Origin of the sequence: Acinetobacter chengduensis, from assembly GCF_003664645.1 — a bacterium.
In the GTDB taxonomy this organism is placed as follows: Bacteria; Pseudomonadota; Gammaproteobacteria; order Pseudomonadales; family Moraxellaceae; genus Acinetobacter; species Acinetobacter chengduensis.
In genome coordinates this window covers 1-57,671 of sequence record NZ_RCHC01000011.1, presented here as the reverse complement: position 1 = coordinate 57,671, position 57,671 = coordinate 1, and the positions used below count along the sequence as shown (strand labels likewise).

At 40.5% G+C, this 57,671-nt stretch carries 48 protein-coding genes, 4 tRNA genes and 1 riboswitch; of the genes, 28 read left to right on the top strand and 24 right to left on the bottom strand.

All coding sequences use genetic code 11. From position 1 onward, the window contains the following. The first annotated feature begins 54 nt into the window (after positions 1-54). Both D9K81_RS11025 and D9K81_RS11020 read left to right on the top strand, forming a co-directional pair. Complete coding sequence (locus D9K81_RS11025) at positions 55-1,035, top strand: glycosyltransferase (RefSeq protein WP_120364024.1); 981 nt, start codon at positions 55-57, stop codon at positions 1,033-1,035. A gap of 214 nt (positions 1,036-1,249) precedes the next feature. After that, complete coding sequence (locus tag D9K81_RS11020; RefSeq protein ID WP_227602080.1) at positions 1,250-2,272, top strand: glycosyltransferase; 1,023 nt, start codon at positions 1,250-1,252, stop codon at positions 2,270-2,272. Between the two features lie 151 nt (positions 2,273-2,423). Here D9K81_RS11020 and D9K81_RS11015 read toward each other — a convergent pair whose 3' ends face one another. The 4 genes from D9K81_RS11015 to D9K81_RS11000 all read right to left on the bottom strand — a co-directional run bounded on the left by D9K81_RS11015 (position 2,424) and on the right by D9K81_RS11000 (position 6,690). After that, complete coding sequence (locus D9K81_RS11015; RefSeq protein ID WP_120364026.1) at positions 2,424-2,645, bottom strand: hypothetical protein; 222 nt, start codon at positions 2,643-2,645, stop codon at positions 2,424-2,426. Between the two features lie 128 nt (positions 2,646-2,773). Continuing rightward, a complete protein-coding gene (locus tag D9K81_RS11010) occupies positions 2,774-3,622 on the bottom strand; it encodes a lysophospholipid acyltransferase family protein (protein ID WP_120375367.1) in 849 nt (282 codons plus the stop codon). Between the two features lie 343 nt (positions 3,623-3,965). Continuing rightward, positions 3,966-5,750 (bottom strand): aspartate--tRNA ligase, encoded by a 1,785-nt coding sequence (gene aspS / locus D9K81_RS11005; RefSeq protein WP_120375366.1) that lies wholly within the window; start codon positions 5,748-5,750, stop codon positions 3,966-3,968. A gap of 160 nt (positions 5,751-5,910) precedes the next feature. Continuing rightward, positions 5,911-6,690 (bottom strand): DUF4184 family protein, encoded by a 780-nt coding sequence (locus D9K81_RS11000; protein WP_120375365.1) that lies wholly within the window; start codon positions 6,688-6,690, stop codon positions 5,911-5,913. A 144-nt stretch (positions 6,691-6,834) separates the two neighbouring features. Here D9K81_RS11000 and znuD point away from each other — a divergent pair, with 144 nt between their 5' ends. Next, the gene (znuD, locus tag D9K81_RS10995; RefSeq protein ID WP_120375364.1) at positions 6,835-8,946 is read left to right on the top strand and encodes a zinc piracy TonB-dependent receptor ZnuD; all 2,112 of its coding nucleotides are present in this window, start codon (positions 6,835-6,837) and stop codon (positions 8,944-8,946) included. Between the two features lie 117 nt (positions 8,947-9,063). After that, on the top strand, positions 9,064-10,530 hold the full coding sequence (locus tag D9K81_RS10990) for a phospholipase D family protein (protein ID WP_120375363.1): 1,467 nt from the start codon (positions 9,064-9,066) through the stop codon (positions 10,528-10,530). Positions 10,531-10,612: 82 nt separating this feature from the next. Here D9K81_RS10990 and D9K81_RS10985 read toward each other — a convergent pair whose 3' ends face one another. After that, positions 10,613-11,065 (bottom strand): hypothetical protein, encoded by a 453-nt coding sequence (locus D9K81_RS10985; protein WP_120375362.1) that lies wholly within the window; start codon positions 11,063-11,065, stop codon positions 10,613-10,615. A gap of 171 nt (positions 11,066-11,236) precedes the next feature. On the opposite strand from D9K81_RS10985, the gene D9K81_RS10980 reads away from it, so the two are divergent. Continuing rightward, a complete protein-coding gene (locus D9K81_RS10980; protein ID WP_228199842.1) occupies positions 11,237-11,731 on the top strand; it encodes an RcnB family protein in 495 nt (164 codons plus the stop codon). 111 nt (positions 11,732-11,842) lie between these two features. Here the strand turns inward: D9K81_RS10980 and D9K81_RS10975 are convergent, their stop codons facing one another. Beyond that, positions 11,843-12,319: a phosphate-starvation-inducible protein PsiE gene (locus D9K81_RS10975; protein WP_407923634.1), complete on the bottom strand. Its 477-nt coding sequence runs from the start codon at positions 12,317-12,319 to the stop codon at positions 11,843-11,845. Positions 12,320-12,490: 171 nt separating this feature from the next. On the opposite strand from D9K81_RS10975, the gene D9K81_RS10970 reads away from it, so the two are divergent. Beyond that, positions 12,491-13,126: an FMN-binding negative transcriptional regulator gene (locus D9K81_RS10970; RefSeq protein ID WP_120375360.1), complete on the top strand. Its 636-nt coding sequence runs from the start codon at positions 12,491-12,493 to the stop codon at positions 13,124-13,126. Between the two features lie 41 nt (positions 13,127-13,167). On the opposite strand, the gene D9K81_RS10965 is transcribed toward D9K81_RS10970, so the two are convergent. From D9K81_RS10965 to D9K81_RS10955, 3 genes are all read right to left on the bottom strand, one after another. Beyond that, positions 13,168-14,949 (bottom strand): acyl-CoA dehydrogenase C-terminal domain-containing protein, encoded by a 1,782-nt coding sequence (locus D9K81_RS10965; protein ID WP_120375359.1) that lies wholly within the window; start codon positions 14,947-14,949, stop codon positions 13,168-13,170. 170 nt (positions 14,950-15,119) lie between these two features. Beyond that, positions 15,120-16,922, bottom strand: coding sequence for an acyl-CoA dehydrogenase C-terminal domain-containing protein (locus D9K81_RS10960; protein WP_120375358.1), 1,803 nt, complete (start codon positions 16,920-16,922; stop codon positions 15,120-15,122). A 441-nt stretch (positions 16,923-17,363) separates the two neighbouring features. After that, the gene (locus D9K81_RS10955; RefSeq protein WP_120375357.1) at positions 17,364-17,996 is read right to left on the bottom strand and encodes a hypothetical protein; all 633 of its coding nucleotides are present in this window, start codon (positions 17,994-17,996) and stop codon (positions 17,364-17,366) included. A 135-nt stretch (positions 17,997-18,131) separates the two neighbouring features. Between D9K81_RS10955 and baeS the strand changes: the two genes are divergently transcribed. The 3 genes from baeS to D9K81_RS10940 all read left to right on the top strand — a co-directional run bounded on the left by baeS (position 18,132) and on the right by D9K81_RS10940 (position 21,997). Further along, positions 18,132-19,805 (top strand): sensor histidine kinase efflux regulator BaeS, encoded by a 1,674-nt coding sequence (gene baeS, locus D9K81_RS10950; RefSeq protein WP_120375356.1) that lies wholly within the window; start codon positions 18,132-18,134, stop codon positions 19,803-19,805. A 17-nt stretch (positions 19,806-19,822) separates the two neighbouring features. Continuing rightward, positions 19,823-20,509: a response regulator gene (locus D9K81_RS10945; protein ID WP_106986268.1), complete on the top strand. Its 687-nt coding sequence runs from the start codon at positions 19,823-19,825 to the stop codon at positions 20,507-20,509. Between the two features lie 132 nt (positions 20,510-20,641). Continuing rightward, a complete protein-coding gene (locus D9K81_RS10940) occupies positions 20,642-21,997 on the top strand; it encodes an amino acid permease (RefSeq protein WP_120375355.1) in 1,356 nt (451 codons plus the stop codon). Between the two features lie 131 nt (positions 21,998-22,128). Here the strand turns inward: D9K81_RS10940 and D9K81_RS10935 are convergent, their stop codons facing one another. From D9K81_RS10935 to D9K81_RS10905, 7 genes are all read right to left on the bottom strand, one after another. After that, positions 22,129-24,048, bottom strand: a complete 1,920-nt coding sequence (locus D9K81_RS10935; RefSeq protein ID WP_120375354.1) for an acyltransferase family protein — start codon at positions 24,046-24,048, stop codon at positions 22,129-22,131. A gap of 194 nt (positions 24,049-24,242) precedes the next feature. Next, positions 24,243-24,611 (bottom strand): MmcQ/YjbR family DNA-binding protein, encoded by a 369-nt coding sequence (locus D9K81_RS10930; RefSeq protein ID WP_120375353.1) that lies wholly within the window; start codon positions 24,609-24,611, stop codon positions 24,243-24,245. 75 nt (positions 24,612-24,686) lie between these two features. Beyond that, positions 24,687-26,132 carry a protein adenylyltransferase SelO gene (locus D9K81_RS10925; protein ID WP_120375352.1) on the bottom strand — a complete coding sequence of 482 codons (1,446 nt, stop codon included), beginning with the start codon at positions 26,130-26,132 and terminating at the stop codon, positions 24,687-24,689. Positions 26,133-26,337: 205 nt separating this feature from the next. Then, a complete protein-coding gene (locus D9K81_RS10920; RefSeq protein ID WP_120375351.1) occupies positions 26,338-27,504 on the bottom strand; it encodes an acyl-CoA desaturase in 1,167 nt (388 codons plus the stop codon). A 340-nt stretch (positions 27,505-27,844) separates the two neighbouring features. Continuing rightward, the gene (locus tag D9K81_RS10915; RefSeq protein ID WP_120375350.1) at positions 27,845-28,564 is read right to left on the bottom strand and encodes a glycerophosphodiester phosphodiesterase; all 720 of its coding nucleotides are present in this window, start codon (positions 28,562-28,564) and stop codon (positions 27,845-27,847) included. Positions 28,565-28,864: 300 nt separating this feature from the next. Beyond that, positions 28,865-29,443, bottom strand: a complete 579-nt coding sequence (locus tag D9K81_RS10910; RefSeq protein WP_120375349.1) for a cob(I)yrinic acid a,c-diamide adenosyltransferase — start codon at positions 29,441-29,443, stop codon at positions 28,865-28,867. Between the two features lie 45 nt (positions 29,444-29,488). Next, positions 29,489-31,345, bottom strand: coding sequence for a TonB-dependent receptor plug domain-containing protein (locus tag D9K81_RS10905; protein ID WP_120375348.1), 1,857 nt, complete (start codon positions 31,343-31,345; stop codon positions 29,489-29,491). A 231-nt stretch (positions 31,346-31,576) separates the two neighbouring features. Then, a riboswitch (cobalamin riboswitch) is annotated at positions 31,577-31,733 on the top strand. 127 nt (positions 31,734-31,860) lie between these two features. Here D9K81_RS10905 and D9K81_RS10900 point away from each other — a divergent pair. The 6 genes from D9K81_RS10900 (at position 31,861) to D9K81_RS10875 (ending at position 38,339) form a co-directional block, all read left to right on the top strand. Further along, positions 31,861-33,681: a TonB-dependent receptor domain-containing protein gene (locus tag D9K81_RS10900; RefSeq protein WP_120375347.1), complete on the top strand. Its 1,821-nt coding sequence runs from the start codon at positions 31,861-31,863 to the stop codon at positions 33,679-33,681. Between the two features lie 158 nt (positions 33,682-33,839). Continuing rightward, complete coding sequence (locus D9K81_RS10895; RefSeq protein WP_120375346.1) at positions 33,840-34,481, top strand: phosphoribosylanthranilate isomerase; 642 nt, start codon at positions 33,840-33,842, stop codon at positions 34,479-34,481. Next, positions 34,465-35,691, top strand: a complete 1,227-nt coding sequence (gene trpB / locus D9K81_RS10890; protein WP_120375345.1) for a tryptophan synthase subunit beta — start codon at positions 34,465-34,467, stop codon at positions 35,689-35,691. Before D9K81_RS10895 ends, trpB begins: the two co-directional genes overlap by 17 nt. 236 nt (positions 35,692-35,927) lie before the next feature. After that, the gene (locus D9K81_RS10885; RefSeq protein WP_120375344.1) at positions 35,928-36,653 is read left to right on the top strand and encodes a CPBP family intramembrane glutamic endopeptidase; all 726 of its coding nucleotides are present in this window, start codon (positions 35,928-35,930) and stop codon (positions 36,651-36,653) included. A 15-nt stretch (positions 36,654-36,668) separates the two neighbouring features. Then, positions 36,669-37,181, top strand: a complete 513-nt coding sequence (locus D9K81_RS10880) for a DUF1543 domain-containing protein (RefSeq protein ID WP_120375343.1) — start codon at positions 36,669-36,671, stop codon at positions 37,179-37,181. Positions 37,182-37,346: 165 nt separating this feature from the next. Beyond that, the gene (locus D9K81_RS10875; protein ID WP_120375342.1) at positions 37,347-38,339 is read left to right on the top strand and encodes a DUF2804 domain-containing protein; all 993 of its coding nucleotides are present in this window, start codon (positions 37,347-37,349) and stop codon (positions 38,337-38,339) included. 84 nt (positions 38,340-38,423) lie between these two features. Here the strand turns inward: D9K81_RS10875 and D9K81_RS10870 are convergent, their stop codons facing one another. After that, positions 38,424-39,293 (bottom strand): metal-dependent hydrolase, encoded by an 870-nt coding sequence (locus D9K81_RS10870; protein ID WP_120375341.1) that lies wholly within the window; start codon positions 39,291-39,293, stop codon positions 38,424-38,426. 148 nt (positions 39,294-39,441) lie between these two features. Between D9K81_RS10870 and D9K81_RS10865 the strand changes: the two genes are divergently transcribed. Next, complete coding sequence (locus D9K81_RS10865; protein ID WP_120375340.1) at positions 39,442-40,482, top strand: AraC family transcriptional regulator; 1,041 nt, start codon at positions 39,442-39,444, stop codon at positions 40,480-40,482. 43 nt (positions 40,483-40,525) lie between these two features. Here the strand turns inward: D9K81_RS10865 and D9K81_RS10860 are convergent, their stop codons facing one another. Further along, positions 40,526-41,872: a Na+/H+ antiporter NhaC family protein gene (locus D9K81_RS10860; protein WP_120375339.1), complete on the bottom strand. Its 1,347-nt coding sequence runs from the start codon at positions 41,870-41,872 to the stop codon at positions 40,526-40,528. A 360-nt stretch (positions 41,873-42,232) separates the two neighbouring features. Between D9K81_RS10860 and trpA the strand changes: the two genes are divergently transcribed. Genes trpA through D9K81_RS10840 form a run of 4 tightly spaced genes read left to right on the top strand, consistent with a single transcriptional unit; the run spans position 42,233 to position 46,213 of the window. Further along, complete coding sequence (trpA, locus tag D9K81_RS10855) at positions 42,233-43,036, top strand: tryptophan synthase subunit alpha (protein WP_120375338.1); 804 nt, start codon at positions 42,233-42,235, stop codon at positions 43,034-43,036. Then, positions 43,033-43,929 (top strand): acetyl-CoA carboxylase, carboxyltransferase subunit beta, encoded by an 897-nt coding sequence (gene accD / locus D9K81_RS10850; RefSeq protein ID WP_120375337.1) that lies wholly within the window; start codon positions 43,033-43,035, stop codon positions 43,927-43,929. The genes trpA and accD overlap by 4 nt, the downstream gene beginning before the upstream one ends. After that, positions 43,926-45,212, top strand: a complete 1,287-nt coding sequence (folC, locus tag D9K81_RS10845; RefSeq protein ID WP_120375336.1) for a bifunctional tetrahydrofolate synthase/dihydrofolate synthase — start codon at positions 43,926-43,928, stop codon at positions 45,210-45,212. Before accD ends, folC begins: the two co-directional genes overlap by 4 nt. Next, on the top strand, positions 45,209-46,213 hold the full coding sequence (locus D9K81_RS10840) for an SPOR domain-containing protein (protein WP_120375335.1): 1,005 nt from the start codon (positions 45,209-45,211) through the stop codon (positions 46,211-46,213). The genes folC and D9K81_RS10840 overlap by 4 nt, the downstream gene beginning before the upstream one ends. 64 nt (positions 46,214-46,277) lie before the next feature. On the opposite strand, the gene D9K81_RS10835 is transcribed toward D9K81_RS10840, so the two are convergent. From D9K81_RS10835 to D9K81_RS10825, 3 genes are all read right to left on the bottom strand, one after another. Continuing rightward, entirely contained in the window at positions 46,278-46,802 is a 525-nt protein-coding gene (locus tag D9K81_RS10835) for a dual specificity protein phosphatase family protein (RefSeq protein WP_407923632.1), read from the bottom strand. A gap of 53 nt (positions 46,803-46,855) precedes the next feature. Beyond that, positions 46,856-47,674, bottom strand: a complete 819-nt coding sequence (locus D9K81_RS10830; RefSeq protein WP_120375405.1) for an MBL fold metallo-hydrolase — start codon at positions 47,672-47,674, stop codon at positions 46,856-46,858. Positions 47,675-47,866: 192 nt separating this feature from the next. Beyond that, positions 47,867-48,502, bottom strand: a complete 636-nt coding sequence (locus D9K81_RS10825; RefSeq protein WP_120375333.1) for a peroxiredoxin — start codon at positions 48,500-48,502, stop codon at positions 47,867-47,869. Between the two features lie 336 nt (positions 48,503-48,838). Between D9K81_RS10825 and secA the strand changes: the two genes are divergently transcribed. From secA to D9K81_RS10785, 8 genes are all read left to right on the top strand, one after another. Further along, entirely contained in the window at positions 48,839-51,562 is a 2,724-nt protein-coding gene (gene secA, locus D9K81_RS10820) for a preprotein translocase subunit SecA (protein WP_120375332.1), read from the top strand. 139 nt (positions 51,563-51,701) lie between these two features. Then, the gene (locus D9K81_RS10815; RefSeq protein WP_120375404.1) at positions 51,702-52,058 is read left to right on the top strand and encodes a hypothetical protein; all 357 of its coding nucleotides are present in this window, start codon (positions 51,702-51,704) and stop codon (positions 52,056-52,058) included. A gap of 153 nt (positions 52,059-52,211) precedes the next feature. After that, entirely contained in the window at positions 52,212-53,432 is a 1,221-nt protein-coding gene (argJ, locus tag D9K81_RS10810) for a bifunctional glutamate N-acetyltransferase/amino-acid acetyltransferase ArgJ (RefSeq protein ID WP_121523281.1), read from the top strand. 148 nt (positions 53,433-53,580) lie between these two features. Beyond that, positions 53,581-54,648, top strand: coding sequence for a quinolinate synthase NadA (gene nadA / locus D9K81_RS10805; protein WP_120375403.1), 1,068 nt, complete (start codon positions 53,581-53,583; stop codon positions 54,646-54,648). Between the two features lie 167 nt (positions 54,649-54,815). Beyond that, positions 54,816-54,892, top strand: a tRNA-Pro gene (locus D9K81_RS10800). A gap of 34 nt (positions 54,893-54,926) precedes the next feature. Next, positions 54,927-55,003 (top strand) — tRNA-Arg (locus D9K81_RS10795). A gap of 39 nt (positions 55,004-55,042) precedes the next feature. Next, positions 55,043-55,118, top strand: a tRNA-His gene (locus tag D9K81_RS10790). A gap of 17 nt (positions 55,119-55,135) precedes the next feature. After that, a tRNA-Pro gene (locus tag D9K81_RS10785) sits at positions 55,136-55,212 on the top strand. A gap of 121 nt (positions 55,213-55,333) precedes the next feature. Here the strand turns inward: D9K81_RS10785 and D9K81_RS10780 are convergent. The 3 genes from D9K81_RS10780 to D9K81_RS10770 are packed head-to-tail and all read right to left on the bottom strand — an operon-like array spanning position 55,334 to position 57,497. Next, positions 55,334-55,813: an OmpA family protein gene (locus D9K81_RS10780; protein WP_120375330.1), complete on the bottom strand. Its 480-nt coding sequence runs from the start codon at positions 55,811-55,813 to the stop codon at positions 55,334-55,336. A 2-nt stretch (positions 55,814-55,815) separates the two neighbouring features. Then, a complete protein-coding gene (locus D9K81_RS10775) occupies positions 55,816-57,045 on the bottom strand; it encodes a sensor domain-containing diguanylate cyclase (protein WP_120375329.1) in 1,230 nt (409 codons plus the stop codon). Then, positions 57,042-57,497, bottom strand: coding sequence for a YfiR family protein (locus D9K81_RS10770; protein WP_227602111.1), 456 nt, complete (start codon positions 57,495-57,497; stop codon positions 57,042-57,044). Before D9K81_RS10770 ends, D9K81_RS10775 begins: the two co-directional genes overlap by 4 nt. Positions 57,498-57,671: the final 174 nt, after the last annotated feature.

Here is a 57,671-nt window from a genome sequence, read left to right as displayed (position 1 = left end):
GATCTAAGTTTGTATTTAAAATAATTGAGCTGTAATACAGTTTTGGGAAGATAGATGAAGATTCTTCATACGTTACATTGGATTCAGTTTGCGGGCACGGAAAAAGTCTGTGTGGATTTGTGTAATGAGATGGTAAAAGAACATCAGGTCTATCTTTTGAGTCATGACAAGATTAAACCTTATATTGATGACTCTATAGAGCTCATAGAATTTGATTTTCAAAAGAATCGTCATAATCCATTATTTTTATATCAAACTGCGAAGTTATTAGAAAAAATAGCACCAGATATTATCCATTGTCATAATACAAAGGAAATTGAGATTATGAAATATGCTCAATTTTTTTTGAAAAAAAAGATACCGATTATTGCGACTAAACATACTTTGCAATATAAGAAAAAATACAATCTTGCCGATCTATGTGTAGCGATTTTAGAAGATACGCAGCAACTTTTAAAACAAGAATCAATTATTATTAAAAATGGTATGGCCTATAAAGCGCCAATCAAAATTGAACGTCCTGATAAATTTTACGTTGTACTAACAGGTCGCTTAGATAACATGAAAGGCTTTGATATTGCGATTGAAGCACTTTCCGCTGTGAACTTTGATTTTGAATGTCATATATTTGGCGAAGGGGATGAAAAAGACAATTTACAGCAGTTGATTCAAGAGCGAAATTTGCAAGACAAAGTCTTTTTAAAAGGGTTCAGTAATCAAATTAATAACGTTCTGTATAGTAGTGATTTACATATTATTCCATCACGTTTTGAACCCTATGGTCTTGTTGCGATTGATGCAATCTATTATGCACCTCTAATGATTTCATCTCATACGGGTATTTGTGAGCAAATTTTACCAGCGTCTTTAAAATTTGAAACTAATGCGGATGCTTTGCGCTCTAAGATTGATGAAGTTTATAAAAACTATAATGACTTTGTCGGTGAGTTTGCGAATATTAAGTCCAGTAAAGATCGATTTAGTATTCAAAAAATGGCAAATAGCTACTTAGAGGCATATCAAACTATCCTTTAAAGTTTGTTTATTTTTGTATTATTTTTACATGGCTGATTTGAAAATTTTTAAGTCAGCCATGTTTTTGGCATCTATTTGTATTATATCGTGTTATTTTCTAAAATATTTTTAATTTATTAAGGCTAAATTAACGTAATGTAATTTTTTTTGTATAAAATATCTTCTCACAGCTTACGCAGCTGAGTTAACTAAAATCTATTTAGAGAATGAGAAGTTGAAGATCGTCCACATATTATATTTTACTGAGTTTGCCGGTACAGAAAAAGTCTGCGTAGATTTGTGTAATGCGATGAGCCAAAATAATGAAGTATTTTTATTAGCCAATACTTACGATTTTCAAGGCAACAAAATTACAGATTATATTGATGACACTGTCAATTTTATTGATATTGAAACGGACCGAAACCGTCATAATATTTTATATTTATATAAAATTGCCAAAATTTTAAAAAATATTAACCCCGATGTGATTCATTGCCATAATACAAAAATGCTAGAAATCATGAAATATTGTCAAATATTTCTGTCAAAAAAAATACCGTTGGTATTTACCAAGCATAATTGGTTCGTTAAGAAACGCATGAAATATGCAGATATATGTGTGGGTATTTCGCCAGAAACGCTGAAGCTTTGTAATGCACAAAAGAATATTTTGATAGAAAACGGCATTAAATTTCAGCAACCGAAAAAAATTCTAAGTAATGACGTTTTTAATATAGTTGGTGTTGGCCGCCTGGAAGAACATAAAAATTGGCAATTGGCAATTACTGCTTTAAGTCAGGTTAATTTTGATTATCGTTTTTATATTCTGGGTCAAGGTATTCATGAGCAAACATTGAAAGACTTGATTGAAAAATTAAACGTCGCAGATAAAGTTAAACTGGTTGGATTTGTCGATAATCCTTGGGATTATATTTATAGTTCGGATCTACAAATTTTACCTTCACGACTAGAAGGCTTTTCTTTGGCGCTGATTGAAGGCATTTATTATGGGAAAATGGTCTTTGCATTAGATACAGCGAATCATCGTGAAGTTTTGGGTGATGATTTTATTATTGAAGATAATGCGGAAAAACTGACGCTAAAATTGAATGAAGTTTATTCGCACTATGATGAATTTAATGAAAAATTTGCAAAAGTGAAAGCTGAATCAGCGCGATTTGATATTAACAATGTTGCTCAAAAATATTTAGATGCTTATGAGAGTCTATTAGATCAAAAAGTACATGTCGCTTAAGGTTTAATTATTTTAGAAGAATAGCCCCTTCTGCTGATTGCAGAAGGGCGCTGGTGCATAGAAAGTTTGCTTATGAGTGGACTTATTAAGAAAAGAAATACTTACAAAGCCTATGTTAACCCTCTGGGCTTAGATGATATATAAGCTGAAATTATTCTTCTTTATCCGCATTACCTTTTAAGACCATATAAATTAGGGCAACAAAAATAGCAAATGCACCTGCCAAACTACTGGCACAGAAAATCACAATACGGTTATAGGTGGTTAAGTTAAAAAGCTGATTGTCGACGATATAGCGCATAAACACCCATTGAACGATTGAAAATACAATAATAACAATTGCACGACGGCGAACTTCAGGACGCATAGCCATAGGGATATACACTGTAACAATCTAAGAGAGCGCTATTATGCCACTGTTGAAAATTGATCTCAATTGAATAAGACCAATCCATCTGTGGCAGTGGTCTGCATGGTGGCGCTGTATGGAGCAAAATCTGCTTATTGATGGTACATGTTGATGTCGCCTAAACAATGTCTAAAGCGCTTATAAGACCAGATATACTGTTCTGGTGCTTGATTGATGATCTCTTGCATTGCAATATTTAGGTGATCTACAGAATGTTGTAAATCGCGGGATAGAATGTCATCACTGAGTTTTTCGCAATGAACATTGAAACTTTTTAAGTCTGAATTTCGAACGCAGCTTAAGCCAATAACGTTACATTGGGTTTTGGCTGCAAGTTTGGACACTAACGTAATAGACAAGGTATTTTGCCCAAAAAACTCAGAGTAAATACCACCTGATGGCTTAGGTAAGTGATCGGGCAAAATAACGGTCAGTCCACCTTGTTTTAGGTGTTTGAAAATACTCCGTATTCCAGTTTCATCTGTAGGCACCAATGTGGCATTAAATTTTTGCCGAGCTTCTAATAGATAACGGTTAATCCCTTTATGCTTGTTGGGTTTATATATAATCATGGGTTCAGTGTATAAATTTAGCCATGCATTGAGCAATTCCCAGCAGCCAAAATGTGGAACAACAACAATCACACCTTTTTTATTCGCAAGCGCTTCGTTGACGATGTCTTCATCAGAAATATCTTTTAGTAAGCTGAGACTATAGCTTGGTGGCATACCCCAGCATTTAATAAACTCAATATAAGTGAGACATTGGCTTTGAATATTTTTTTTGACAAGTTGCTTTTGTGTCGCTATTGAGAGATTGGGGTATGCGAGTTGAATATTAATTGCAGTGATACGTTTGATAGATGAGTTAAAATAAAAAAGAAATAATGCGATGAACGAGGCTATCTTTTGTAGCAGTTCTAAAGGTAGGGCAGAGATGATTTAAAAATGAAATACATCAGGTCGTCGATCTCAAAAGTATAACAAGCGAATGAAAATGAATTTTGCTAAGAGAAGACTGGTTGTATTCAATAATGAAAATGATCAGAAGCTTTAAAACAAAATATAATGATTCATGAAATTGAACGTTTCAACTTCATGATGAGGCTTGGCATCATAGCGTAGAGATGGGTATTTAGAATTAGCAAAGTCAACCAAATATTATTTTTATCATGTGCTTAATAATTTTTAATTTAGTGATCTTGATACAATAAAAAAGCCCTGCAAGAGCAGGGCTTTTCTTTTTGTTCCTTCTTCTCTCAAAGAAAGAGGAAGGAAGTCAAAATTATTTAGCTTCTTCAGCTTTTGGTTTTTCGCGTAAACGAATACCAAGGTCACGCAATTGGTTCGCTTCAACTGGCGCAGGCGCTTGAGTTAAAGGACATTCCGCAGTCTTAGTTTTAGGGAATGCAATCACGTCACGGATTGAAGATGCACCAGTCATCAACATTACGAGACGGTCAAGACCGAATGCCAAACCACCGTGAGGAGGCGCACCGAATTTCAACGCATTAAGCAAGAAGCTGAATTTCTCTTCTGCTTCTTCTTCACTAATACCAAGCGCTTCAAAGATCGCTTTTTGCATTTCGAGGTTGAAGATACGTAGAGAACCACCGCCGATTTCAGTACCGTTCAATACCATATCGTAAGCAACAGACAATGCAGCACCTGGGTTGTTTTTCACTTCTTCAACGCTTGATTTAGGTAGCGTGAATGGGTGGTGAACAGAAGTCCATTTGCCATCATCAGTTTCTTCGAACATTGGGAAGTCAACAACCCAAAGTGGAGCCCACTCGCAAGTTGCCATCTTCATGTCATGACCGACTTTAATACGTAAAGCGCCCATTGCATCGTTTACAACTTTTGCTTTGTCCGCACCGAAGAATACGATGTCGCCATTTTCAGCGCCAACACGTTTCAATAGATCAAGCACGATTGGCTCGATGAATTTAACGATAGGAGATTGAAGACCTTCGATACCTTTTTCAAGCTCGTTGACTTTAATGTAAGCCAAGCCTTTTGCACCGTAGATACCCACGAATTTAGTGTATTCGTCGATTTGGCTACGTGGAAGCGCGCCAGCACCTGGTACGCGAAGCGCAACAATACGGCCTTTAGGATCTTTAGCAGGACCTGCGAATACTTTGAATTCAACGTCTTGCATCATGTCTGCAACGTCAACCAATTTCAAAGGAATACGCATATCTGGTTTGTCAGATGCATAGTCACGCATTGCATCTGCATAAGTCATACGAGGGAATTTATCGAATTCAACGTTTAGAAGTTCTTTGAACATCTTAACAGTTAAACGTTCCATTAAATCCATGATGTCATCGTCACTCATGAACGATGTTTCAACGTCGATTTGTGTGAATTCAGGCTGACGGTCAGCACGTAAGTCTTCATCACGGAAACATTTAGCAATTTGGTAATAACGATCAATACCGCCAACCATCAACAACTGTTTGAATAGCTGTGGAGATTGTGGAAGCGCGTAGAAGCTACCATTAGATACACGACTTGGAACTAAATAGTCACGTGCACCTTCAGGTGTCGCACGTGTCAAAATTGGAGTTTCAACGTCTAAGAAACCATTGTCTTCGAAGTAGTTACGAATAAGGTTAGTCAATTTAGAACGGAAACGAAGACGATCTAACATTTCAGGACGACGAATATCAAGGAAACGATATTTCAAACGTACTTCTTCAGAAATATTGGTATTTTCGTCATTCAATGGGAATGGCGGAGTTTCAGAAGCAGCAAGCACTTCGATGTCTTTACCAAGAACTTCGATTTGACCGCTAGTAATATTCGCGTTTTCAGTACCTTCGTAACGACGACGTACGCGACCTGTAATTTTTAAAACAAATTCTGAACGTGATTTGTCCGCAGTTGCGAATGCTTCAGGAGTATCTGGGTCAATAACCACTTGAACAAGACCGTCACGGTCACGCATGTCAAGGAAGATTACACCACCGTGGTCACGGCGACGGTGAACCCAACCGCATAATGTTACGGTTTGGTCAATTTGAGCTTCGGTTAAAGAACCGCAGTAATGAGTTCGCATCATAGCGTTAGAAATCCAACTATATGGGTTAAGGTCAGCGAATACGTAAACAGCGTACCGCTTTTATTCGAAACAGAGATTATGCCTCTTTTTGACCATTTTGTCACAAGGGCTAGGCTTTAAAACCGTAAAAATTACCCGCTTTGATCATTTTGAATCGTGCTTATTCAACTGATGGCTTAAAAATATTTGTTGCAGATTTAAGGATGACAAAAATAAGACTACCGACTGTAAATACCGCTAAAAAAGCACGGAAAAAATAATTAATTGATTTGCCTGTGTAGGCATATAAATCATGAACAAAAGCATCGGAATATACACTGTCTGCAAAATAAAGGTAGCTGAGAATCCCTGCAAGCAAGGATAGCAGGCCCAGCACGTACACATACATTTTAGTCCAGAGATTGACGATTACGGTCGTGCGATAGTGCAGATGATGGCGATAAATCATCCATGCTAAAACAGGCAGAGCGAATATGGACAAGCCAATTTGTAAAACACGGTGTAGTGGGTAGCTATGATCAAAGAGCTCAATAGGTTGGAGCAAAATGTTTTTAAAGGCAAAGGTTCGAAAGTCGACATGTGTCAGACCATCCCAAAGGATGTGCGTTGACGTACCCACCACAATGGCAACCATTAGACTGAGCATAAAGCCACAACATTGATTGATGCCGTGAAGATTGAGAGGCTTATGCAGGCCAAAAAAAGTAAATAGCATGGGTCTATACAGTGCATACCACAGTAGGCAAAAGATTAAGCCCAATAAAAGATCAGGCACTATGAGCCCAGACCATTGATGTGAGCCTTCATAATTGGCATTGGTAAACAAGCGGAATAAATCAGGCACCATACAGCCAATGGCTAAAGCAGCAATGGGCAAACGGCCACCACTTAATTTAGATAATGGCGGTGCTAAAACAGCATGCGAAATGGTAAAGGGCATAATTTAAAATATAATTATTTAAAATAAATCAAAAAGCTAATTACCAAATTATAACTTAGAGCTGTGGGAAGAAATGTTTTTTATTGAAAAAAAATTGAAATGTTATAATATAACAAAACAAAGCGATCTACCTGAGCTGCCAGCATGTTATTCAAGAAGAAATTAATCAGCGTATCTATTTTAGCCACTATGGCACCGTTTGCATTTGCAGATGAAGATTTAACTCAATCTCAGAAAGGGACAATACAACAACTCGATACCATTCATGTACAAGCTCATCCATTAGAACAGTCAGCTGCCGACTTTGCGGTTGCAGATCATATTGTGAGTCAGAAAAAATTAGCGGAACGCGGTGTAACCATTGGCGATGCCTTGGCTGATGAGTTGGGCGTGTATTCAAATCAGTATGGTTCGGGCTCGAGTCGTCCAGTGATTCGTGGTCAAGATGGCCCACGTGTGAAAGTATTACAACATGCTTCGGAAACCGCCGATGTTTCTGCACTTTCGCCAGACCATGCCGTAACGGTTGATCCAATTTTAGCAAAACAGGTCGAAATCATTCGTGGGCCGTCAACTTTACTTTATAGCGCAGGTACAGTGGGTGGTTTAGTCAACGTGACAGACCAAAAAATCCCGACTGCAATTCCAGAAAAAGGTTATGAAGGCCAAGTAGGCTTACGTTATAACTCTGGTAGTGATGAAAAATTAGCAAGTGCAGGTGTAACTGCTGCTTTGGGTGACCAATTTGCCATTCGTGTAGAAGGCTCAAAACGTAAAGCTAATAATTACATTGTGCCAGATTATGTACATGAACACAGTCATGAACATGACCTTGGTAATGGTCAGCATGAAACACATACGGAATATGTAAAAGAGCGCCGTGTTGATAATACTTTTGCCGAAGGTCAAACGGTGAATATTGGCGGATCATGGATTCATGACCGCGGTTTTGTTGGGTTGTCTTATAGTAATCGTGAAGATCGATACGGGTTACCGGGGCATAGCCATGAATATGAAAATTGCCATCCGCATGGTAATAAGTTGGATTGCCATGCACATGGTGCCGGTGGCCATAGCCATGATCACGATGAAGAAGAGCATGGTGGGCCGTGGGTCGATTTAAAATCTGAGCGCTATGATTTACGTACAGAGTTATCTGAACCCTTTGCTGGTTTTCAAAAGCTTCGTGCTCATGCCAGTTATACTGACTATAAACATGATGAGTTAGAAGAAAGTGAAGTATTAACCACTTTTAAAAGCAAAGGTTATGATGCCCGCTTAGAACTCGTACATAACCCGATTGCAGATTGGGAAGGTGTGATAGGTACGCAATATAATCGCCAAAAACTGAATATTTCAGGCGAAGAGTCTCTCATGAATCCAAGTACCACTGAAAAGTGGAGTCTGTTTGGTTTAGAGCATAAACAGTTTGGTGATTTCCACGTGGAACTAGGTGTACGTGCTGATCAGCAAAAAATTGATATCGACTCTACGCAAAAAAACTTTGATGATTATGCCATCTCATATTCGGGCGCCGTAAATTGGGAATTCGCACCAGACTATAAATTGTCTTTTGTGGCATCACATCAAGAACGTTTACCTTTGGCGCAAGAGCTGTATGCTAATGGCAAACACTTTGCGACCAATACCTATGAACGTGGTAATGAAAATCTGGGTGTAGAAAAGTCGAATAATGTTGAATTGGGCTTACATTATGAAGCTGATAAGTTGGATTATCATGTGCACGTTTACCATAACTGGTATGACAGCTACATTTATGCAGCAACAACAGATACACACGACAACTTCCGTTTAGTGGACTATACCCAAGACAAAGCCAAATTTTACGGTGTAGAAGCGGAAACGGGTTATCAGTTCAGCGACATCTATAAAGTTAGCCTGTTTGGTGATTATGTACGTGGCAAGATTGATGGTGCCAATGCACCGCGCGTACCTTCTGGTCGTTTAGGGACTAAAGTAGATGCCAAATTCACGGATCAATGGTCAGGCTTAGCAGAGTATTATCATGTATTTAAGCAAGATAAAATTGCAGACTTTGAGCAAGAGACCCAAGGCTATAACATGCTGAACTTAGGCGTGTCTTATGCAGGCCAATATGCCAAAGGCAATGATTATCGCGTGTACTTTAAAGCCAATAATCTGTTAGATGATCAAGTCTATTCACATGCGTCTTATTTATCTAATATCCCACAAGTTGGTCGTAATTTTAGCGTAGGCGTTGAACTCGGTTTTTAATTGATTCATTGGATAGGATGGATGCAATCGCGGTCTGATTGCACACAATCACAGAAATCCGCTTGAAAAATCAATGGATAATACCTAGTCTGAGCATATCGGACTAGGTTTTTTATTATGCGTATTTTTGAGCGAATTCACCGTAAACTCAATTGGTCGACACGTCGTTATGTCGGGTTGGTTGTCGGTTTGTTGGCGCTGGGTTATTTATCTTCTGCAATTTATCACATGTATAAGCCTTTACCAGAAGGGCTGGATTACACGGGTAAATTACGCCATGCCAATGTGGAATTTTTGGTTGATCAAACTTATCTTGATGCATCAGGGAAGCAACATTTAGATCAGCAAATTTTCAAGCAAATGCTTCAACTGATTGAGCAAGCACAGAGCACCATTGTGATCGATATGTTCTTGTTTAATCAGCAAGTCGGTGATTCAAAAGTACAGCATCAAGCCTTAATGCAACAATTGACAGATGCGCTCATTCAGAAGCGTAAATATAATCCGAATATTGAAATTAAGTTCATCACAGACCCAATTAATACCGTTTATGGTGGTGTGTATTCTGAGCAATATCACGACTTACGCCAAGTGGGTATTGATGTGATTGAAACTGATTTAAGTCCATTGCGTGCTTCTAATCCAACATGGTCTGGTTTTTGGTACTTATGCTGTCAAGGCTTAGGGAATAACACGGAATCAGGCTGGCTACCGAATCCATTTGGTAGTGAAAAAATCACGTTGCGAAGCTATTTTGATCTTTTGAACTTCAAAGCCAATCATCGAAAAACGATGGTGGTGGATACGCTAGAGGGTTGGAAAGCCTTAGTAAGCTCCATGAATCCGCATGATGGAAGCTCGCGTCATTCCAATGTAGCTTTGTTAGTCCAAGGTAAAACTGCGCTGGATGTACTACAGACGGAGCAAGCTGTGGGAGCGATGTCCAAAGCCAATTTACCTGCCGTAATTACGGGTGAATTTGAAGATGCAAAGACCTTAGCGCAAGTTCAGGTTTTAACTGAAGGCGCAATTTATCAGGCGGTACTCGATTCGATTAAAAGTAGCCAAAAGGCTGGTGTAGAAATTGATATTGCGATGTTTTATTTGTCTGAACGTCGGATTATTCAAGAACTCATTGCAGCGCATAAACGTGGTGTAAAAATCCGAGTGCTATTAGATCCGAATAAAGATGCATTTGGTCGCACGAAAAATGGTATTCCTAACCGTCCTGTGGCAGCTGAGTTAAATAATGCGGGTATTGATGTGCGTTGGTGTAATACCCAAGGTGAGCAATGCCACAGCAAAATGCTGTTAAAACGTGATATGTACACCACGCAATTGATTTTAGGCTCGGCGAATTTTACTGCACGGAATTTAAAAAATTATAATTTGGAAACAGATTTAAATGTAATTGGTGGGCGTGATGTACCCGTATTTACCCAGGCTAATCAGTATTTTAATCGTGCATGGTCAAATTTAGATGGCCGTCAAATGAGTGTACCGTATAGCCAATATGCCGATGAATCTAAACTGAAATATGCTTTGTACCGTTTTATGGAATGGAGTGGGCTATCGACGTTTTAATTGGTATTTCACCTCTTCTTAACCCTCTCCTAAAAGGAGAGGGTATTACCTCCCTTGTTAAAGGAAGATAAGGAGGTATTGATTAAGGCTGAGGATTTGGCGGCACTAAAGTATCTAAATCTTTGTCTGTCATTTTATCCAATTCGTGCAAATCTGTTTTGATTTTCCACTTTTCGGCATCTTCTACAGGTTGTGGTAAACGAGCTTCAAGCCAGTCACACACCACATCGGGTGGAAAGTCTGCATGATTAGATTGGATCACCCAAGCTAAAAATTGTTTAGCTTCACCATTCATATAGGGTGGTGGTGATACGGGTAAAAACTGAGTTGGTAGGCGTTCATTTTTAGAAATATAGTTCAATACATGGCCAAGCTCTTGTACGGTTTGCCATGCCAATGGATGATCGACATTAATTTGAAATTTAAACCACCATGCGCTTTTACCATCTGTACCATAAGAGTCGATATGATTTTTTTGCACACTCGGAACTTTACAGAAGAATTCATAAAGTCGGTCAAAACTTAATTCAGACACAGCTTTGGATCCACAATCAAATAAAAAGAATATTAGCATATTCCGCAATAGTGAATGATGATTCAATCAAATCGCTACTTCGCTAAGTGATTGCAAAAACCTTCTAAAATGTTCATTTTTTATCCTAAAAATACCTTTATAATTAAGATATATATAGAGGAGATGAGTCTGGTGAGAACAGCATTATATGTGGTGAGCCTAACAGCAGGATTACTCTGTGCAAGTACTTTGACTTTCGCCGAAAATCAGTGGTCGAACTATCAAGGTGTGCCGAGTGCTAAACAGCCTCGACCAATGTCTCCACAGAATACCTATCCGCCACAGGGCCATCGTCCTAATTCCCCTCAACAGCCAAATTTTCAGCATTATCCGCAATATCCAAATAATGGATTACATCGGCCACCTGTGTACCCAAATCAACCACGGCCACCGCAACATCGCCCGCCAATACAAAATGGTATTAGTATTCAATACCAAGCACCCACAACGATTATTCAAAACTCACAAACTTATAGCTGGGTAAATGGTGATCCTGCAACTGCCAGCATTTCGAGCTCGACCTATCGAGTAGTTTCAGATTGGCATCGCCTAGGTTTACCTGCACCACCGACAGATATGTATTGGATCTTTGAAAATGGCCGTTATGTGCTGATGCCGAATCGGTAATTTTGTATGTCGCTATTCATGTTCAATGAAATGAATATTTCATAGTGACCTGGATTTTGCTATGCAATCTTAGCAACCCCCTCATTTAGAAAGAGGGGGTTCTTCTAAACACTAAGCCAGTTCATCATCTTGTGGGCGTGGTGTTTTACCTTCTGGGAGTGGTTTTTCGCTGTGCTTCTCACGAATAACCGATGGATAAGTCCAAGATGCGTAGCGCACCACTAAAATCGCAAAAGCCAAGATTAAAATAGAGCCCGTAATAATGACTAAATCCATGCTGGCTTTATGGGTATGTTGGATGTCGGCAATTAATAGTCGGGTGAGGGCAGTAATGGCAATATAAATTAAAAACCGTACAGGCATGTGGTTGGTTTTAAAGTAAATACCTACCATCGCTCCGAGTTCTAAGTAAATAAACAGCAATAGAATATCGTCAATGGTCGCAAACTTTTTTATGGTGAGTATTTCAAACACCGTATGGCCTGCTGACCAAATGACCATACAGCCGATAATAAATAATGCAATGTAATGAAAGCTTTCTACGGCAATATTACCAAAACGGTCAAGGAGGGATTCAATTTTTATCATTCGTGGGTCGCGGTGGCTCATGGCTTATCCTCCTGTGCAAAGTGTTAAATTTCATTAAATAACAAGCAAGTTTCATGCACATTACATAATTAAAGTACATTATTTTTTCAATCAGCATTCTAAATTTTAATGTTATTTTGTTTTGGGGATATTCCGCGAGAGAACAATATTATGTATTTGCCAACTCATTTTCAGCAAGAAAATTTAGCCGAGCTTTTTGATTGCATAGAAGCAAATCCATTGGCCAGTGTGATGGTGGTACAAGATGGGGAGATTGAAGCTAATCATATTCCTTTGGCGCTAGATCGGACTGCCGGTAAAAATGGAATTCTTCGTGGCCACATTGCGAAAGCCAATCCTTTATTTAGGTTGCTGGACAATGAGCAATCTGTTTATGTGATTTTTCATGCAGATCAAGCCTATATTTCTCCAAATTGGTATGAAGGAAAGCAAGAGCATCACCGTGTTGTGCCGACTTGGAATTATCGTGTAGTGCATGTGAAAGCTAAGATACGTAAAGTTGTAGATGAAAAATATTTGCGAGGAATTTTGGCTCGGTTGACGCGTCAACATGAAGCGAGTCAAGCTGTGCCTTGGAAAATGGGCGATGCGCCTGAAGATTTTATTCAAGAACAGCTAGGAAAAATTGTGGCGATTGAAATCGAGATAGATTCGATTATTGGGAAGTTTAAAGTGAGTCAAAATCGAAGTGCTGTAGATGCTGAAAATGTAGCAAAGGCTTTAGAATCTAGCCATTTAGACATGGCGCATTCAATACGTCATTATTATCCGAATCATGAACTATAAAAACGCCCGAATGATCGGGCGTTTTTTTAAGACTATAGACATTAAGCCTGATTAGTAAAGTAGTCTTCAGAGAAATTCATAATCACTTCAGAACCGGCTTTTACTTTTTGAATGCGAACTGCAAGTTCAGGCAAGATGCGTTGTACGAAATATAGTGCTAGAGACAATTTGTTTTGGTAGAAGTCACCATCTTTGTCTTTTGCAGCATTGGCAATACGTGCAAACATATATGAGAAGCTGAGTAAGCCCACTGCATGTAAATAATCGACTGCTGCAGAATTTGGGAATTCAGCATTTTCTTTGGCAGCTTCTAATACATATTGCGTCACGGATTCAACTTCTGCGGCAGCATCTAAAGTCGCATCTTTAATGAAGTTAAGGTCTGAGCTTAAGTCATTTGCAAAATCACGAATTTCTTGAATGTATTCTGCAATAAATGCACCATCACATTTCACGGTTTTACGACCGATTAAATCTTGTGATTGAACGCCGTTGGTACCTTCGTAAATTTGAGCAATACGTAAATCACGGATACATTGTTCCATACCCCATTCACGAATAAAGCCGTGGCCACCAAAGACCATTTGTGCATCAAGTGTTGCTTGGAATGCAGTATCTGTTAAGTAAGCTTTCGCAATTGGCGTAAGTAAAGCAACACGGTCGTTGGCTTTTTTCACAGCTTCAGCATCAGTAGAGTACTTCGTAATGTCGAGTTGCTGGCCTACATAAACTGCAAATGCACGAGATGCTTCATTGTTTGCACGTGTATTTAACAGCATGCGACGTACATCACCATGCACTAAAATACTGTCTGCTGGTTTTGCAGGTGATTGAACGCCAGAAGCGCTACGGCCTTGTAAGCGGTCAGTCGCATATTGTGCAGCATTTTGGTAAGCGAATTCAGAAGCGCCAAGACCTTGAATACCCATAGATAGACGTTCGTAGTTCATCATGACGAACATGGCAGCAAGCCCTTCGTTTTCTTTACCTACGAGGTAGCCTTTTGCACCGTCAAAGTTCATGACACACGTTGCAGAAGCTTTAATCCCCATTTTGTGCTCAATTGAGCCAGGGCCAGCCGCATTACGCTCGCCTACAGTACCGTCTGCATTTAATAAGAACTTAGGAACAATGAATAAAGAAATACCACGTGAACCCGCAGGTGCATCTGGTGTTTTTGCTAAAACTAAGTGAATAATGTTTTCAGCAAGGTCGTGGTCACCACCTGTGATAAAGATTTTAGTGCCAGTAATGTTATACGTGCCGTCTTCATTGCGCTCAGCTTTGGTTTTAATAATACCCAAATCTGTACCAGCATGTGGTTCAGTTAAGCACATCGTGCCAGACCATTCGCCAGAGTAAATTTTAGGTAAATACGTTTCTTTTTGCTCTTGTGATGCATAGCTATTTAAAGCCATACCAGCACCTACAGAAAGAAGCGGGTAGAGCATAAAAGATGGGTTGGTTGCAAAGAGCATCTCATCTGCAAGTACAGTCAGCATTTTAGGCATGCCTTGGCCGCCCCATTCTTCGTCTGCTGCTAAACCAATCCAACCGCCTTCGGCATATTGTTTAAATGCTTCTTTAAAGCCAGCTGGAGTTGTCACTGCGCCATTGCTATAACTTGCGCCTTCTTCGTCTCCAGTACGGTTAAGTGGGTGAGTCACGTTTTGAGCAAACTTTGCCATTTCTTCTAAAATTGCTTCAGCCGTTGCTGCATCTACATGAGCAAGATTTTCATTTTCTTGCCAGAATTGTTCTGCTTTAAATACATCGTTCAGGATGAATTTCATGTCCGCAAGGGGTGCGTTATAAATTGGCATCTTGTGTCACCTGTTTATTGTTTGATTCGTAACGTTTTAATCAGTCTAAGCGATAATTTTTTGAAGTGTTAGACGACTAAAGGCTTAATTTTTGAATTAGTTATAAAGAAAAAGGACTGCCAAATCAATGACTGTCCTTTGTTCTTTTTATGGTTCAGTGAAGACTGAAATTAGAATGCAAAGTGTTCAGCATCTAAAGTCATGAGTGGGTCAACACCACCAGCAATCACATCTACATGAGCACGAACACGTGGCAAGATTTTCTTGAAGTAGAAACGTGCAGTCGTGATTTTCGCATTGTAGAAATCAACATCTGTTGTACCTGCTGCCAACGCTTCTTGTGCTACAAGTGCCATGCGTGCCCAAAGGTAAGCAAGTGTCACGTAGCCAGAGAAGTAAAGGTAATCTACTGCTGCGCCACCCACTTCGTCTGGGTTTTGCATAGCTTTCATACCAATTTGCATGGTTAAGTCACCCCATTCTTTGTTTAGGGTAGCTAACGGCGCAACAAATTCAGCCATTGCAGCATTGTCTTTGTTAGCTTCTGCAAATTTATGGATGATCTTAGTGAAGTCTTTCAACATTGCACCTTGAGTACCCAAAACTTTACGACCTAACAAGTCAATTGCTTGGATTTCAGTGGTACCTTCATACAAGCAAGAGATACGTGTATCACGTACAATTTGCTCCATGCCATGTTCAGAAATGAAGCCGTGACCACCGAACACTTGCACACCGTGTTTCGCAGATTCAGAACCTGTTTCTGTTAGGAATGCTTTTGCAATTGGTGTAAGTAGAGACAAGATGTTGTCAGAGAACTTACGTTCTTCTTCAGTCGCACCTTTTTCAACAACGTCAGCGTGTTGTGCAAGAAGGTAAACTAGAGCACGACCGCCTTCTGCAAATGCTTTTTGTGTTAACAGCATGTTGCGTACAGCAGGGTGAACAATAATTGGATCAGCTTCTTTTTCTGGCGCTTTAGGACCAGTTAAAGAACGCATTGCTAAACGGTCTTTCGCGTATGTTAATGCACCTTGGAAAGCACTTTCAGATGCAGATAAACCTTGAACAGCCGTACCAATACGTGCAGTGTTCATGAAGGTGAACATGCAGTTTAAGCCACGGTTTTCAGGGCCAATCAAGAAGCCTTTTGCGTTATCAAAGTTGATGACGCATGTAGAGTTACCGTGGATACCCATTTTGTGTTCGATTGAACCACAACGGACATTGTTACGGTCACCCACAGTACCATCTGTTGCTAAATTAAACTTAGGTACGATGAATAGAGAGATACCTTTCGTGCCTTTAGGCGCACCTGGAAGACGAGCAAGTACGATGTGGATGATATTCTCAGCCATGTCGTGTTCGCCAGCAGAGATAAAGATTTTCTCGCCAGAAATTGCATAGCTACCGTCTGCTTGTGGCTCAGCTTTAGTACGGATAATACCTAAGTCAGAACCTGCATGAGATTCTGTTAAGCACATTGTGCCTGTCCAAACACCTGATACGAGATTTGGAAGGTAAGCTGCTTTTTGTTCTGCAGAACCGTGGTGTTCTAAGGTACGTACAGCACCGTGAGAAAGACCAGGGTACATACCCCATGCCCAGTTTGCAGTACCGACCATTTCAGAAATTGAAATACCCAAAGAGTTTGGTAATGCTTGACCACCAAACTCTTCATCTGCAGACAGAGAAGGGAAACCTAATTCGATGTATTTTTGATACGCTTCTTTAAAGCCAGTTGGTGTTGTCACAACACCGTCATTCCAAGTACAGCCTTCACGGTCACCGACTTGGTTTAAAGGAGAAAGTTCGTTTTCACAAAAGTCAGCCGCTGCTTCTAAATATTGGTCAACCAATTCACGACTTACGGTGTCAGAAAATGCAGGCAGTTTTGCATAATGTTCTTCAGCATTTAATAATTCATGCAGAACGAATTGCATATCACGTAAAGGCGCTTTGTATTGTGGCATATCGTTTTCCTCAATACTGGTTTCTACCAGCGTTAATAATCCTAAATAAAGGTTAGTCGTGTCTTCAATGACACATGTTTTTGCAATAGCTTAATCGTGCAACATCTTATTGTAAGGTACAAGCATTTCTAGGGCATTTCTTAGTGACTGTAAAGTCAAACAATCTGACCTTGAAAATCCTAAGTGTATAGAGTGTATACAGTTTTGCTTAGATATTGATGAGCAGAATTGTCAAAAACGTAAAAAATTATATCGTCACAAAAAGCGCTTTTTAAAACAGGTGCTTACTCAGTCTTAAGTTGTTGCCTCAAATGAATGGGAGCGATGAGTACAGGCAGTTCATCATCATGCGGCCAGCAAGGTGAAATACTGTGCATAAAAAAGGCGCTCTATTGAGCGCCTGATTTGATTTCTTTAGCTAGCAGGGTGCTTTATGCAAGCTTAAGCTACTTTAACGGGTGCTTTAGGGATAAAGCGGACTTCACATTTGCCAGCAATCGTACGTTCGCCTGATTTAATTTGTACCGCTGTACCATTGGCTTTACCTTGGCAGGCTTGAACAATGGCTTGTTGATGAGCTTGACGCTCTGCTAAACGTTGATCAAATTGTTTAACTAATTCAGCGCGTTTAGCATCTGTGAGTGGCTCAGCAGAACGCATCTGCATTGGGCCATTGATATCACCACGCATTGGGCGGTGTTCGCCACGCATTGATTGTTGCTCTGCGCGTGCTTGCTTGAACTCTTGCTTAAGCGCTTGACGGTCTGCTTTAAATTGGATTGTGCATGTACCATCAATGACTTTGTCGCCCGCTTTCACTTGAACAGCAGTGCCAGATGCTTTGTTGTCGCAAGCTTGTTTAATTTCTTTAAACACTTGGCGTTGTTCAGCACGCATTTCTTTCATTTGCTCACGTTGTTCTGGCGACATTTTACGTGCTGAATCATCATGACGATCTTTCATCATACGTTGATGATCATTCGCTTGGTTTGCAGTGGTTGATTGGCAGGCCGTTAATGCACCCATACTGATAACACTTGCACCGATTAACGCGAGTTTTGTCATATTGTTCATTTGTTTCGCCCCACTGCATATATTGAATATTTGATGCTTAAAGATTAAATAATAATGATGAAGAAACAATGGAGAGTTTTTTAGATCAGTGTTCGTTACAATAATAAATATAGAAGAAAAAATAGAGACTCTATTTTGAATATCCGCCGTGTGCCCATTGCTTTACGTTTATTTCTGACTGTGCTGTTGACCACTTTAGTGATCACAACGGTGAGCTTGGGCGTGCTTCATTGGAATATGCAACGTAATTTCACCAATTATGTTGCAGATGTTGAAATGCAAAAACTGGATTTACTCATCCATAATTTGTCTGATGTCTATGATGTTTATCAGGATTGGGGTAATGCGATTCAGGCACAGATTTTACAAATAGAAGGTGATGCAGGGCCCGATGACTATGATCGATTATCACATTGGTGGTTACGTCGTCAGTATGATATTGCCTTACAACAGCGCTATTTTAAAGAGCACACCTTGGTGGCAGTAACCCCCACTTTAAATTCTTCTGACATTGAAAAACAAAAAGCCGATATTGCTGAACTGGATTTTATTGAACGTAATTTACCTTCAGAATTTCGTCCATTTGATGGCTTAAAATTTCCTTTAAGCTCCAATCAGAATGTGTTTAGACCCAAAGATCCCAAGGATCCAAAAGCATCGAATCAAGTCGATTCTACAAAATCACAAGCCGACGGTAAAAAGCAATTTATTCAAATGCCTGACCGTTTAGGCTTGAGTTCACGTTTATCTTTATATGATGCTAAGCGCCAGTTTGTGGTGGGTGAACCCACCGATGCCAATATTTCTTATCGTCCGATTATGGTTAAAAATCAGGTGGTGGGTTATTTAGGCTTGAAACCCGTACTTGATCAAGATGATGCAATTAGTATTAACTTTTTTAGTAAGCAAAAGCGCTATTTAATTTTGGTTTATGGTCTGACTTTATTGGCCAGCTTAATTGCCTCTTTGTTGTTGGCAACCTACTTTAAAAAGCCGATTCAGCGCTTATTAAATGGAACGCGCGAATTAACCAAAGGTCATTATCAGCATCAAATTGCTGTAAATCGTAATGATGAATTGGGTGATTTGTCTAATGAGCTGAATCAACTGGCGGTAATTTTAGATCAGCATGAAACGTCGCGACGTCAGTGGGTGGCCGATACCTCACATGAACTGAAAACACCACTTGCGGTACTTCAAGCACAGATTGAGGCAATGCAGGACGGTATACGTAAGCCTACACCTGAGCATTTTGCTTCAATGCTGAATCAGGTGAGCAGTTTGAAAAAACTCACTCAAGATTTAGCAGACTTAGCCCAAGCGGAAGCGATGCAATTGAAATGCTATATGGCCAATGTGAACCCATGGCAGGTGATTGTACAAGAAGTTGAAAACTTTAAGCCGAAGTTTGAGCAAGCACAGTTAACCGTGAGTGCACAGGGTGAGGGCGCTGATTTACAATTGGATATAGACCGTTTTAAACAAATTATGGTGAACTTACTAGGCAACAGCATTCGTTATACTGAAGCAGGTGGTGAGGTTCGCATTCATACTGAACAAAATGATGCGTATTGGACGGTGTATGTCGACGATAGTCCTTTAGGACTCAGCGATGAGCAGTTGGCTAATCTAGGACAGCGTTTCTATCGTGTCGATGATTCACGTACACGCAGTACGGGTGGCACAGGTTTAGGTTTGGCATTATCCGGCAAAATTGCACAAGCAATGGGTGGTGAGCTAAGCTTTGATCATTCGCCATTGGGAGGATTACGTTGCAAGTTAAGCTTCCCAAAACAAGTGAACTCTTAAAAGGAAAATAAGCATTTATGAAACATATTATGCTGGTTGAAGATGAAGTAGAACTTGCACAACTGGTGCGTGATTATTTGGAAGCCGCAGGCTTTGAAGTGAGCATGTTTCATGATGGCCAAGAGGCCTATGAGAGTTTTACGCAGCGTAAACCGAGTCTGATGATTTTAGATTTGATGGTGCCACGTATGGATGGCCTGACCATTTGCCGTAAAGTGCGTGAGCAGTCAGATCTTCCAATTATTATGGTGACTGCACGTACTGAAGAAATTGACCGTGTATTGGGTTTAAACATGGGTGCAGATGATTATGTTTGTAAGCCATTTAGCCCGAAAGAATTGGTTGCACGCGTACAAGCGGTATTGCGTCGTTTAGAACGTAAAGCTGAGCCTGAAAGTAATGATTTGTTCCGTATGGACAAAGGCCAGCAACGTGTGTGGTATCAGCAAAAGTCCCTGAATTTAACACCAACAGAGTTTCGTTTATTAGAGCTGTTTTTGGAGCATGTGGGGCAAGTGTATTCACGTGCGCAGTTGCTCGATCACATTAACCCAGACAGTTTTGATGTTGCTGACCGTGTGATCGACAGCCATATTAAAAACTTACGCCGTAAAATTTCAGAAGCTGCTGAAACGGGTAACCGCCATGAGTGGATTCAAGCAGTATATGGTGTGGGTTATCGTTTTGAATATCCTGAAGATTAAAGATATTTAGAAAATTAAAAGGCGAATACATGCAAATGTGTTCGCTTTTTTATTGGCTTGAGCAAGCCACAATGCAGCATAACAAGGCGAAAAAGATTTACAATCCACTTTTTTATCAGATGAGAACGTGTTGTGAGTAGCGAGATGCCTCAACTGCAACGCAGATTAAAAAATCGCCATATTCAGTTGATTGCCATGGGCGGTGCAATTGGTACAGGCCTATTTTTAGGTTCTGCACATATTATTGAATCGGCTGGGCCTTCAATCATTTTAGGGTATTTGATTGGGGGTTTGATTGCCTTTTTAATTATGCGCCAGCTGGGTGAAATGATTGTACAAGAGCCAGTGACAGGTTCATTCAGTTATTTCGCCTTTAAATATTGGGGTAATTTTGCAGGCTTTTTAACAGGTTGGAACTACTGGATTTTGTACATTTTAGTGGTGATGACCGAGCTGACAGCCATTGGTAAATATGTAAATTATTGGTGGCCTCATATTCCTGCGTGGGTATCAGTGATGGTGTTTTTTGCGGTGATTACACTTGCCAATTTAGCCAATGTAAAACTGTATGCAGAATCAGAGTTTTGGTTGTCCATGATTAAGGTTGTGGCTATTGTGGCCATGATTATTTTTGGTGTGTATCTGTTATTGACTGCTGGTGCAGATTCAACAGCCTCAATCAGTAATTTATGGGCGCATGGGGGCTTTTTCCCACATGGTTTTGATGGGCTGTTCTACATGCTGGCCTTTATGATGTTTGCTTTTGGTGGTATTGAGCTAATCAGTATGGCGGCTGCTGAGACTGAAAATCCAGATCAAAACATTCCTAAAGCTGTAAATCAGACTGTGATTCGGGTATTTCTGTTTTACATCTGTTCACTGGCGATTTTACTCTCACTGGTACCATGGAATCAGCTTAAACTGGGTGGTTTAGACCATAGTCCTTTTGTCATGATTTTTAATCAGATGGGGATTGATTGGGCCGCACATTTACTCAATTTTATTATTTTGACGGCATCCATTTCTGTTTGTAATAGTGGGATGTATGCCAATAGTCGTATGCTGTTAGGCTTGGCAGAGCAGGGTAATGCGCCAAAAGCGTTTAAACAGGTGAATAAATATGGTACGCCGATTGCCGCCGTATTATTTTCAGCATTGCTGATTTTTGGCTGTGTATTGTTGAATTATTTTGTTCCAGAAAAAGCCTTAAGTTATTTAATTTATATTGTGGTGAGTGCTGCAGTATTGAATTGGATGCTCATTAGTTTGATTCATTTGAAATTTAGAAAGGCCATGCAACAGCAAGGGATTCACACGAAGTTTCCAGCATTATTTGCGCCATTCACTAATTACTTTGTTTTGGCTTTCATGCTGATGATTTTATACATTATGTGGAATCAGGGTTTCATGCTGTCTGTGTTGATGCAACCACTGTGGATTTTGCTACTTTTTATTTTATTTAAAGCAATACAGTTAAAGAAGGCTTAATTGTTGATTCACTTTGCGTGACTTTGCTGTTGAATATCTAAATAGACTGAAAATCTATAGCTTATAGCACCTCATACAAAAGTGCCTAAATGACTTGGAATAATACAAGCCATTTGGGCACTTTTTAATGTTTATGGATTAAATGCTTCTTTAAACATTGGTATTAACAGCTTATTGCCATGCTCACTTAGATGATCGCTATCACGATAAATCGGACGACCTTGATATTCAGAAATACATTCTTTTCCTTTACATAATATTAATGAAGGGTCTAAGACTTTCACCTGACACTGCGCCGCACTTTGCTGAATAATGGTACGGATTTCTCCATTTCTTTTTACATAGGCATCGTATGAAATAAAGATTTTTTCATTACGGTTGTAGAATATATTTTTAATAATTCTTTGCGGTAAATTGAACCCAACCTCTGGAATAGGTTGCACAATATAGACGGGATTTGTCTTAGAAAGCTGACATAACTGCTGCGTTAAATTTTTCTGAAATGAAGCAAATAATTCAGCATGAGATGTATTTTTCTCTGTACCAAAATAAATGGTCGGTTTTGACTCTTTCAAGTCTATACGGTCTGGATCATTTTCGCCAATTAAATAACCTGGATATCGTGCAACTAAAACAATAGGAATATTTTCATATTTTTTAGAGGCAATTAAATCACTACGTTGCTGATTAATTTCAGGGCAACGACTTTTTTTGTCGTAAAAATTGATATTTGGAATAAATGGACAGGCAGAACTCGCTAAGGCAACTATTCCTTCTGACTTGGTATTGAAAATAGAAGAAAGAGAGGTAATTAAAGAGTTGGCGTGACTATCACCAATAATTAGAGCATTAATTTTAGATGGGTTACCAATAACACATTCGTGTAATTTTGGTTGATCACAATCATAAGGGTTATCGTTTTTGATTTCCGCATTGGCGATTTTAGCGACCTCTGGAAGTCGTGAATCTACGCCATCATTAGTTTTGAGGAAATGACCAAAGCCTAAAAGAAATAAAGCAAGATAAAGCGCTTTAACTTTATAGATTTCTTTCCAAGATGAATAGCGAGGGAAATGAAGTTTTTCAATCGCGTGATAACTGAAGAAACCCAATATAATTGAAAGTGGTATACCATACATCCACCAATTTTCGAGGCTGAAATAAAAACCTAAAACAACCAATGGCCAATGCCAAACATAGATTGAGTAAGACCATTTACCAATATGGTTAAAGACAGGATTATTAATGATTAAATTTTGCTGGTAGTTGCTCACAATAATTAAATAAGCACCTAGAACCGGAATAAGGGCCATATAACCCGGCCAAAGTGTGTCTTTAGAGATAAAGATATAGGATGCTAAAATCAGCACCAGCCCTAAATATTGAGTCGTTAATTGAAGTCTTTGATTTTTGAGTGACCATGGATACAGGAAGGCTAAACCACCCAGTAGCATTTCCCAAGCACGGCTAGTGAGTAAAAAATAGGCCGTTTTGCTGTCTTTAAAGGTTGCATAAATACCATAAATAAAGCTGGCTAAAAACAGCCCAAGCACTACGCGTTTTAAGTTAGCTAAACTTAAATACTTTTTAAGCGTTAAAATAATGATGGGAAAAACAATGTAAAATTGCCATTCAACCGATAAAGACCACGTATGCAATAACCATTTTGTATGCTCAGCTGTATCAAAATATCCACCGCCTTTTGAAAAGTGCACGTTGGTCATAAAGAAGGCGCTTTTTTCGACTTGTCTTCCTAAATCTTTATAGTCAACGGGTGCTAAATAGAACCAACCAAAGGTCAGTAGTACGGCAATCATTATCGCAAGCACTGGGATAATACGGTTTGCACGTGCGGTATAAAATTTAAATAAATTAAATGTGTTCTTTTCAATACCACTAAAAATAATGGCGGTCATCAAGAAGCCAGAAATGACAAAGAAAACATCGACGCCTGCGAAGCCACCGCTCAGCCATTGTGGATTAAAATGGAAAATGACAACGGCCAATACAGCTATGGCGCGTAATCCATTGATATCGTGTCTGAATTGCATAAATAAAATAGCTAATCATTTAATTTGGGGTGATTCTAACTTTAATTGGAGAATGATCGATTGAAATTTCAATTTTTTTTAAATTCTTGTTCAAAACGTTCAGATTGCTGGTGATCTAATTGATATGAATTTTAGTTGAGCAAGATACTTTTTTATTTTGGCTTTTAAATGGGAAACTCATTGTTAAAAGTGTGTCATAGCTGGCGAAGTAGCTCAATGCGTTGTTGCTGAATTTTTCTGAGCTTCGATACCACCAAGTTGTAAGAGTTAAGTACCAATTCTTGTACTAAATCTATATCCATTTCTTCGTGGGCATAAACGGAAATCCAATGGCGTTTATTCATGTGCCAGCCTGTTTGGATATAAGGATAAATATCTCTGAGCATAATGCCATTGTCTGGCAGCACCTTTAAATTGATGGCAGCTTTGCCTTGCAAATGAAAGCTCAGCATAAAGACTTTATCCATTACTTTAAATACATCACAGCCTTCACCAAAAGGCTGTGTAATGGTCACTTCAGGTAGTTTTAAAGCCACCTGCATGGCAAGTTGGTGTAGGGGCATAAGCAAAGACGACTCAATTTAATTGTGGATAATGTCTAGATTATCCACAATTTTAAACAGCTCTGTGGATAGATATTAAGACGAGCAACTCACCATCACTTCAGGTACATCGCTGGCTAATGGCCCTAAGTCAGCTTCAGTTTCTCGCTCAGGCTGTCGAGTGAAAGGCTGACTAAGTAGCGTAAACAAGCGGTCTACCTCTGAGAAATCATTGCGCTCTGCCAGTTCAATGGCTTTTTGCGCCATGTGATTGCGCAAAATATACTGTGGATTAGCCATTTTCATTTCAGCATCTAATGCATGAGTGTCTTGATGTTCACGGATGCTTTGATATTGGGCTAAGAAACTTTCAAAAGCGCGACGGTCTAAGCAATCATCTTTAATGGCTTCATATTCATGATTTTGCAGACGAATAAAGCTTTGAGTGTAATCGAGTTGTTCTGTTTGCAAAATACCTAAAAATGCCATTGCACAGTCAAAGCTGTCTTTGTGGAAACTTGGTAAGCTCATTTTTTGGCTTAAACCCAACTGATAATGTTCTAAAAACGTTAGCTCAAAGTGTTCTAAACATTTGGCTAAGTCTTCTTTCCACTGCTCTTTGTCATAACCTTTAGGGCAAAGTGGCACTAAATTATTTAACCATTGCCATAGGTTCCAATGTCCAATACTTGGTTGCTGTTGGTAGGTATAGCGACCTTGGTAATCCGAATGATTATTAATCCAATTGGGGCGGAAACGTTCCATAAAACCATAAGGACCGAAATCTAAAGTAGAGCCAGTAATATTGAGGTTATCGGTGTTCATCACGCCATGTGCAAAGCCGACCAATTGCCATTTGGCAATCATGACGGCTGTGCGCTGAATCACTTGAGTGGCAAATGCTAGAATAGGTTGCTCTGCATCTAAGCATTCAGGGTAATGCCACTCAATACATTTTTGAGTAAATTCAGGCAGTAAATCAGCTTGATACTGATTAATCCATTCAAAGTGTCCCAAGCGAATATGACAGTCTGAAGTGCGGAGCATCATGGCACCCAGTTCTAATTTTTCGCGTTGTACGCCTTGCTCTGAACTGGTAAAGCCAACGGCATTACTGGAAGCAACACCTAAGCTATTTAGTGCATGACCTGCTAAATATTCACGAATGGTAGAACGTAATACGGCACGTCCATCGCCCATGCGTGAGTAAGGAGTTGAGCCAGCACCCTTTAAATGTAGATCTATGGTCTGAGCTTTTTTATCCAGTATTTGTGCAATCAATAAGCCACGTCCATCGCCCAATTGGCCAGCCCATTGTCCAAATTGATGGCCTGCATACACCATGGCCAAAGGTTCAAATTCAGCAAAGGTTTTTTGACCACTACAGATTTCTATCCATGCTTTTTTATCTGCATCAGACCATTGTAGTTGATCTGCAAGTGCAACATTAAAATGACCCGCTTTTGCACCTTTTAAGGGTGAAGGCTGTTGGTGATGGTAAAGACGAGACGGCAGGGAGTTGTAGCGGGCATTGAACTGCATAATGATCTTTAAAAATTTAAATTATGTAGAAACTATAGCAAAGCTCATGGGCTTATTGTGCGCTAAAGCGAAGACAAAAGGGCGATATTTGAGTTCATTTGTAACAATCGAAATTGAAGATATTCATAGAGATTCAGTTTATTGAACTTAAAAATATTAGGCATAAAAAAAGCCCCATGAGAGGGGCTTTGATGTTTGCTACAGATTAATCTGTAACTGTTTTCTTTTTAATGTTGCGCATAAGTGTTGTGAGTGTTACACGATGGTGTGATAGACGCTGTTCAACCAATTGGAATTCGAGTTTTAACTTGTCATCCATTTGATGAATTTTTTCAGTCACCGCAGTTTTCTTAGCTTGAATTTCCTGTTCTTTTAATTTTGCCCAGTCATTCAAGGTTTGAGAAAATGCATCGTATTCTTGAGAAATACGTTGTTTGGCTGTTGCAACATCGTCCGTCATATTTAGGCCATAAATGGCAAGATCTTGTTCGGCATATTTAAACTTCATGGCCAATTCAGCTTTTTTAATATTAAAGCTTGGAATACGGCGTAGGTTTTTTGCTAAGCCTAATTTAGAGCAGGTCCAGATCAACCACTTTGTAGGATCATACTGCCACCATTTCACACCGTTACGATAATCGTATTGGAAAATATGGTGGTAATTGTGATAACCCTCACCCCATGTTGCAATGGCAAGCACAAAGTTGTCACGTGCAGTATTTTCATCAGTATATGGACGAGAACCCCACATGTGGCATAGCGAGTTAATGAAGAAGGTGACATGGTGGCTGAGAATCAAACGAACCAAACCGCCAAGTAGCAACACCCCCCAAACATCGCCTACAGCCCAGCCGATCGGAAGTAAAATACCAGCATGTACTACAATCACTAAGGGAACATAGTATTTGTCTTGGAACATCACCAATTTGCTATTCAGCAAATCGGGCGCATTTTTATAGTTAGCAGCACCTGATTTGTAGTCACGAAGCATCCAACCAATGTGTGCAAACCAAAAACCGCGGTTGATTGAGTACGGATCATGATCGACATCATCTACATGGCGGTGATGTGTACGGTGGCCTGAAGCCCAAAATAGAATACTATTTTGTACAGCAAAGGTGCCCATGATCATCAAGACGATTTGCATAGGTAAAGTTGCTTCATAAGCACGGTGTGCCCATAAGCGGTGATAACCCGCCGTGATCCCCAAGCTACTGAAGCCAAGCAGCACAAACATGCTGATCCAGGCAGCTAAGCTAAAATCATGGTGGTATGCATATAAGGGGATTGCAATAATTGCCACCAGTGGCAAAAACAACAGTGCAAAAACTGCAATCCAGTTGATTGGTGCTTTAGGTAGGGGTGCGGTCATCGCCAGCTTAACTCCTAGAACCTTGGGAGGTATATCAGAATTTAAAAACCATAAATAGATTATGGATTAATAGGGCATCATCTTAGCATGAGCTTTATGCTACTCACAGTATTATTGTACAGTTGTATTGCGTTAAACGGTAACAGAATAAAACTATGATTTCACATCTTTCTAAGCCAATGCTGTATGTGGCCTATATGCCGTTTTATATTGCCTTGAAATACACCAAACAGATAGCAAAATTTATGGACATACGGTCATTTTAAGCACAGTATTTTACTTGGTTTTTGTATCGTTCAATGGCTCTGTAGGCTAAATAGACTGGCGTCATAATTTGCCATTAACTGATATTCAATTGCTGCAACATAAGTTTAGGGAAATCTGTAATTAAACCATTGATGCCTAATTGTTGCAGTTGCTTTGCACGCGCTACGTCATTGACAGTCCATACACTAATTTTGAGCCCAGCATTTTGTGTGGCTTGAATGATCTCATCTGTTGCGAGCTGGTTCATCCATCCAATTTGGCAACAGTCTAGGTTTAAAGCCTGTTCAATGGCCAGAGTTCCAATATCCTCTTCAACCAGTAGGCCACGTTTAAAATTTGAATTTTGTTGTTGTAATGCTTGATGGATTTTAAGATCGAAGCTGGTAATGACCGCAGTCTGTTCAAAGCCTTGTAGTTGTGTTTGTAATTCGGTCACGAGCGCAATGGCCTGTTCAGTTGTTTCTACAGCTTTCACTTCAACTTCTAAATGTTCAAAATCCTGCATGACCTTCAGACTTTGTTTTAAGGTTGGGGTGATTTGTGCTTCCCAATCCATCCAAATATGCGCTTGGTTGTATGGGGCGAGTTGGGTGCTGTCTAATTCATACAGTGCTTGTGCTGTGCCTGTGGTGCGTAGGAAATTATCATCATGCACAATCACCAGTTCGCCATCTTTGAGCTGGCGCACATCAAATTCGACAGCACGGATACCAAGATCATGTATGTATTGAAAACCTGCTAGGGTGTTTTCTGGGGCTTCGCCACGTGCGCCACGGTGTCCAATAATTTGCATTGTGATTCCATTTTTTAAATTATGAATGGTAAGGCAGAGTCTTACCGTTGTGACTGAAATATTTGGAGCTCATTGTGTCACTTTTTTTAAAAAGTGACCAAAAACTTTTACCATTCACAAAACCTGTTTGAATCCGTCATGTGTCTAGTTTTTCGCAGAAACATGATCGAGCATATTTAGGGTAAGTTGTGAATGGCGCTGGTCGAGCCGCAAATTTGGTCTTAAAATAAAAATCATAATTGTCAAAAAAGCCGATCTATGAGTTTGTCATGGATCGGCCTGTATAGCATTTTTAAAGATTTAAATCGTGTCGTTGATATTCTTTTGCCAAAGCACTTCAGAGCCACCTTCGGCGCGTTGCAGAGTGCGTGATGCAACAAATAACCAATCTGAAAGGCGGTTGAGTAGTTGTAATGATGGCGCTTGAATATTTTGGTCACGGTTATGCACAGCCATTAAACGACGTTCTGCACGGCGACATACGCTACGCGCTTGATGTGCAAAGCTACATACTAAAGTACCTGAAGGCAAAATAAAGTCTTTGAGCATAGGCAAGGCTTCATTCATACGATCAATGTCATTTTCTAAATATTCAATAGACACGGGCTGTACTAAGTTAAAGTTTGGAATGCAGACTTCACCGCCCAAATCGAATAGCCAATGTTGAATCAGGCTGAGTGATTTGTCCCAAACGGCTTTGTCTTCTATAGTACTGATCGCAATTTGCGAGCGTAAAATACCAATGCTTGAATTAAGCTCATCAACATCGCCCAAAGCTTCAATGCGTAAATCATCTTTTGCGACACGTGAGCCGTCACCCAGTCCTGTTGTGCCTGAGTCGCCTGTGCGGGTGTAAATTTTACTTAAACGGTGGCCCATTTTAATTGTCCATTTTGATTAAAAGTTGAATAAAGTAATGTGAAATTAATATTTAACAGTGATTCCAATGGAAGCCAAACGACCGCCATTTAAATAGAACTTGCCGTCAAAATTTCCAGCAGATGCAGTTTTATATTGAACATCGCCAAGGTTTTGAATATTTGCAAAGAAGCGTAGCTTTTCATTGGGTTGGTAATAGCTATTCAAATCAATCTGCGCATGTCCAGGGATGACATCATCATCGTAATTACTGCTGTCTGAATGGCTGTTGGCAGTCAATGTGGTTGATATTCCATAATGTTCATCCGACCAACCAGCTGACAATGCCAGCTTTTGACGAGGACGGCGGCTCAAATCTAAACCTGTTTTATCATTTTTTGCTTGGTTGTAGCTATAACTGGCTTTTGTAAAAAATGCATCATTGCTCCAATTGACATAGAGTTCTGAGCCTTGAATGGTCACGGCATCAATATTGGCAAATTTCCAATTGTTGTTTGGATCTGAGTCAATCAGTTGATCAATTTCAGTTCTGTACAACGACAAGCCTGTTTTGAGCTGTGGTGTTAGTTGCACATCAAAGCCTATTTCATAAGACCGACTTTCTTCTGGTTTTAAGTTGGGGTTGGCATAGTCGCCATAATACAAGTCGTTTGCTGTTGGGGCCTTAAATGCTGTTCCAATATTGGCATAGCTACTCAAAAGGGGACTAAAGAAATAACGCGCAGCAAGTTGCCCGACCGTGTGTTGACCATATTTTTCATGGTCTTCAAGGCGAATGCCAGCTTGAGTTTTTAATTTGTCGGTTTGGTATTGATGCTGTAAGTAATAGCCCGTAGTGTTAAGCGCTTGTTGAAAAGATTCTGTCGTTTTTAAAGTGGATGTATCTAGTTGTCGATGTGTAATTCCGACAATCATGTTTTGAGCCTGTGTCATTTGTTGCTGGGCTATTAGTTCATATTCAGTCGATTCATACTGAGTTCGTTCAAAGCTCTTAAGCTGCTCTAATTCATCTTTAAAATAAGATATGCGGGCATTCAGCGTAAGTTGCTCGCTTGGATTAAAACGTGATTTTAAGGTCACAATTTGGTTTTTAAAATCTTGTGATTTTTGCTCATATTGCATCGAATTCCAGCTGTATTGCTCATATTGAGCATTACCTTGGTTTTCAGAGTAATCCAATGACGTACCAAAACGATCCGCCTCATAGCCCAACTTAGTGGACCAGCCTTTTTGATCAAAGCTTGAAGCAGTAGCATTTTCATGCTCATGAACAGGCGTGCCATCGGTTTCTAAGCGTTGCCCACGCACTTGTGCATAAAAGCCTTCATCGGCCAGATCTGCCCCAACTGTCGTTTTATAGGTTTGATGTTCACCTATCTCAGCACTCACAAAGGCAGCATTTTTTTCAGGCGTTTTACTTATAATTTGTATTACACCACCAATCGCATTGGTGCCATACAGTACAGAAGCAGGGCCTTTTAAAACTTCAATCTGCTTAATCTCTGTGGTGTCTATAAAATTGTTTGGCGCTAAGCCACTGGCATCGTTATTTAAACGAACACCGTCACGCAACACTAAAGTATGGTCTGACTCTGTACCGCGTAAAAAAAATGAAGCTTGTTGGCCATAGCCACCCAGTTGCACCATGTTAATTGAGGCATCACTCATCAATAAATGTGGAAATGATGCAATGGGGGATTGCTCAATAAGGGCTTCATCAATAATGGCAATACGTGCGGGAACATCTTTGAGTGGTTGCTCAGTGCGTGTTGCAGTAACCACAATGGTATCTAAAGTTGTGGCGGGAGTATTTAAAACTTGCGTGGCTTGAGTTTGCGTAGAGAAAACCAATACGGCTGCAATGCTACTGACGATTGCCGTGGGTTTTGAAAGGAAAAGCATGTATCGCTCCATGCACTCACCCCACGTGAATGATTGAGTTACAGAACACAATTAGCAGGTATCGGACTGGCAAGACGCGCTTGCACACCGTTGCGGGGGCAGTGTGACGAACTTCCCATGCGAATTGTTATGAATAGCACCAGTATAGTGAACTCCTTTTCTGTGGACAATCATCTTGAGATGGGTTTTGTATTTCAGCATATTGAGCTTGACTTGCTGTGGAGCAGAAATTAATCTGCCTGCACTTCAGGTGCTTCCTTAATTGAGAAGTGAAACTGGGAAGTCAGTCCAAAATGCCTATGCCTTTTGTAATCTGACACTGCCCCCGCAACGGTGAATCGTTATTGAAAACGTAAGTCCGGAGACCGGCCTGATGTAGACCTATTCATAATGCGACGGGCGTTATAAAGGGATTGCATGCTTTTGCCTGAAAATGGCCAGCGATTGCTTACTCAAAAACCGCCTCGCGTTATCCACTTTTATTTCGCACGGGCGGTGCGATCGGGGAATACAGTATGCATTCTTTCTCTAAGACTCTTATCGGGTCGCTTTTTGTTTTATCACCACTTTCTGCAGCTATGGCAGAAGATCAAGTTCATCAGTTTCCAGTTATTACCAATACTGTTGCCAATATTGTTGAGCAAGACTCACAAAAAACCTTGGCCGCTGTTACTGTGATTGACCGTGAAGAAATTGAACGTAAGCAGTTTAATTCATTGCAAGATTTGCTACGTACCGTTTCAGGCGTGACTTACACTAACTCCGGTGGCTTGGGCCAGCCTACGAGTATTTCAATTCGCGGTACAGGCTCTACGGCTGTGCTTGTACTTGTAGACGGTCAAAAATTAGGTTCGGCAACATCAGGTCAAACTTCATTTGAGCACTTGCCAATCGACCAAATCGAACGTGTAGAAGTGGTGAAAGGACCACGCTCAAGTTTATATGGCTCGGAAGCGGTTGGCGGTGTGATTCAAATCTTCACTCGCAAAGGGTCGCAAGATGGCGTGAAACCATTTGCTTCGCTTAAATATGGTTCACATGAAACTTATGATGCTAATGTTGGTGTGAATATTCGTCAGGATAATTCATGGGCGACCATCAGTTTAGCTGGCTTAAAAACACAAGGCATGGATGTAACCACCTTACCGACTGAAACAGATAAAGATGGTTATGAAAATTATTCTGCTTCGATCAAAGCGGGCCATCAGTTTAATGATCAATTTTCAGCAGATATCAATATACTTTATGTGAATGGTGAAACTCATTACGACAGCCCATACAATGTAAATCCTTATAATAAGGTTGAACAAAATGTATATGGTGTGGGCTTCACCTATTCACCAGTTGATTTGTGGAAAACACAGCTCAAATTTGGCCGTTCAGAAGATAAATACGAAACCTTTAGTGCAGATAAATCAACTGGTGTATTTGATACTACAAAAGATAGTATTAGCTGGTTAAACACCTTATCTTTTAATGCGAATAATACACTGTTGGTGGGTGTAGATTACTTAAATGATCAAGTAGATAGCACCACGAATTATGATGAAAAAGAGCGTGATAATATTGGTTATTACGCACAGTACCTTGGTGATTTTGGTCGAATCAATTTACAAGCTGCAATTCGTTTAGACGACAATGAACAGTTTGGTGATCATACGACGGGTAATGCTGCGGTTGGCTATTCATTTAATGAAAACTACAGTACTTATGTTTCATACGGTACTGCTTTCCGCTCACCAACATTTAATGACTTATATTATCCGGGCTGGTCAAATCCAAATCTTGTACCTGAAGAATCTGAAAATATTGAAATTGGTTTTAAAGGTACACAGTGGCTGAATTGGTCGGTTTCTGCATTCCATAATGACATTGATAATATGATTTCAGGCGGAACCAATATTGCAAAAGCAAAAATTAAAGGTGTAGAAGCAGAGTTGGGCCAATCATTGGACAACTTTGCATGGAACTTAAATTATACTTATCAAGAGCCTGAATATAATTCGGGTTCTACAAAAGGTAAGCAAATTGCAGGTCGTGCAGGTCAGTTGTTAAATTTATCTGCAGACTACAAGATGGACAAATGGACATTGGGTGGTTCTGTACATGCAGAAGATGAACGTTTTAAAAATGCTGCAAACACGGAAAGCTTTGGTAGTTTTGCGATAGCAGACGTACGTTTAACTTATCAAGCAACGCCAGAATTTTCAGTACAAGCTAAACTTGCCAATATGTTTGATAAAAAATATTACACTGTGTATGACTCTTTTGATGATTACTACTACCGTCAAGACGGCCGTACTGCTTGGGTAACGTTACGTTATGCGATGAAATAATTCATTTAAATATAAAAAAGCCCTGAACATTCAGGGCTTTTTATTTTTGCAGTGGAATCATGCTGAAAATCCACGCAATACATGAAAATTGCATTACAATAATTCGCCCCAAACACATAGATCGGCTATGGCGAGGGTAGAGGTAGAGCTCAAAGAACATGCGAACCCGTGCCAAAATTTGCGGAATTACACGTATTCAAGATATACAGTCTGTTGTTCAAGCGGGCGCAGATGCAATAGGCTTTGTCTTTTTTGCACCTAGTCCTCGCAGTGTCACAGCAGTGCAGGCTGCTGAACTGATTCAGCATATCCCCCCTTATGTACAGACGGTGGGCTTATTTGTGAATGCGACCGCTACAGAAATACAAGATATTTTAAAAACTTCGCCTGTCGATATTTTACAGTTTCATGGCGATGAAAGTCCAAAACAGTGCCATACAATTGCACAGACAATCGGACGCCGTTGGTACAAGGCCATTCAGGTCAAGCCAGATCTAGATGTAATTGCCGAAATTCAAGCTTTTCAACAGGCAGGTGCCAGCGCCGTATTACTTGATGCATGGCATCCTGAGTTAAAAGGTGGCACAGGGCATAGCTTTGACTGGACACAGTTCCCTAAACTCGATATTCCTTTAATTTTGGCGGGCGGTTTAAAGCCTGACAATATTGAAGATGCGATTCAAACCACTGGTGCATACGCAGTAGACGTAAGCGGTGGTGTAGAATCGGCTAAAGGTATTAAAGACCAACAACTCATAGAACGCTTTATGCAAGGAGTCCATCGTGGATCAGCAAAATAAGATTGACTATACCCAATTCCCTGACGCACAAGGGCATTTCGGTATTCATGGCGGGCGTTTTGTGTCAGAAACTTTAATGGCAGCACTTGAGGATTTAGAAAAACTCTATTTCCGTATGAAAGATGATGCACAGTTTTTGGCAGAATTCGACCGTGACTTGGCGTATTACGTCGGTCGTCCTAGTCCTTTATATTATGCTGAGCGATGGTCGAAAGAGTTAGGTGGTGCGCAAATTTACTTAAAACGTGAAGACTTAAACCATACAGGCTCACATAAAGTAAATAACACGATTGGTCAGGCATTGCTGGCGAAACTTTCGGGTAAAAAACGTATTATTGCGGAAACGGGCGCAGGTCAGCATGGTGTGGCGACTGCTACAATTGCGGCACGTTTAGGCCTTGAATGTGTCGTGTTTATGGGCGCAGAAGACGTTAAACGTCAAGCCATGAACGTGTACCGTATGCGTCTACTTGGCGCAACCGTTGTACCTGTAGAAAGTGGTTCAAAAACATTGAAAGATGCCATGAACGAAGCAATGCGTGACTGGGTAACTAACGTAGATTCAACGTATTATGTGATTGGTACAGTGGCAGGCCCACACCCATACCCACAATTGGTCCGTGATTTCCAATCGATTATTGGTCGTGAAGCACGTCGCCAAATTCAAGAACAAGCAGGTCGTTTACCAGATGCTTTGGTTGCATGTGTGGGTGGTGGTTCAAATGCAATGGGCTTGTTCTATCCCTTCTTAAATGATGAAGATGTGAAAATGTATGGTGTTGAAGCTGCAGGTTACGGCATCGAAACAGGTAAACACTCTGCGCCATTAAACGCAGGTCATGTTGGTGTACTGCATGGTAACCGTACTTACCTCATGTCAGATGAACAAGGTCAGATTATTGAAACTCACTCAATTTCTGCTGGCTTGGATTACCCAGGCGTGGGCCCTGAGCACAGTTTCTTAAAAGATATGCATCGTGTGAATTATGTGCCAATCAATGATACTGAAGCACTTCAAGGTTTCCGTGATTTAACGCATATTGAGGGTATTATTCCAGCGCTGGAAAGCTCACATGCGATGGCTTATGTGACTAAACTTGCACCGACTATGGATAAAGATCAAATTATTATTGCGACGGTTTCTGGCCGTGGTGATAAAGACTTAATGACTGTTGCCCGTATTGATGGTGTAGAAATGGTTGAGATGTAAAAATCTCCCCAAGCCCCTCTTTATCAAAGGTGAGGATTTCAGAATGTATTCTGAGTTCGCAAGGGGAGAGGTTATATATTCTGAAACATCAAAATCGTGCAGAAGCAATTCCGCGCGATTTTTTTTATAGCAATTAAATGCTTTTCCGGAGACTTCTACAAAATACCAGCAGACTCAAAAAGTGCCATGAAGCACAATATCGTTGAAATTGTACTTTTTTAATAGATTCAATAATAATGACTTTTACTCAATTGGTTCGTGCTGAATCGTTTCCCACACATATTTCATGGCAATGGCGTGACAGCTTTGTACTATGTATCTTGCCACTGATATTTTTCAATAGTTTTGTCTTAACGCAATGGTTTGGCATTTCCGTTCGGGTTGCTTTAGGGGATTCTATTTTTCGGGGGATTTTATTTATTGCAGTATGTTGGCTGTATAAAAGCATGCTGTATACGCACTGGCAAAAGTATAAGCAGGCTTTTTGGCGTTCTAGTCTTTTGGTGGTCGTGGGTGCAATTGTATTGCAAGTGGTGATTTCTCTAACGCGTAGTATGCTGCCAGTCGGAACCAGCATTGAGGAAAAACCTTCTATTGATCCAAATAGCATTGCTTTTTTGAGTCTGTTGATCATCAGCCTTGGGCCACTATTTACCGCGTTATTAGAAGATATTATTTTCCGTTATACCTTACTGCAAAAGCTGTTTATACAGCCTTGGCTTTGGCGTGTCATTTTGGTGCTGTTGAACTCAATTTTATTTGGTTTAATTCATTATCATAATTTTGATGGCAATTTAATCGCTACGGTCAGCTTTATGATGGCTGGTCTATTTCTTAACTTAATTTATTTATGGACGCGTAATATCTGGCATGTCTTACTCATTCATTTGGTGAATAATGCGGTACTATCTCTAGGCGGTTTGATTGTATTGAAATTATTGCAAACAGTTGGTGCTGTTTGAAATTGAGGGAAAATTGTGTCCAGTTTATTTTTAGTCATGCTTGGCGGTCGTCATGCGCGTGCAAATACAGAAGTTCATGATGTGGTTTTTGCAATTGGCAATAGTTTAGAAGATTGCTATCCACAGCTACGCGAAGCATGGTTTGGTGAACAAAAAGGTTTGCATATTGATGCTTGGATGAAAGTTGCTGGTGTCATGTCACAAGATGTGCCATACCAAATTCAATTTTCTCATGCAGCACCAAATGCAACTTCAGAAAAGCTCTGGCTGATTAATTTAGGGGGCTATGATCCTGCTGAGTTTGGCGAATTACACCGCTATGTATTGGTGCCTGCTCGAACAGAGGCTGAGGCCAAACAGCAAGGTAAACTGCATTTTGCGACCCATTGGCAAAAGCAACATACAGACCGTGTGCTTGATGTAGACGATTGTATTAAGGTTGACTGTATAGATGGGCGTTATGTCGAGTTAATACAAGGCGATTTTGCGCCACAGCAGTGGGAAAATTGCTATATCCAGCTGAATTGAGTCTAAGCTTAGACCTCTAATGTAGTGCGCTGAATCGGCTTGGAATATTAGCTATTTATTTTTGTGAAGATATGCAGTATTTTGCAGAATAGACTGTTCAGCGACTCATTAATCCGCATAATAGGGACAGGATTTTCAAATCAATTATGCAAAGGATAGGCATAAATGGATTTAATACAAGCCAATGGACAGCCCCGTTATGGGCGTTTTAGTGCGTTGCCAAATCAAATCGATATTCGACGTTATGAATATCGCACCCCCTATGGAAAAGTATTAAATGGGTGGCGTAAACAATTAAAATATAAAAAATTTAAATTTTGTAGCATTCAACATCAGCACTATACGATTGGTCTGGCTATTGCCGACATTGGTTGGGCTGGGCATGCTTTTGTGTATGTTTATGATCATCTTCATAATGACGTGATGGACTGGAATGCCATTAATATTTTGGCCATGCAAACCAAAGTTGATGAGCAACCTTTATTTAATCACAGCCATTTTGTTAAATCAGAAATGCAAGTGGATATTGAGCATGCCAATGGTGTGCGCTATATCAGAGTAAGTAAATATGGTGAACTGCAACTGAGTGCACGAATTTTTTGTGCAGGCACGGATCCGTTAAGTTTATGCACACCCACGGGTATTAACGGCTGGACTTATACGCAAAAACTCACCACCTTAGGCTGCGAAGGTTTCTTCAAAAATAAACGCGGGCAAATGGTGCAGTTTAATGATCGTACATTTGCTTCATTAGACGATACTTGCGGATTTTTAAGACCTGAAACAGCATGGTTTTGGTTGTCGTGTAACTTTTGGGATACGCAGAAAAATCGTATTGGTCTAAATTTAGCGTCTGGCGTAAATGAAAGTTTTGGTAATGAAAACTGCTTGTGGGTCAATGGAGTATTGTTCGAAATCAGTGACATCTTATTCGAACAACAGTCGGATGAGCTCTGGCACATTCGTTCTTTAGATGGAGCTTTGGATTTAACTGTACATACCAGCTGGCGTCGTTATGAAAACCTCAACCTGCGTTTGGTCGGGAGTCAGTTTAGTCAGTGGCAGGCCAAAATTAGTGGATCAATTCGGCACAAAGACAACGAAGTGATTTTATTAAATGAATATGGCTTGCTAGAGCGCCACTATGCGAAGTGGTAGTGCTTAACTTAAATATTTCAATATGCATAAAAAAGCCGTATCGCGGATACGGCTTTCACTATTCATAGCTGAGTGATTTAAAAGCTATTGAGCAGCCTGCCAGAACACTTCAGCCGCTTGAATCGGATCTTGCGTTTCTTCAAATGTTTTTAGCCATAGATCGTAGTTATTCACGATCGGGTGTTGGCTCGGATGAAAATCTGACTTAAACCAATCTCTATACGGCTTGCTCATTCGAGTTAATGTGCCTTTTTTGCCAAAGAACCAAGGTAAGCCCTTTATATTTAACTTCAGACGTTCTCCTAAGCTAAAACCATCGTGTTTTAACATCACATTGGCACGATATAGCGTAAAGCCCGTCATGAGTGCGCTGGTCCACACCAAGGTAAATTTACGTAGGTTTTCATCCACATTCGCAACATCTTTCATGACATCAAAGGCCACATCACGGTGTTCCATTTCCTCAATGGCATGCCAAATAAATAGTGCACGCACATAAGGATGCGCTTCTTGTAAGACTTCTTTTCGGCTACAAAAGGTCTCTGCCATCAGTGCTGTTAAATGCTCAGCAGAAGCTGTCATGGCGATATTGTATTCTGCAGAGCGCTGGCTCAACTCAAACTTAAAAATTTTATTTAAGCGTCGAATAAATGCATCTACAGGCATACCTTGCTGTTTCATCAGCTGGTTCATTTTGTCGTGTGCTATGCCGTGTTGCGCCTCTTGGCGAATAAAATCTGCTACGCGTTGTTGCAGGTCTGGGTCTTCAATTTTGTCGCGAAACAAACGCACAGACTCAATAAAATAGCGCTCACCATCAGGAAAGGTCAGGCTCAGTGCATCAAACATACGTGTGAGGAAGGGATCACCACCAAACCAAAAACGTGGAATTTCTTCTAATTTGAAATTCAATTTAGTGCGCACTACAGGGTTAACTTGGACTATCGCATTCATATTTTTTTACTGTTATAGCCTTTCATGTTTGCATTATGTCGAATAAAAAGCACAAAGTTTTGACACTACTTGCCAATTTTTATACATTTAACGCCAAAGTGAAAATTTAGAATGTCAAAATGACAAAATAAAAATAAGGCGCGATCTGATGAATGAATTGCACATACCCAATGGTTATTATCAGTTGTGGAAGATGTATTTGCTTAGCCAAGGGCTGGATTACCAACACTTGGACAGCATCGCGCCGTACATTTCACAGCTAGACCATGTATTAAGTCAGCCGATTGATTCTCAGTCGCCATACACTTTTTTTAATACGGTAATGCAAGCCACTCAACAAGAGCTGAACTGTCCAAATTTAGTCTTTGAAATGGCGGAGCTGATACGACCTGAGCATTTTGGTGTATTGGGTTATATGGCTACTCGTTCGAATAGCGTGGCCGAAGCTTTGCAATATATTATGAAATTTAGCCGCTTGGTGATTGATGGTGTAGACATTACTCCCATGCAGCTGTCTTATGTTGGAGATGAGTTTTATTTAACTTGGCCGATGCATGATGCTAAATATGCTTTGGTGAATGAGCTTACAACTGCATGTATGGCACATTTGGCCAAGCAAATCTTTCCAGCATCATTAGTACTTAACTGCATGAAGTTTGCGCATGCACAGCAAATGGCGCGGTTCCATTATGAAAAATTCTTTGGCTGTAAAATTGAATTTGAACATTCTGAGTATGCTTTTGTATTAAATAGTGCGAGTTTAGATGTTAAGTCAGCACTTGCCGATCCATCGCTGATGCAATTATTACTCAAGCAGGCCGAAGACGCTATTGCCTCTAAACCTCGTATCGAAAATATAGAGCAGCAATTGCATCTGCATATTGCACAGTACTTAAAGCAGTACGCACAGGCCCCAAAAATAGAACAAATTGCCGATGAGCTATATACCTCGGTGCGTACCTTACAACGCCAACTTGCAGAGGCAGACAGTTCATTTAAAAAAGTTTTAGAAATTGAACGTATGAAACGCATCGAGCAATTGCTATTACAGCCTTTAAGCTTGCTAGACATCGCGCTACAACTGGGCTATTCAGATCAGTCGGCATTGGCGCGTGCGTATAAAAGCTACACAGGCCAAACCTTATTACAGCGCCGTAAAGCATTGAAGTTATTATCGAGTGACTTATAAAAAAAGCGGTCTCGAAAGACCGCTTAAACTTATTTTTTAATGCTTATGGTGTTGAAGGTTCGCGAGTTTTTAGTTGTGGATAACGAAAAATAATAGCCAGAATTGCGAATATACCCAATATCCAGCAGTAGTAAATTGAGCTGATTAACTCAATAGGTGAGATTTTTACAATAGAGCAGGCAAGTAGTAATTGTGCCCCGTATGGAATTAAGCCTTGTACCACACAAGAGAAAATATCCATTAAGGCAGCCGCGCGTTTAGGATCTACGCCATACTCTTTGGCAACTTCACGGGCCATATCACCAGAAAGAATAATCGCTACGGTATTATTGGCCACAAAGAAGTTAGAAAACACCACCAAGAAGCTAATGCCAATTTCACCTGCACGTTGCTGTCCCACTTTAAGCAGACGTGTCATGCTGTAAATACGCTGAATAAGCCATTCGAGGCCACCTTCACGTTGCATAATGGCAGAGAGGCCACCTAAAAACATGGAAAGCAAGGCCACTTCAAACATGCCGATAAAACCATCGTAAATCGCATTGTTTAGGCTCAAAAAGTTAAAATCTGGCTTAATGATAAGCCCCATGAGACCCGATAAAATCACGCCAATACTTAATACGGCCAGTACATGTAAGCGACTAAATGCCAGAATAAATACGGCCACATAAGGAAGCATTAACCATGCGTTATAGTCTTTCACTGCAATGGTTTGAGCACTACCACTGAGCAATATATAAATTATCAAACTGACAATAGATGCAGGAACTGCAATCCAAACATTGACACGGAATTTGTCACGCAGTTGTACCTTTAAACTGCTGGTTGCAGCAATGGTGGTGTCCGAAATCATCGATAGATTATCGCCAAACATTGCGCCACCAACCACAGCACCTATTGCATAGACGACAGGAATATCGGTTGCATGGCTAAAACCAAAGGCAATCGGTGCACAAGCAGCAATGGTGCCCATAGATGTGCCCATGGCTGTGGCAACAAATGCTGCAATCACAAACAGCATAGGCAAGATAAAGCTCGGTGGAATGATCGATAAACCAAATTGTACTGTAGCTTCTACACTCCCAATGCTACTACTCACACTGGCAAAAGCACCTGCCAACATAAACACCATAAACATTAAAATGAGGTTGGGGTGGCTGGCACCTTTTAAAAACTCATCAATACTGGCATTGAGTTTGCCACGGTACATTAAAATAGCGACCAAAACTGCGGGAAGCGCAGCAACAGGCGCTTTGACTTGATAAAAGGCAAACTCGGTGCCAATGAGCGTGTGGTAAATACCACTGCCTAAAAATACGGCCAAAAAAACAATAAGAGGAAGCAGTGCAATGGCACGTGCCTGCACTTTTCCTGAGGAGAGGGTGGTCATAGGAGATAAAAAAAATAAACAATGCAACTAGTATAGAGCAGGTTTTGCAATTTCAGAAAATTTAAATGTAAATGCTAAACCTGTTATTTATATCGTTTTTTTAGCAATAAAATTAAGTTTATCTAAAATCTTAAGATTTTTTAATTTCCTAAAATTAGGCATCTTTGATCATTGTGAAAAAAAACGAAATAACCGTAAATGATGCTTTCAGGCTTTTCTGGATATTTGCGCGAAGTTAGAAATGCAAGCATAACCGTTGTCACCCTATTCAAGGGGTGAAAAATAGCGTTACAATGCAATGGAGTCTTGTATTTCTGCAAAGCCAAAACAGTTTTGAACCATTCAAGGAAAGTTATCTCTATGTCACGTCTAGCTGCACGATTCGGAGCGCTTAAATCTCAACAGCGCAAAGCTTTGGTTTCTTATGTTATGGCAGGTGATCCACATCCGCATGTAACTGTACCGTTGCTTCATCAAATGGTCGATGCGGGCGTAGATGTGATTGAATTGGGACTTCCTTTTTCTGACCCTATGGCCGATGGCCCAGTGATTGCTTTAGCCGCAGAACGCGCTTTAGCAGGTGGCACAAATACGCTTGATGCACTCAATATGGTAAAAGAATTCCGTCAAAAAGACACAGAAACACCTGTGGTTTTGATGGGCTACTTAAACCCAGTTGAAGTGATTGGCTATGAAAAATTTGTGGCTTATGCACATGACTGTGGTGTAGACGGTATTCTGTTGGTTGATTTGCCACCAGAAGAAGCAAAAGATTTGGACGAAGTATTGAAGAAATACGATATGGATCAAATTTTCTTGCTTGCACCGACTTCAACTGATGAGCGAATTCAGCACGTAGTAAAACAAGCTAGCGGTTTTGTTTACTATGTATCGTTGAAAGGGGTAACGGGTGCTGCAACTTTAGATGTGTCTGAAGCTGCCAACCGTATTCAGAAAATCAAAGCTGCCACTGATGTACCAGTGGGTGTTGGTTTCGGTATTAGTGATGCAGCCTCTGCGAAAGCAATGGGTGCAGTTGCGGATGCCGTAATTGTCGGTAGTGCTTTTGTGAAGCAATTTGCCAGCTTAGCGCCAGAACAAGCCGTAATTGCAACGGTGAATAAAGTGAAGGAGCTTCGAGCAGCGCTCGATGAGTTAGTATGAGTCAAGACGTCAAAACAGGGAAAACGTTAAGCCCGGCTACGCCGTGGACAGATCGTGGTGTACCTGGCATTCATGTGCCAGATGAACAACAGACATTAAAAGCGACTTTTACTGAGCCAACGATCGAATGTCCTGAGTGTCATGCCTTAGTAACACGTACTGCAATGTCATTTAATGCTTATGTTTGTCCGCAGTGCGATGAACATTTACGCATGAAAGCACGTGATCGTTTGAACTGGTTTTTTGATCAAGTACAAGTAGAATTAGGCCAAGAGTTTGCTGCAAAAGACCCCCTCGGTTTTGTAGACAGCAAACCATATCCAGAGCGTATGGCTGAAGCTCAGAAGAAAACTGGCGAAACTGAAGCGCTAGTTGTCATGCAAGGCTTACTCAAAGGCATCCCATTGTTGGCATGTGCTTTTGAATTTGACTTTATGGGCGGTTCAATGGGGACGGTTGTAGGTGATCGTTTTGTACAAGCAGCTGAACGTGCAATTGAGTTGAATCAACCTTTGGTGTGCTTCGCAGCTTCTGGCGGTGCACGTATGCAAGAAGGCATGCTGTCATTGATGCAAATGGCACGTACATCTGCAGCTATTCAAAAAATGAAAGATGCAGGCTTACCGTACTTGGTGGTATTAACGCATCCTGTGTACGGTGGTGTAACGGCATCTTTAGCAATGTTAGGCGATGTTCACTTAGCTGAACCAAAAGCGATGATCGGCTTTGCGGGTAAGCGTGTGATTGAGCAAACAGTACGTGAAAAATTGGAAGAACCGTTCCAGCGTGCAGAATACTTGCTTGATCATGGTGTAATCGATCAAATTGTTCACCGTCACGCATTACGTGATACAGTTTACCGTATTGTCGCGAAACTGATGAACTTGCCTTGAACACACCAGCACCTCTTGCAACAGATTCTTTAAACACATGGCTCGATTATTGGGGCCATGTTCACGTTACAGGGATTGATTTAGGCCTAGAACGGGTCATCCCTGTTGCTGAGTATTTGGGTGTTACACGCCCTGATGCAAAAGTACTTACCGTTGCAGGAACCAATGGTAAAGGCTCAACAACGACAACTTTAGCAGCCATATTAAATGCGCAAGGGTATAAAGTTGGTCTTTACCAATCGCCACATATTTACCGCTTCAATGAACGCGTTAAGCTTCAAGGCAAAGAAGTCGACGATCAATCGTTGATCGATGCTTTTGTTGCTGTGGATCAAGCACGTCGCGCATGTGATTTATCATTGTCTTTTTTTGAAGCGACCACGCTTGCAGCCTTTGTGATTTTTAAAGCGCAGGCCTGTGATGTATGGGTACTTGAGGTTGGTTTAGGTGGCCGTCTCGATGTCGTTAATGTCATTGAGCCAGATGTTGCCGTCATTACCAATATTGGCCTAGATCATACGGATTGGCTGGGCGATACCATTGAAAAAATTGCGTTTGAAAAAGCAGGTATTATTCGTCCGAATATTCCAGTAATTTTTGGTGGACAACAAATCTTACCACAAGCGATTCAAGACAAAGCAAACAGTTGTAACGCACAGTTATTCGCGGTGAATCGTGATTATTTTTATCAAGATCATGAAGATGGCCAAACCTGGTCATTTGCTTCTGCAGGAACCACGCTTAAGTTACCTGTCGGGAAGTTAGCTTTAGAAAATATCTCGACTGCCGTGGCCGCAGTATTGCTAAGTGGCTTAAACGTTACACAAGAAGCCTTGGTCGCAGGCATACAAAATGCACAATTACAGGGACGATTTGAAGCCCGTGAAATTGCGGGAAAAACAGTGATATTTGATGCGGGACATAATCCGCACGGCGTTGAATTTTTGTTAAATCAATTGCGAAAATTCATGCAATACAATAAACAGTACACTGAAGTCATCGGTGTTTTTTCAATGTTAGGCGATAAAGATATAAAATCTGTCGCTAACCTATTGAAAAACTCTGTTTCAATGTGGAAGATTGCTCCATTAACTGTAGCTCGGGCAGCAAGTATCGAACAGCTGGACGATGCGCTACAGGGATTGAACGTACAGCATTTCGATAGCATAAAAACAGCTTTTCAATCAGCGCTGGATGAAACAAAAAATAATCAGCTGATTATGGTATGTGGTTCTTTTCATACCTTGGAAGCGGTATGGGAGTATTTGGAAGAATGTCAATGAATAACAAACAACGCTGGATGGGTGGCGCTGTTTTATTAGGGGGTGGCGTATTGTTAGCTGCTCTGCTGCTAAAAGGGCAGGAAGAAATACATCAAAATCGAAATGTTACGCCTGATACAACCAGTTCTGAACAAAATAAAGCAACCAATGATGCGGGTTTAACCGTAGATGTTGCGACAGAAAAACGTTTGTTGGAAGAGCAAAAGCGTGCGCGTGAAAAATCAGTTGCAGAACAAGAAGCACGTGCAGCTGAGTTTTTAGCAATGCAACAACAAGCTGAAGCAGACGCAGCCCGTAAAGCTGCAGAAGAATATGCCGCTTTAAATGCACGCCGTACCGCACAGCAAAGCTCAGACAACATTCCACCTGAATTGGTCGAGGATGATCAAGCCAAACAAAAGCGTTTAGCTGAGGAAAAGTTGGCGGCCCAAAAAAAGTTAGATCAGCAGAAGTCACAACAGCAGGCCGATCAAGCTAAAGCGACTGCGACTCAAAAAGCTGCTGAAGAAAAGCGTCAAGCTGCTGAAAAGCACAAAGCAGAAGTGGCGAAAAAAGAAGCAGAGGCAAAACGTAAAGCGGAAGCAGACAAGAAAGAAGCTGAAGCGAAGCGCAAAGCTGATGCTGAAAAGAAAGAGGCTGAAACCAAACGTAAGGCTGATGCTGAGAAAAAAGAAGCAGAAGCAAAACGTAAAGCGACTGAAGCTAAGAAAAAAGCTGAAGCTGAAAAAGCGCGTGATTTATTGGAAAATGGCGATAAACAGTGGATGGTACAAGTGGCCTTGGCTGCCAATGAAGCCAATGCTGATGCCCTTGCCGCAAAGCTAAAAGCTAAAGGCTTTAAAGTGACTAAAAGCCCAACCTCTAAAGGTGTACGGATTATGGTTGGTCCATCTAAGGACCGTGATTCTGCCGATACAGCACGTAAGAAGATCACGTCTGATGCCAGCTTAGGTATGAAATCTGCTTGGGTGATTGAGTGGGTACCACTCGACAAGCGTTGAAATCAATTTTAGTAGCTGTCGCTGATCTATTCAGATGACTCCTGACATTAACTTATCGTTATTTTTAAGATGGATTCGTGAGTTGCTCACGAATCCATCTTATATTATTAGGGCTAAATAAAGTCTCAATATTGATCCAAATAGGGTGGAAGCCAAACCCACCATATTTCATTTCTGCCAAAGCTTCTTCTTTAGACCAATCCTCAAAAATAATTCGGTACATTGCAATACTTGCACCCGTGCGGTCTGAGCCGTGATAACAATGGATTAGCACATTTTGATGCTGTGCTTGTGCCTTTTGAAGCTGTTTCATGACGAGCAGTAAGTCATTTCGTGAGATTGACCAGGTATGAATTGGAACGTGCACCAAGTTCAGAGCCTGCTGTGAAAATTGCGGCGTATCTGTATCGCGTGCTCTTAGGTTAATAATGGTTTGAATCTGATGGTGTTGTAGTGCTGGAATCAAATCTCTTGAAGGTTGTTCACTGCGATATAGCCAAGGACTGACCTGATAAAGATTTGTCTTTTGATCCAGCACCGTGGCCCATTGTTTTGGCCGTTGTTGTTCATTCAACGATGCTGTAGTCATACATCCAGAGCTCATCGAGATGATGAGCACCATGCTTATTCGACAAAATATGTTCATTGTGGAAGATACCGTGTCAATTCGACAGGATCATGTGCACAAATAATGTCAATATCTGATTCATGCTGTGCGAGGTGTTGGATTTTTTTCAGGTTTTGTATGCGCTGTGCATTGTCATAGGCAAATACACGTTCCAATTGGTTTAATGTATGAAGATTATGCTGACCATCTAATTCAAGATGCGAGTAGTAAGCATCACCGCAAAAGAATAACCAGCCATCCTTGTGGTGAATGGCAATCCCACAATGTCCTGCACTATGGCCAGGTAGTGGAATAAGTAAGATTTCATCTTGAAATAAGTTGAAGCCTTGTACGCGATTTAAATTAAACCAAGCTTCACCGTTTAATGGCTCAATAAAATTCCAATAGCGATGTTGCTTAAACTGTTGTGGCTTATAGCGCGCCCGATTTTTAATGCCTTTTAAATTTTGAGTGGCGTTGTATTCACTTGAAAGCACATGCACGGTTGCAGCAGGGAAGTCTGAAATTCCACCAGCATGATCGAAATCTAAATGTGAGACCAAAATATGTTTCACATCGCTTGCTTGAAAACCAAGCCTTTGTATTTGAGCGATAGCAGAGAGCTCTAAATTTGTTTCAATACGGCCAATACGCGTTGTAAGACGGCCAAGTCGCTGTGCGGTATGTAAATAATCTTGCATGCCCAGCCCAGAATCAACCAACACTAAGCCTTGGTCGGTTTCTAATAGTAGACAATGACAGACTACATGTGCCATTAAACTTGATTGGCCAAAAAGCGGGCCACAAACGGGGCACATAGTGCCACAGTGTAAATGATGAATATTATGGATCATGGCGATTTTATATTTAGATGGCGCTGATTTATTGTTGATGATTTTACACATAAGCCAGCGACTTGGGAGTAGCTATTGTGCAAACTTGAGTAATAGCAGAATGTAAAAAAGCCCATCCGAAGATAGGCTGATATGATTGCCTTACATTGGCTCGTAAAAATGTAAGGCGATCATGAATTTATTGTCTTAGCTTTACTCAGGTTGAGGTGTTAGGCGTAAATATGGCGTTACAGCTTTATAGCCTTTAGGGAAGCGTTGTTTAATCTCAGCTTCATCTTTTAATGAAGGTACAATCACCACATCTTCACCCTGTTGCCAGTTGGCAGGCGTTGCCACTTTATGAGTGTCTGTAAGTTGTAGTGAATCGACAACACGTAAGATTTCATGGAAATTACGTCCTGTAGATGCTGGATAGGTAATAATTAAGCGAACTTTTTTATTCGGATCGATAATCACCAGTGAACGCACAGTTAAAGTTTCGCTAGCATTTGGATGAATGAAATCATACAGCGTTGACACTTTACGGTCTTGGTCGGCAATAATCGGGAAATTCACCGAGGTGTTTTGAGTCTCATTAATGTCGTTAATCCAGCCTTTGTGTGATTCAACATCATCCACCGATAAGGCAATTGCTTTTACACCACGTTTGCTAAATTCATCTTTTAATTTTGCCGTAAAACCTAATTCAGTTGTACATACTGGTGTGTAATCTGCGGGATGTGAAAAAAGAATACCCCAGCTATCGCCAAGAAAATTATAAAAATTAATCTGACCTTCGCTTGAATCTTGCGTGAAGTCAGGAGCGATATCGCCTAAACGTAAACTCATGGTTGTGCCTCGAATGATTATTTATATTGGTGTCTGGAAACAACTATGAGCGCTTTTTTTTATAATGAAAAATAGTGTTTTTTTATTTCTTTATGAATTTTAAAGATAAGTGTGGCTGATCTATTTGGATGATTTGCATAAATCTCTATAGGCACAGACTTTTTAGCCTGTTTAAAATTTGTTACATTAGCAAAGCTAAGCTTTATTGGGCCACATTAGGTTCATAGAAATTTTATGAGGTTTTTGTGCAAAGCCCTTGTACTTCAAATTTCTAGCACCATAATAACGACTAAGAAAACTTATTCATTTGACAAGCAAGATTTAGAGAGTCTATTCATGTTGGCAAGTCTGATCGGAGGAATCTTCGGTACCAAAAATGAGCGTGAACTCAAACGCATGCGCAAGATCGTAGAAAAAGTTAACGCGCTCGAGCCGACGATATCAGCCCTTAGCGATGCGGACTTATCTGCAAAAACTGAAGAATTCAAACAACGTTATAAAAATGGTGAAAGCCTAGATAAATTAATGCCAGAAGCATTCGCAGTTTGCCGTGAAGCGGCAAAGCGCGTTATGGGCATGCGTCACTACGACGTACAAATCATTGGTGGTATTACCCTTCATGAGGGTAAAATTGCCGAGATGCGTACAGGTGAGGGTAAAACCCTCATGGGTACGCTGGCTTGTTATCTGAATGCTTTAAGTGGTGAAGGCGTTCATGTGATTACAGTGAACGATTACTTGGCACAACGTGATGCTGAGTTAAACCGCCCATTATTTGAGTTTTTAGGCTTAAGTATTGGCATTATTTACTCAATGCAAGACCCGACAGAAAAGGGTTTGGCATACCGTGCAGATATTACCTACGGTACAAACAACGAATTTGGTTTCGACTATCTTCGTGACAATATGGTGTTCTCACTTCCAGAGAAAAAACAACGTGGTTTAACTTATGCCATTATCGATGAGGTCGATTCGATCCTAATCGATGAAGCACGTACGCCATTAATTATTTCTGGTCAAAGTGAAGATTCTTCGCAGCTGTATGCTGCGATCAATAGCATTCCACCTAAGTTACATGCGCAAAAAGAAGAAAAAGTCGCAGATGGCGGTCACTTCTGGATTGATGAAAAGCAACGTACTGTCGAAATGACAGAAATCGGTTACGAAACAGTTGAGCAAGAATTAATTCAAATGGGCTTATTGGCCGAAGGTGAAAGTTTATATTCATCTGCTAATTTGAACTTGGTTCACCATGTTTCAGCAGCCATTCGTGCGCATTATTTATATCAACGTAATGTGCAATATATTATTCATGATGGTGAAATCATCATTGTGGATGAAAACACAGGCCGTACAATGCCTGGTCGTCGTTGGTCAGAAGGTTTACACCAAGCTGTTGAAGCAAAAGAAGGCTTAGAAATCCAGCCTGAAAACCAAACGCTTGCAACCACAACCTTCCAAAACTATTTCCGTTTGTATAAAAAACTTTCAGGTATGACGGGTACAGCAGATACCGAAGCTGCTGAAATGAAAGAAATTTACGGTTTAGATGTAGTACTTATTCCAACGCATCGCCCGATGGTGCGTAAAGATGAAAACGATTTAATTTATTTGAATCGTAATGGTAAATACAGCGCGATTATTCAAGAAATCCAACGCATTCATGAAGCTGGCGTAGCGCCAATTTTGATTGGTACAGCAACGATTGAAGCCTCTGAAATTTTGTCTGATAAATTGAAAGAAGCGGGTATTGCCCACGAAGTACTCAATGCAAAACAGCACGAGCGTGAAGCGGATATTATTGCGCAAGCAGGCTCGCCACGTGCTGTGACCATTGCAACTAACATGGCAGGTCGTGGTACAGACATTCTGTTGGGTGGTAACTGGAAAGCCTTACTTGCGAAAATCGAAGCACCAACTGCTGAAGATGAAAAACGCTTAAAAGACGAGTGGGAAGCGAATCATGATGCTGTTTTGGCATCAGGTGGCTTACACATTATTGGTTCAGAGCGTCATGAATCACGCCGTATTGATAACCAGCTCCGTGGTCGTGCTGGACGTCAAGGTGACCCAGGTGTTTCACGTTTCTATCTATCGCTTGAAGATGACCTAATGCGTATTTTCGCAGGTGATCGCGTAGTGGGTATGATGCGTGCAATGGGCTTGAAAGAAGATGAAGCCATTGAGCACAAAATGGTGTCGCGCTCGATTGAAAATGCACAACGTAAAGTTGAGGCACGTAACTTCGATATTCGTAAGAACCTATTGAAATACGATGATGTAAATAACGAACAACGTAAAATTATTTATACACAACGTGATGAAGTATTGACTGAAGCATCATTGGAAGAAAACATCGAAGGGATGATTTCTGATGTTATGAAAGGTGTGATTGAAATTTATGTACCACCTGAGTCAATTCACGATCAGTGGGACATTCCAGGCCTTGAAAGCGCATTGCGTGAAGACTTAGGTATTGATTTACCAATTACACAGTGGCTTGACGATGACCGTCGTCTAGACGAAGAAGGCTTGGCTCGACGTATAACAGATGAAGTTCTGTCACGTTATAAAGCACGTCGTGCGCAAATGGGTGAAGAGTCTGCTGCAATGTTGGAACGTCATTTTGTTCTAAATGCTTTAGACCGTCATTGGAAAGAGCATTTGGCGGCGATGGATTACCTACGCCAAGGTATTCATTTACGTGGGTATGCACAAAAGAACCCTGAGCAAGAATACAAAAAAGAAGCATTTAACTTATTTGTAAACATGCTGGCGGTAATTAAGTCTGATGTGGTAACTGATTTATCTCGCGTACATGTTCCAACCGCAGAAGAGCTTGCAGAGATGGAAGCTCAAAAACAAGCACAAGCCGAAGCAATGCAATTGAACCTATCGCATGCTGAATTTGACAGCTTGTTGGATGACGGCGTAGCAACGGATGTTGTAGATGCACAATTTACACCGGTAGGTGATGAGATTGTCGCACCAGAAAGCCGTAATTCACCTTGTCCATGTGGCTCAGGACTTAAATACAAACAGTGTCACGGTAAAATTTAAGTGATACATAAAATAATCAGAACCTCAGGGTTCTGATTATTTTTGTAGTATAGATTGATAGTTGGTGAATAGTATTTGCAGCCCAAGCCATTAGATGGTATTTAGTTGCAAAGTCCCTGAAGAAATTGTGGAACAAACAATGAAAAAATTATTACAGCCTCTCATGATTGCTGCATTAGCAGTCCCAGCATTTGCGTATGCAGATTCAGTTCAAACCACGACACCTGCAAAAGTTCAACAAGCGATTGGTGCTACAACAGCAGATGTGCAATTGGGCACAGATGGTAAAGTAACAGTGACCAGTCCACGTACTGGCATTCGTTATACTTTTGATAACCCAAATCGTCCGATCGTGATGCAAACTGCAGCGGTAACCGCGGCGAATGCAGCAAATGCGGATCGCATTGTGGCAGAGAACCCAGCGCTGTCTTCTGCAAGCCAGCAAAATGCAAAAAAATCATTATTAAATGAAGCAGCACAGCTTGCACGTAATTGATTTTATGTCATTTTAATAACCAGCCAATCGGCTGGTTTTTTATTGCCACAATACTCAGAATAAAAATAGCCTAAAACTAGGCATCTACTCGATTTTTACTCAATTTTGTTCTAAGCTGTATTTTTTTCATAAATTGAATTAGGCGTTTAAAAAATGGCAGTTGGTGACGTATCTATGCCACAGATGCATGTGGTGAAAGGTGTAAAAATTGGTTCGGCAGAAGCGTATGTACGCTATCAGAACCGACGTGACCTAGTTATTTTTGAATTTGCTGAAGGTTCAAATGTGGCTGGTGTATTTACGCAAAATGCATTTTGTGCAGCGCCAGTACATGTTTCTAAAGCACACTTAAAAGTGGGTAATCCGCGTTATTTAGTGATTAATACAGGTAATGCAAATGCAGGTACAGGTCCGACAGGCATGGCTAATGCAGAAGCAACCTGTGCAAAATTAGCTGAACTGGCGGGTATTTCAGCAACTGAAGTTCTTCCGTTCTCTACAGGTGTGATTGGTGAGCAATTACCAATTGAACGTTTAGTACAAGGTTTACAGCCTGCTTTAAATACTTTAAACGAAAATGCATGGTTAGATGCTGCTACAGGCATTATGACTACAGATACCACACCTAAAGGGGCTTCTGAGCAGTTTGTGCTGGATGGCATTACCTATACCATGACGGGTATTTCTAAAGGTGCTGGTATGATTCGCCCAAATATGGCCACCATGCTGGGTTATGTCGCGACTGATGCACCTATTAGCCGTGAATTGGTACAACAACTCCTATCAGAGGCGGTAAATGTGTCGTTTAACCGTATTACGGTAGACGGTGATACCTCAACCAATGACTCATGTATTTTTGTGGCGACAGGTCAGGCGGGTGGTCATGAAATTAGTGCTACAACTGATCCGCGTTATACAGCGGTTGCAGATGTGCTGACACGTGTTATGAAACGCCTTGCACAGCTCATCATCCGTGATGGTGAGGGTGCAACTAAATTTATTACAGTCGCTGTAGAAGGCGGTGCCAATACGCAAGAATGTTGTGATGTGGCGTATAGCATTGCACATTCACCCTTGGTGAAAACAGCTATTTTTGCTTCAGATCCAAACTGGGGTCGTATTTTAGCAGCCATTGGTTATGCAGGTGTGCCAAACTTAAATGTTGAACATATTCAAGTTTGGTTGGGCGATGTGCAAATTTGTAAAGATGGCGGTGCTGCAATAGATTACACAGAAGAGGCGGGTGCTGCCGAAATGCAAAAAACAGAAATTACCATCCGTGTGGATTTAGGCCGTGGTGATGCGAAGGATACGGTATATACCTGCGATCTGTCGTATGACTACGTAAAAATCAATGCAGATTATCGTTCTTAAAATAGTGATTTTAAAAAGCCTCCATTGGAGGCTTTTTTATAAAGCTAAGTTTTTAATGACTGGTCAAAAAGCATATACAGCCATTTGAACAGTCATATCGGTGAGCTCATTTTAGTTAATGGGCATTATGGATAGAGTAGACCTTATGATGAATGATGCGACAAATTTAATTGCCAACGAAGCGAAATCGATTGTGCAAGCGCATTTAGACCGTTTGGGCGAGCCAAAGGAACATGTACTGTCAGAGCAAGCCAAATTAGCTAAGTTCGAGCAGATTAAAGTTGCGCTTAAAGCGCGTGATGCTGTATTGGTAGCACATTATTACTGTGATCCCGAAGTACAGGAGCTTGCAGAGCTGACTGGTGGGTGTGTTTCTGACTCATTAGAAATGGCCCGTTTTGGTCGAGATCATGAGGCATCTACCTTGGTGGTGGCAGGTGTTAAATTTATGGGAGAAACCTCAAAAATATTGTCTCCTGAAAAAACTGTCTTAATGCCAACATTAGAAGCTACCTGTTCACTCGATTTAGGCTGTCCTGTAGACGAGTTCACTCAATTTTGCGATGCGCATCCAGATCATACCGTTGTGGTCTATGCCAACACTTCTGCAGCTGTAAAAGCACGTGCTGACTGGGTAGTGACTTCAAGCTGTGCTGTAGAAATTATCGAACACCTCGACAGCTTGGGTGAAAAAATTATTTGGGCACCCGATCAGCATCTAGGACGTTATATTCAAAAGAAAACAGGCGCAGATATGCTGCTGTGGGATGGTGCATGCATCGTGCATGAAGAATTCCGCTCACGTGGTATTGCCAACATGAAAGCACTCTATCCAGATGCTGCAGTTTTGGTACATCCGGAATCACCAGAATCGGTTGTGGATGTTGCCGATGCTGTAGGAAGCACCTCACAGTTAATTAAAGCTGCACAAACATTGCCGAATGAACAATTAATTGTAGCAACGGACAGAGGCATTTTTTATAAAATGCAACAAGCAGTCCCGAATAAGACCTTAATTGAAGCGCCAACGGCAGGAGAAGGGGCTACTTGCCGTTCTTGTGCTCATTGTCCATGGATGGCAATGAACGAATTAGACGGTATTTTGCAAGTTCTAGAAAAAAAAGATCAAGAAATATTCGTAGATGCAACTTTGGCAGAACGTGCGAAATTACCACTTGATCGAATGTTGAACTTTAGTGCGTCATTAAAACGCTAAAAATGCTTAAAAAATATCAATAATGCTTGATAAATAAACGCTTGAAGCATTTTTTGATATTTTTTTGAAGATAGGTGTTGACGTCTTCGGGCGTCAAGCCTAGAATGCACACCGTACCGAACGATACATCGAAAGATAAGTTGATCGGTATGAAAGCTGAGATGAATCGGAGCATAGCACAGCCTGGTAGTGCACCTGGTTTGGGACCAGGGGGTCGTAGGTTCGAATCCTACTGCTCCGACCAATTCCTCAAGGCAAATGATGTTTACATCAGTTAAGCGCTTGTAGCTCAGTTGGATAGAGCATCCGCCTTCTAAGCGGATGGTCACAGGTTCGAATCCTGTCAGGCGCGCCATTTGGTCGCTTGATATATTAAGAACCAAATGTTGTAATGGTGGATGTAGCTCAGTTGGTAGAGCCCTGGATTGTGATTCCAGTTGTCGCGGGTTCGAATCCCGTCATTCACCCCAACTCTAGTAGTTGAAATCGGAGCATAGCACAGCCTGGTAGTGCACCTGGTTTGGGACCAGGGGGTCGTAGGTTCGAATCCTACTGCTCCGACCAATTTATAAAAAGTGGTCGAGATAAAGATACCGCGTTAAGCGGTTTTTTTATGCCTAAAATTTAGTGAAATAAAAAGCCTCAATATGCTGAGGCTTTTTTTTGTTTCTGGCTTACAATTGTTTTAGGGAATAATAATGATATTCACACGGCGATTCTTCGCGCGATTTTCTTCACTGTCATTGCTTACGATTGGTTGATCTGAACCACGACCAATAATTTGTACATTTTGAGTTTTAAAACCTTCGGCAAAAAACACATCCGCAACACTTTGCGCTCTTTTCTGAGATAGTTGGTAGTTGTAGGTGGATTGCCCGATATTATCGGTGTGACCAGTAAATTTGAGTTTTTCTAAATCGTATTTTTGCAATTGATGTGAAAGCTCAGTCAGTTTTTCTTTTTGATGATTTTGAATGCGGTAATCATCAAAGTTAAATAATAGACGTTCAGGGAGTGCGAGAGTCCAGCCCTCATTGTTTAATACAAAACCTTCTTTTTTTAACATACGTGCTTGCTTGTAATTTAGATGACCTAAATTCATACAGCCCGTAAGGCTAATACTAAAAATAATCATGAGTAGGGCGCTGAAAGTTTTTTTATGCATATTTAGGCCTGTTTGCTTTTGGATTGTAGGGAGATGTGCCATTTCTCTGCAAAGTTTTTTGCATCGTACATAGCTTGATCTGCATCGCTAATTAAATCTTCTGGAGATTTAGAGAGTTGAGTAAGAGCAACACCAATGCTGGCATCTAAAACAATATGCTGTTGCTCGAACATATAGGTAGAGGTATAGCAAGCATGAATTTTTTGACAAAGTTGTTGTATTTCGTCGCTGTCCATTACATCGGGAATAATAACTGCAAATTCGTCTCCTCCGAGCCGAGAGAAAAAAGCATTCTCTGGTAGGACTTTACGAACGCAATAAGAAGAAGCACGAAGAACGGCATCACCTGCTAAATGCCCAAATTGATCATTGACTTGTTTAAAGTCATTTAAATCTATAAACAGCACAGCAGCATTGCGTACACCTGCTTCTTCATAATATTGAAACAGAGTCTCATAAAAAAAAGGTCGGTTGGGAAGTTGGGTGAGTGGATCGTGTCGAGATTGATGTAGAAGTTTATTATTTTCTGTCATTAAGCTTTGATTTGATTGCTCAATTTCACAGAGTAAGCCATTAAATGCAGTGCTGAGCGCTTGAAGTTCTTGAATATCAGAGTTCGAAACACGCATGGTGTAATTTTTTTTAAGGCTAATGGTTTGTGAGGATTCCACAATATCTCGAATAGAATGCATGAGATATTGATAGACCGAACTTACAGACCAAAAAACGGCTGCCAATAAAACTAAAAATCCAATAAATAATCCAAGCAAAATTTTGTGAAAAAAGCTCACTAAATCTGCGGAGTTGCCATATATCAATAATTGTCCGTATGTTTTGTTATTGTGCTGAATGGGGAGTGTAATTGGGTCGCGGTAAAATAGCAGGTCAAGTAAGTTTTGGCTTGACCAAGTACTAATCGGTTTTTGCTCTGTATGTGCGAGAATTTTTTTTTGTGTCGAAAATATATCTATAGAACGAATAGGATATTGCTGTATGTATTCTTGCAATATTTGTCCCATGGTACTTTGGTCTTGAAAGACCACAGCGGGTTGAACACGTTCATTAATAGCATCTGCTAAAATATTTAAACTATTTTTGGCATAAGTGTTCATGGTATAGGTTGAAATTGCTAATAAAATAGCTGAACAAATACCAAAGGTTAAAATAAAAATGGTCAGCTGAGAGCGAGTGAAAAGCTGATGCAATGTAATTGGATTATATAGTTGCTTCATGGTTTTGACTCCGCTGGTTTTGCGAGCATTAATACCCGCGGGTCAATATGAATTTTGGATTGCGTTAAGCTTTCCATGTTTATCTTAAATGCGTAACTTTGATTTTTTTTATATAGGCAAAAAGCACTGCCAGTTTCACAATTAATATTATTGCTACTTATAGAGAGTGCGGGGTAGGTGACTGCTGTATTTAAGATGTTTTGCTCTTCTTTATCGCTCAGATTACTAAAAAATAATACGGTACAACTTGATGTTCGTATTTCAGAATTATTTTTATTGCTGATTTTGTATGGGCTGTCAGTTGGTAGGTTGTTTTTAAGCTGTTGTGCAAATGCAGTATTGTTGACCACACAAATTTCAGGCGTGGCTGTTGGCCATTTTGCATAACTTAAAATGGCTAAAGATGTGTGGTAGATATCTGATACGGGCGTGGCGTGTAATGAGCTACTCAATAAAAGACCACAGATCAAAAATCTTATTTTATTTCTGCTAAAAACCATATTGTGTATATTTTTGAGGGTTTATATAAATGGCTATTTATTCTTAAACAAATAAAAAACTGTGTAATACGTCTAATAATAATACAGAAAATGCTAAATGTGTTTAAAAAAGAGACATGCGTAAAT

Excerpts from the sequence above, each read along its gene's own strand:
- D9K81_RS11025 (WP_120364024.1), top strand. The coding sequence starts at position 55 with ATGAAGATTCTTCATACGTTACATTGGATTCAGTTTGCGGGCACGGAA.
- D9K81_RS11015 (WP_120364026.1), bottom strand. The coding sequence starts at position 2,645 with ATGGCTATGCGTCCTGAAGTTCGCCGTCGTGCAATTGTTATTATTGTA.
- aspS (WP_120375366.1), bottom strand. The coding sequence starts at position 5,750 with ATGATGCGAACTCATTACTGCGGTTCTTTAACCGAAGCTCAAATTGAC.
- D9K81_RS11000 (WP_120375365.1), bottom strand. The coding sequence starts at position 6,690 with ATGCCCTTTACCATTTCGCATGCTGTTTTAGCACCGCCATTATCTAAA.
- znuD (WP_120375364.1), top strand. The coding sequence starts at position 6,835 with ATGTTATTCAAGAAGAAATTAATCAGCGTATCTATTTTAGCCACTATG.
- D9K81_RS10990 (WP_120375363.1), top strand. The coding sequence starts at position 9,064 with ATGCGTATTTTTGAGCGAATTCACCGTAAACTCAATTGGTCGACACGT.
- D9K81_RS10975 (WP_407923634.1), bottom strand. The coding sequence starts at position 12,319 with ATGATAAAAATTGAATCCCTCCTTGACCGTTTTGGTAATATTGCCGTA.
- D9K81_RS10970 (WP_120375360.1), top strand. The coding sequence starts at position 12,491 with ATGTATTTGCCAACTCATTTTCAGCAAGAAAATTTAGCCGAGCTTTTT.
- D9K81_RS10965 (WP_120375359.1), bottom strand. The coding sequence starts at position 14,949 with ATGCCAATTTATAACGCACCCCTTGCGGACATGAAATTCATCCTGAAC.
- D9K81_RS10960 (WP_120375358.1), bottom strand. The coding sequence starts at position 16,922 with ATGCCACAATACAAAGCGCCTTTACGTGATATGCAATTCGTTCTGCAT.
- D9K81_RS10955 (WP_120375357.1), bottom strand. The coding sequence starts at position 17,996 with ATGAACAATATGACAAAACTCGCGTTAATCGGTGCAAGTGTTATCAGT.
- D9K81_RS10945 (WP_106986268.1), top strand. The coding sequence starts at position 19,823 with ATGAAACATATTATGCTGGTTGAAGATGAAGTAGAACTTGCACAACTG.
- D9K81_RS10935 (WP_120375354.1), bottom strand. The coding sequence starts at position 24,048 with ATGCAATTCAGACACGATATCAATGGATTACGCGCCATAGCTGTATTG.
- D9K81_RS10930 (WP_120375353.1), bottom strand. The coding sequence starts at position 24,611 with ATGCCCCTACACCAACTTGCCATGCAGGTGGCTTTAAAACTACCTGAA.
- D9K81_RS10925 (WP_120375352.1), bottom strand. The coding sequence starts at position 26,132 with ATGCAGTTCAATGCCCGCTACAACTCCCTGCCGTCTCGTCTTTACCAT.
- D9K81_RS10920 (WP_120375351.1), bottom strand. The coding sequence starts at position 27,504 with ATGACCGCACCCCTACCTAAAGCACCAATCAACTGGATTGCAGTTTTT.
- D9K81_RS10915 (WP_120375350.1), bottom strand. The coding sequence starts at position 28,564 with ATGCAAATTATTGGACACCGTGGCGCACGTGGCGAAGCCCCAGAAAAC.
- D9K81_RS10910 (WP_120375349.1), bottom strand. The coding sequence starts at position 29,443 with ATGGGCCACCGTTTAAGTAAAATTTACACCCGCACAGGCGACTCAGGC.
- D9K81_RS10905 (WP_120375348.1), bottom strand. The coding sequence starts at position 31,345 with ATGCTTTTCCTTTCAAAACCCACGGCAATCGTCAGTAGCATTGCAGCC.
- D9K81_RS10900 (WP_120375347.1), top strand. The coding sequence starts at position 31,861 with ATGCATTCTTTCTCTAAGACTCTTATCGGGTCGCTTTTTGTTTTATCA.
- D9K81_RS10895 (WP_120375346.1), top strand. The coding sequence starts at position 33,840 with ATGCGAACCCGTGCCAAAATTTGCGGAATTACACGTATTCAAGATATA.
- D9K81_RS10885 (WP_120375344.1), top strand. The coding sequence starts at position 35,928 with ATGACTTTTACTCAATTGGTTCGTGCTGAATCGTTTCCCACACATATT.
- D9K81_RS10875 (WP_120375342.1), top strand. The coding sequence starts at position 37,347 with ATGGATTTAATACAAGCCAATGGACAGCCCCGTTATGGGCGTTTTAGT.
- D9K81_RS10870 (WP_120375341.1), bottom strand. The coding sequence starts at position 39,293 with ATGAATGCGATAGTCCAAGTTAACCCTGTAGTGCGCACTAAATTGAAT.
- D9K81_RS10865 (WP_120375340.1), top strand. The coding sequence starts at position 39,442 with ATGAATGAATTGCACATACCCAATGGTTATTATCAGTTGTGGAAGATG.
- D9K81_RS10860 (WP_120375339.1), bottom strand. The coding sequence starts at position 41,872 with ATGACCACCCTCTCCTCAGGAAAAGTGCAGGCACGTGCCATTGCACTG.
- trpA (WP_120375338.1), top strand. The coding sequence starts at position 42,233 with ATGTCACGTCTAGCTGCACGATTCGGAGCGCTTAAATCTCAACAGCGC.
- accD (WP_120375337.1), top strand. The coding sequence starts at position 43,033 with ATGAGTCAAGACGTCAAAACAGGGAAAACGTTAAGCCCGGCTACGCCG.
- D9K81_RS10840 (WP_120375335.1), top strand. The coding sequence starts at position 45,209 with ATGAATAACAAACAACGCTGGATGGGTGGCGCTGTTTTATTAGGGGGT.
- D9K81_RS10835 (WP_407923632.1), bottom strand. The coding sequence starts at position 46,802 with ATGACTACAGCATCGTTGAATGAACAACAACGGCCAAAACAATGGGCC.
- D9K81_RS10830 (WP_120375405.1), bottom strand. The coding sequence starts at position 47,674 with ATGATCCATAATATTCATCATTTACACTGTGGCACTATGTGCCCCGTT.
- D9K81_RS10825 (WP_120375333.1), bottom strand. The coding sequence starts at position 48,502 with ATGAGTTTACGTTTAGGCGATATCGCTCCTGACTTCACGCAAGATTCA.
- secA (WP_120375332.1), top strand. The coding sequence starts at position 48,839 with ATGTTGGCAAGTCTGATCGGAGGAATCTTCGGTACCAAAAATGAGCGT.
- D9K81_RS10815 (WP_120375404.1), top strand. The coding sequence starts at position 51,702 with ATGAAAAAATTATTACAGCCTCTCATGATTGCTGCATTAGCAGTCCCA.
- argJ (WP_121523281.1), top strand. The coding sequence starts at position 52,212 with ATGGCAGTTGGTGACGTATCTATGCCACAGATGCATGTGGTGAAAGGT.
- nadA (WP_120375403.1), top strand. The coding sequence starts at position 53,581 with ATGAATGATGCGACAAATTTAATTGCCAACGAAGCGAAATCGATTGTG.
- D9K81_RS10780 (WP_120375330.1), bottom strand. The coding sequence starts at position 55,813 with ATGCATAAAAAAACTTTCAGCGCCCTACTCATGATTATTTTTAGTATT.
- D9K81_RS10775 (WP_120375329.1), bottom strand. The coding sequence starts at position 57,045 with ATGAAGCAACTATATAATCCAATTACATTGCATCAGCTTTTCACTCGC.